Raw genomic sequence first — 56,048 nt, 5'->3', positions numbered from 1 at the left:
TCTCCTGCTGCATGAGCTGCGGGTTGTCCTTCAGGCGCTCGCGCATTTCCATGATGCGCGGGTTGATCGCCTTCATCTTGGCCATGCTGCGGTAGGCGCTGGCATTGAGCCAGTAGAACGCGGCCTTGATCAGCACCACCAGCAGCACGATGGCCCAGCCCCAGTTGGCCACGTAGCCGTGGATCTTCTCGAGGAGCCAGTACAGCGGCTTGGCCAGGATGGTGAGCCAGCCGTAGTCCTTGACCAGTTCGAGGCCGGGCGCCAGGCGCTCGAGCAGCTTTTCGTCCTGCGGGCCCACGAACAGGCGAGCCTGCGCGGTGTGCGACTGGCCGGGCGCGATCTCGGGCAGGGTGCTGATGGTGCCCACCGAGTACAGGTTGTCGGCCACCTTGCGCACGAAGTTCTCGCGCGCCTGGCCGTCCTCGCCGAGCCAGGCGGTGGCGAAGTAGTGCTGCACCATGGCGACGTAGCCGTCGCTGGTGTTGCGCACGAAGCTGCCCTTGTTGGACGCGATGTCGCCGAAGTCGACCTTCTGGAACTTCTGCTCGCTGGTGTAGATGGCCGGGCCGGTGAAGGTGGAGTAGAAGGGCGTCTCGCTCTCGACGGTACTGCCGTCGCGCACGATCTGGCGGTACAGCTGCGGCTGCACCGGCGCCGCGCCGCGGTTGATCACCTCATGCGACACCGCGATGTCGTAAGCCCCACGGCGCAGCGTGTAGGTGGTGGCCAGCTGCACGCCGCCCACCTCGCCCGATTCGAAGCGCACCTGCAGCGACTCCTGGCCGTCCGCCAGCGCTGCCGGGTTGCCGATGAGCGTCATGGGCGTCTTGTGGGTGGGAAAGCTGCCCCCGATGAGGCCCGTCTGCGCCACGTAGGTGCGGCCGTTCTCCTGCGTGAGCAGGGTGAAGGGCGCGGCTTCGGTCGCGGTCTTGCCACCGGTGGCCTGCGCGTGCTTGAGCAGTCTTGCGCCAACCAGTGCACCACCCTCGCTCTGGAAGGTCAGCTCCATCACGTCGGTGCGCACCACATGGCGCGTATTGGCAGCGCTGGGTGCGGCGCTGTCAGCACCAGGCACGTCGCCCGACGCGGCCGGTGCGGCCTGGGCCGATGCCTGCGGCACGCTGCCGGTGCCCGCGGCACCCGTGGCGCTGGCTGGGCCCGTCTGCGCCGGGGCTGTGGCCGCCGGGGGCGCCGAGGGGAAGAAGGTGGCGGGTTTGCCGTTGTGGATCTGCCACTTGTCCCAGATCAGGACCATGGAAAAACCGAACACCACCCACAGGATGGAGCGACGGATGTCATTCATGAGGCGTTCTTCTTCTCGGAAGTGCGGGGGACGAGGCGGGTGAACAGGCCGGCCGGCGCGGTGGGCACCGGGTCATGGCCGCCCTGGCACCAGGGGTGGCAGCGCGCAAGCCGCTGCAGCGTGAGGCGCCCACCGGTGAGTGCCCCGTGGCGTTGCAGCGCTTCGAGCGCGTAGGCCGAACAGGTGGGCTCGAAGCGGCAGCCGCTGCCCAGCCAGGGGCTCAGCAACAGGCGATAGCCCTTCACGAGGGCGATCAGGATGCGCTGGGGCCACTCACGCCACATGGCCGGTGGCGGCGTGCGCGCCGCGCGCGAGGGCCCGGGCCCAGAGCTGCTGGAGTTCTTCGCGGACCGCGTGCGTGAGCGCGGCCGAGCTCGCGCTCACGAAGTGGCTGCGGTCAAAACCGCTGCGCAGACGGACCACGTGCGCGGCCACCGGCAGGGCCACGGCGGCGGGCGCCGTGGCGTAGATCTGGCGGCGGATGGCGTTGCGCGTGACGGCGCGACGCGCCCAGCGTTTGGGCACGAGCACACCCAGCCAGGGGCCGGGTTCGGGAAACAGCGGGCTGCTGCCCTCGGCAGCGGGGCCGGGGGCAAGGCGGTGCAGGGCGAAGTGGGGCGTCTTGGCCACAGGGGCGTTGGCCAGCACGGCCTGGAACTGCTGCCGGGACCGCAGACGTGGGATCACCGGCGCGCGGCGGCCAGCGAACTCAGACCGACAGGCGCTTGCGACCCTTGGCGCGGCGGGCATTGATGACCGCGCGGCCACCGCGCGTCTTCATGCGCACGAGAAAGCCATGGGTGCGGGCGCGGCGGATCTTGGAGGGTTGATAAGTGCGTTTCATGGTGGACCTGTCCGGAATCGGGGAAACCCGCAATTATCGCCAGAAACACGCCCGGCCGGCAAGCTGCATTGCGGGCAACCCCGAGACCACCCCAGGCGGGCCCGCGCCCGGACCGCACGAAGGACGAACGGTGGTCGACGCGCTTGTGGATAACTTCGCGCCGTGCCTACAATGCGCGCCCTGGGCGACAGCCCTTGTCCACAACGATAAACAGCTCCCGCTTGCGTTTCATGTCCGAGGGAATCACCCCGTCCGCCGCGCTGCGCGACGATCACGCCGAGCGTTCGCTCTGGTCGGCGTGCATCGATCGACTGGCGCAGGAAATCCCCGAGCAGCAGTTCAACACCTGGATCCGCCCCTTGACCGCCAGCGTCACGGCCGACGGCTCCCGGGTGGTGCTGGCCGTGGCCAACCGCTTCAAGCTCGACTGGATCCGCGCCCAGTATGCGGCGCGCATCGGCGCGGTGCTGGAGGCCATACAGGGTCGTCCCGTTGCACTGGAGTTGGCGCTTGCTCCGCGCGAAGCTCCCGTTCGAACTACGCCCGCCAACCGCCCGGTGTTCGATCCCGTGACCGATCAGGCGCTGGGCGAGCTGCCCGAGGTGGCGCACGCCGAGCCCGCGGGCACGGCCGTGCCCAAGACGCGCCTGAACCCCGCGCTCACCTTCGCCAGCCTGGTGGAAGGTTCGGCCAACCGGATGGCGCGCGCCGCCGCCATGCACGTGGCCGGGAGCCTGGGCCAGCTCTACAACCCGCTGTTCATCTACGGCGGGGTGGGCCTGGGCAAGACCCACCTGGTGCACGCGATCGGCAACCACCTGCTGGCCGAGCGCCCTGGCTCGCGAGTTCTCTACATCCACGCCGAGCAGTTCGTCTCGGATGTGGTCAAGTCCTACCAGCGCAAGACCTTCGACGAGTTCAAGGCGCGCTACCACTCGCTCGATCTGCTGCTGATCGACGACGTCCAGTTCTTCGCCGGCAAGGAAAAGACCCAGGAAGAGTTCTTCAACGCCTTCGAGGCGCTGCTGGCCAAGAAGAGCCACATCGTGCTCACCAGCGACACCTACCCCAAGGGCCTGGCGGATATCTCCGACCGGCTGGTCTCGCGCTTCGGCTCCGGCCTGACGGTGGCGATCGAGCCGCCCGAGCTGGAGATGCGCGTGGCCATCCTGATCAACAAGGCCGCGGCCGAGGGCGCCGTGATGCCCGAGGAGGTGGCCTTCTTCGTCGCCAAGAACGTGCGCTCCAACGTGCGCGAGCTCGAGGGCGCACTGCGCAAGATCCTCGCCTACAGCCGCTTCAACCTCAAGGACATCTCGATCCAGCTCGCGCGCGAGGCGCTGAAAGACCTGCTGTCGATCCAGAACCGGCAGATCGGGGTGGAGAACATCCAGAAGACGGTGGCCGATTTCTACAAGATCAAGGTCGCCGACATGTATTCGAAGAAGCGGCCGGCCAGCATCGCGCGGCCGCGGCAGATCGCCATGTTTCTGGCCAAGGAGCTCACCCAGAAAAGCCTGCCCGAGATCGGCGAGCTGTTCGGCGGGCGCGACCACACCACGGTGCTGCACGCGGTGCGCAAGATTGCCGGTGAGCGCCAGCAGAACACCGAACTCAACCAGCAACTGCACGTGCTGGAGCAAACCCTGAAGGGCTGAGGCCGGCGTGGGCCCCGAAACCAGCGGAAAACACTGTTCAAAAGAGTGAAAATACGGCGGTTCCAGCCGCCCCGGGTGCGCCAGGCACCCGCCCATAACGAAAGAGCCGCCGATGATCGTTTTCAAATCCTCCCAGGACAAGGTGTTGGCCGCGCTGCAGGCGGTCGCCGGCATCGTGGAGCGGCGCCACACGCTGCCGATCCTGGCCAACGTGCTGATCCGCAAAACCGGCCCGCAGCTGCAGCTCACCACGAGCGATCTGGAGATCCAGATCCGCACCACGGCCGACCTGGGCGGTGACAGCGGCGCCTTCGCCACCACGCTGGGCGCGCGCAAGCTCATCGACATCCTGCGCACCATGCCGGGCGACCAGACCGTGAGCCTGGAGCACACGGCCGGCAAACTCGTCCTCAAAGGCGGCAAGAGCCGCTTCACGCTGCAAAGCCTGCCGGCGGAAGACTTTCCCCTGGTGCAGGAGGCCGCGAGCTTCGGCCCCGCGTTCAGCGTGCCGCAGAAGACGCTCAAGAGCCTGCTCGGCCAGGTGTCGTTCGCGATGGCGGTGCACGACATTCGCTACTACTTGAACGGCATCCTGTTCGTGGCCGAGGGCAAGCAACTCAGCCTGGTGGCCACCGACGGCCACCGCCTGGCCTTCGCCTCCGCCACGCTGGACGTGGAAGTGCCGAAACAAGAGGTGATCCTGCCGCGCAAGACGGTACTGGAGATGCAGCGCCTGCTCTCCGACAAGGAAGGCGCGATCGAGATGCAGTTCGCGGCAAACCAGGCCAAGTTCAGCTTCGACGGCATGGAGTTCGTCACCAAGCTGGTCGAGGGCAAGTTCCCCGACTACAACCGCGTGATCCCGAAGAACCACAAGAACATCGTCACCCTGGGCCGCGCGCCGCTGCTGGCCAGCCTGCAGCGCACCGCCATCATGACGAGCGAGAAGTTCAAGGGCGTGCGCCTGAACGTGGAGCCCGGCACCCTGCGCGTGGCCTCCAGCAACGCCGAGCAGGAAGAGGCCGTCGACGAACTCGACATCGACTACGGCGGCGACACCATCGAGATCGGCTTCAACGTGACCTACCTCATCGATGCCCTGCAGAACATGGGGCAGGACATGGTGCGTGTGGAGCTGGCCGACGGCAACAGCTCCGCGCTCGTCACCAACCCCGACGACAACGCCTTCAAATACGTCGTGATGCCGATGCGCATCTGACCCACGACCCACCAGCTTGCCCCGAAGCCCGACCCGCTGACCAGCGGGTTTGGCGTTTTTTGCGATAGAGAAAGCCCTTATGTCCGACGCCGCACCGAGCCCCGAGAGCTCCAATTTCCAGCCCAGGATCGACGCCCACCAGGCCGGTGCGAGCGAAGGTTACGGCGAAGGTTCGATCCAGATCCTCGAAGGCCTGGAGGCCGTGCGCAAGCGCCCGGGCATGTACATCGGCGACACATCCGACGGCACCGGCCTGCACCACCTGGTGTTCGAGGTGGTCGACAACTCCATCGACGAAGCGCTGGCCGGCCACTGCGACGACATCGTGGTGACCATCCACACCGACAACTCCATCAGCGTGGTCGACAACGGCCGCGGCATCCCGACCGGGGTCAAGATGGACGACAAGCACGAGCCCAAGCGCAGCGCGGCCGAGATCGCGCTGACCGAGCTGCACGCGGGCGGCAAGTTCAACCAGAACAGCTACAAGGTTTCGGGCGGCCTGCACGGCGTGGGCGTGAGCTGCGTGAACGCGCTCAGCAAGTGGCTGCGCCTCACGGTGCGCCGCGAAGGCAAGGTGCACCAGCTGGAGTTCTCGCGCGGCTTCGTGCAGAACCGCATCGTCGAGCCCAACGCCGATGGCGTCGAGATCTCGCCCATGAAGGTGACGGGCGCGACCGAGAAGCGCGGCACCGAGGTGCACTTCCTGCCCGACACCGAGATCTTCAAAGAGAACAACGACTTCCACTACGAGATCCTGAGCAAGCGCCTGCGCGAGCTCAGCTTCCTCAACAACGGCGTGCGCATCCGCCTGCACGACGAGCGCAGTGGCAAGGAAGACGACTTCTCCGGCGCCGGCGGCGTGAAGGGCTTCGTCGAGTTCATCAACAAGGGCAAGACCGTCCTGCACCCCAACATCTTCCACGCGCTCGGCGACCGCCAGAGCGACCAGGGCACCAACATCGGTGTCGAGGTGGCGATGCAGTGGAACAGCGGCTACAACGAGCAAGTCCTCTGTTTCACCAACAACATCCCGCAGCGCGACGGCGGCACCCACCTCACGGGCCTGCGCGCCGCGATGACGCGCGTCATCAACAAGTACATCGAAGAGAACGAACTGGCCAAGAAGGCCAAGGTGGAAGTCACCGGTGACGACATGCGCGAAGGCCTGTGCTGCGTGCTGAGCGTGAAGGTGCCCGAGCCCAAGTTCAGCAGCCAGACCAAGGACAAGCTCGTCTCCAGCGAGGTACGCGGCCCGGTGGAAGACGTGGTGGCCCGCCTGCTGACCGACTACCTGCAGGAACGCCCGAACGACGCCAAGATCATCTGCGGCAAGATCGTCGAGGCCGCGAAAGCGCGCGAGGCCGCGCGCAAGGCGCGCGAGATGACGCGCCGCAAGGGCGTGCTCGACGGCATGGGCCTGCCCGGCAAGCTGGCCGACTGCCAGGAGAAAGATCCGGCGCTGTGCGAGATCTACATCGTCGAGGGCGACTCCGCCGGCGGCTCGGCCAAGCAGGGCCGCGACCGCAAGTTCCAGGCGATCCTGCCGCTGCGCGGCAAGATCCTCAACGTGGAGAAAGCGCGCTACGAAAAGCTGCTCACCTCCAACGAGATCCTCACGCTCATCACCGCTTTAGGCACCGGCATCGGCAAGGCCGGCGGCGGTGACGCCAAGAGCGGCGCCGACGATTTCGACGTCGCCAAGCTGCGCTACCACCGCATCATCATCATGACCGACGCCGACGTCGACGGCGCCCACATCCGCACGCTGCTGCTCACCTTCTTCTACCGCCAGATGCCCGAGCTGGTGGAGCGTGGTCACATCTACATCGCGCAGCCGCCGCTGTACAAGGTGAAGAACGGCAAGGAAGAGCTCTACCTGAAGGACGCCGGCGCGCTCGACGGCTTCCTGCTGCGCATCGCACTGAAAGACGCCAAGGTGCTCACCGGTGGCAGCACCAACGCCGTGCTCGAAGGCAACACGCTGGAAGAGCTGGCGCGCAAGCACCAGGTGGCCGAGCAGGTGATCGCGCGCCTGTCCGCCTTCATGGATGCCGAGGCGCTGCGCGCCGTGGCCGACGGCGTGGCCCTGAACCTCGACGACATGGACGCCGCCGCGGTGAGCGCGCAGGCACTGCAGACCCGCCTGCGCGAACTCGCCACCACTGGCGTGCCCGCCACCGTGGGCGCCGAGTTCGACGCCCGCACCGACAAGCCGGTGCTGCGCATCAGCCGCCGCCACCACGGCAACATCAAGAGCAGCGTCATCACGCAGGACTTCGTGCACGGCGCCGACTACGCGGCCCTGGCCGAAGCCGCCAACACCTTCCGCGGCCTGCTGGGCGAGGGCGCCAAGGTGCAACGCGGTGAAGGCGAGAAACAGAAGGAAGAACGCGTGAGCGACTTCCGCCAGGCCATGCAATGGCTGATCGGCGAGGCCGAACGCACCACCGCCCGCCAGCGCTACAAGGGCCTGGGCGAGATGAACCCCGAGCAGCTCTGGGAAACCACCATGGACCCGAACGTGCGCCGCCTGCTGCGCGTGCAGATCGACGACGCGATCGAGGCGGACCGGGTGTTCACGATGCTGATGGGAGACGAGGTGGAGCCGCGGCGGGACTTCATCGAGACGAACGCGCTGCGGGCGGGGAATATTGACGTGTGAGAGCGCTGCTCACGTAGGGCGCCACATTAAACGGAACTGGCGCCAAAGTGCTGCGACTGAAGGTCGCTAGTTGTTGCGACTGCCCTATTCCGCGCCAAAGTTTTCGCCAACTGGCGCTGGCCATTGGTTTTGGCTGCATCCTTCCCACCGCGCCTAGGACGACAGAGTCAAGGTCGTCTATGCAGCGGGAGCTGTCGGCTGGGTTTGTGCGCCGAACGTTCGTTCTGGGCCACGTTGCGGACGTTCAGAACTCCGCAATGTCGGTCGACTGCTTGCAGAAGGCGAGGTCATAGCTAGACTGCCGCAATCGGCCAGAAGCAGGCTTCTGGCTGAACGCATGGTTCTTTGTTGCGCTGACTCAGTTCTTCTCGCCGACGATCTTGCGCGGCTCCTTCGCAGGCCGGGTGCACGCCCGCGTTGCGGGCGCTAACGGCGCCAAATCTGTGAGGGGCCAGCCGGGCGACCCTCCTTACAATGTTTGCGAACGAGCCACTCCTATGTTCGCCAGGCTGCGGCCATCTTGGTGGGCGACTGAGGCGAGCGCCGCGTTGGTGGTCAGATCGAACCGCAAGGGATCGGCGCTCTTCGGGACTAAGTCATAGTTAGGTCCTGCGATATGCGTGCAATACCACTACCAAGCTAGCGCGTTGAACTGGAACACGCGGCACCCGAACAGGGGCAATAACCAAAAAGGGGGGCAGCATGGCGACAGCGCCAGAGAGGGACGAAGACGACGAGATCGACGCCCAGTCAGACGACGCGGGCGAAGGGCCGGAGCGCCCTGAATCGGACCAGGAATGCGCCGTTAGCCTGAATGTAATTGAGGTCGAAGGGGAGGAGCGGGCCGAGATCTACGCTCACGGCGAGGTTGCGGACGACACCGGCCGGCGCGCTGACCAGCAAGTGTTGCTCGCGCACGTCGCGCCCGACGAGATGATCATGGCGCCGGTGGTCGCCGCGTCCTACCGCCGGGACTTCCTCGGCCCAAAGTATCGGCAAATTCAGCGCATCCGCATTCCCGGCGAATGGCCGGTGCCCCATGACATCTACGAGTTCGACGAGCTTTTGCAGGCGCTCCCAGTCGGCTTCTCCCGCCACGCGCGTAGAGGGCTTGGACTACGCTACGAGCACCGCCTAATCCTCGAGGCAATTGAGCGGGCGACCAACGCCACCGAGCTCCTGCTCGTGGACGGTGACGCTGCCTCGCTCTCGGGAAACACGTTCACCCTGGGCCGGGACCGGTTTGAACGCGCCCGCAAAGCACTGGACCAGATCGGCCGGCGCTCCCAGCGCCGAGCGCTGCAAGAGCGACAGCGCCTCGCCCACAACGAGATCGTTCACGCCGTAGACGCGGAGCGCTTCCCGAGACAGGATCGTCAGCCGCAGCCTGGTGAGATCTACGAACTCGTCCGACTGAGCTCACGGGAGCCCACGAGAAGCCAAAGCGACCGAAGTGCAGCCACGGACCTCGTACTGCACGACGCGTCGCAAATCGCGCGGGAAAACCCGCGAGCGCTGCTGGAGTTGCGCGCTGAGATCGAGCGAGTCACCCTTGCGGACATCATCGATCGGTTGGAAGCCACATTGCGGCGGAACCCAGACGAGCCTGTGTGGCAACGCTTCTTCGAGGAGCATCCATTCGTCCTCGGGATGGCTTTTCCCTATCCAGTGCTCCTCGTCGGGGCACAGGCGCACGTTGGCGGTGTGACCTGGGATGGTCGGGGCGAAAACATCGCGGACTTTCTGTATCGCCAGCGACTAACGGGCGGCCTGGCGCTCGTCGAGATCAAGACTACACGCACGCGGCTCCTGCAAACACGTCCGTTCCGCGGGAGCGTCTACGCCGCTCATGCGGAGCTTTGCGCCGCCATTTCGCAGGTCCTTGCACAGCGCTCCGAGCTCACGATGAACTTTCACGCGCGTGCTCGTGGTCTTGTTGAGACGGACGAGACGCACGTCGGCCATGTGCACTGCATGGTGATCGCTGGCCGCGATCCCGACACACAGGACAAGCGCCGGTCGCTCGACCTGTTCCGAAACGCCACGAAGGATGTGGTTGTGATCACGTTCGACGAACTGCTTGATAAGCTGCGCGCTATTCACCGACTCATCTCGCAACCAGGGGAGCAAGGCGTGCCCGCGGTCGACGCTGAGGCCAGTACGGCGCGCCCCGACGGGGAGTCCGGCAACCCGGCATAAGAAGGTAATTGAAAGCAAGAGGAGGCGTCGATGCCGGCAATCAGGAAAGTCGTCCTGCGCAATTTCAAGCGGTTCGAGAGGTTGGACCTGCCATTGAATCCAGGACTGAACGTGCTCCTCGGCGATAACGAAGCCGGAAAGAGCAGTGTGCTCCTCGCCATCGATCTTGCTTTAAGCGCGAGCAGATCAAAGATCGAGGCGTTGGGCGTTGAGAGCTTATTGAACCTCGACTCGGTCAACCGTTTTCTGGCAAGCCGCCGTCTAGTCGTAGATTTGCCTCGCGTGCTGGTGGAAATTTTCCTCACCGATTGCGATGAGCCGCTTCTGTGCGGGAGGAACAACGTCGACGGCCAGATGTGCGACGGCATCAAATTGGAATGCGCCGTGCCCCGGGAGATCGAGGCCGAAGTGACGGAACATCTCCGCGATCCCGACGCCCCTTTTCCGTTTGAGTACTACGCACCGAGGTTCGCCACCTTCGCCGAGGACTCACAGATCGCATTCAGGAAGCACGTCCGGCACCTTTTGTTGGACAGTTCCCGGATTGACAGCGAGCAGGCTACCCGCGCTTACACACAACAGCTCTTTTCTGTGAGCGCGGATGTGAAAGCTAGGAACAAGCTAGAGAGCTCGTATCGCAAGGCGAAGGACGACTTCCGCAACGAGCATCTCAAAGCCATCAACGAGACGCTCACGGAATACCAGTTCGCGGTCCGCACGAGCACTAAGGCGAACCTCGAGACCGACCTAGTCATTTTGGAGGACAAACTGCCGCTTGACGTGAGGGGAAAAGGGCGGCAGTGCTTCGTGAAGACAAGCTTCGCACTGCGACGGGGCGGTGAGGGCACGTTCCCGCTCCATCTGCTCCTGCTCGAGGAGCCGGAGAACCATCTGAGCCATGCGCACATGCGCAAGCTCGTAGAAAGGCTCGCGAAGGCCGAGGATCGCCAGCTCGTGGTCGCGACCCACAGCAGCCTAATTTGTTCGCGCCTTGACCTCCGCAAGGCGATGCTGCTCGGTGCGAGCCCAGAAAAGCGCGCCGCGTTGTCTAACCTGAGCGAAGCGACGGCTAGGTTCTTCATGAAGGCGCCTGACAATCATGTGCTGGAGTTCGCCCTCTCCAAGAGGGTGATCCTCGTCGAGGGAGACGCGGAGTTCATCCTCATCCAAGCTCTTTACGAGAAGCACTCCAAGGGCTCGACGCTGGCCGAAGACGGGGTCCACGTGATCTCTGTTGGCGGCACAAGCTTCAAGCGCTACCTCGAACTCGCTAGGCTCTTGGGCATCAGAGTAGCGGTGGTGCGCGACAACGACGGACACTGGCAGAAGAATTGCGTCGACAACTACGCAGATTTTGAAATGGAGAACGCGCGAGTCTTCGCAGATGCTGACGACAAGCGAAACACATTCGAGGTGTGCGTCTACCAGGACAACCAAGCCTTGTGCGAGAGGCTTTTCGGGGCTGCGCGCAAGTCTCTGAGCGTGCAGGACTACATGATCGCCAACAAGGCCGACGCGGCGTTCGAGTTGCTTGAACAGGGTGCACCCGAGCTCACCGCACCTAAATACATCCGGGATGCAATCGCGTGGATAAGGCAGTGACCTTCGCGGTGGCGGGCTCGGGCAAGACTCGAAGCATTGTCGACCGGATCGACCCGTCGCGCCGATCGTTAGTGATCACCTACACCACCAACACGGAAGACGACCTGCGTCGCCGTATCGCCAAAAGGCTCGACGGGCACCCGGCCACAGTCACGGTCAACACCTACTTTTCCTTCCTCAACCGCTTCTGCTACAAGCCCTTTCTTCATTCCGAAATGTGCAGCCGCGGCATCTCATTCGCGATCCCCACCAAGGAATCAAGTCGTATGCCGCTGACCAGTCGGCTGCGCTACATGCACGGCGATCGGATCTATCACTGTCGCATGGCCAAGCTACTAGCCGTCAAAGGATACATGGAGGAACTGCGGGCTAGGGTCGATCGCTACTACGACGATGTGTTCGTCGACGAGGTCCAAGATTTTGGCGGGCACGACTTCAACTTCTTGTTAGCCCTCGCAAAGACAAAAGCGACCTTTCGCTTGGTTGGGGACTTCTATCAGCACACGTTCGCGACGAGCCACGATGGAAACGTGAATCGGTCACTGCACGACAACTACGAAGCCTATCGAAAGCGATTCGAAATGGCGGGTTTTCACGTCGACATCAGTTCCCTTTCGGAGAGCCACCGTTGCGCTTCTCAGGTCTGCGAGTACATCACCAAGACGCTTGGCATTCAGATCGCCTCAGCAGCCTCAACCAACGTGAGTGTTGAAGTCTTGGAATCTCAAGCTGACGTCGATCGTGTTTACGCGAACCCGGGGATCGTGAAGCTCTTTCTGGAGCAGCACTGGCTTTACGGCTGCAATTCCCACAATTGGGGAGCCTGCAAAGGTCTCGATCACTACGAGGACGTCTGCGTGGTGCTCAATCCAACGAGCTGGGCTCTTTTCTCTCGCGGCCAACTTTCCCAAGCGAAGCCGATCATTCGGAACAAGCTCTACGTGGCCTTCTCGCGGGCGCGGGGTAATCTTTTCATCGCGCCTGAGAAGCTGTTCAGAAAGCACCGGGGCGCATCTTGAAAGTGTGATCTATCAGCGCATCTCCGCGATCCTGAGCTAGGGAAGGTCTGCACAACCTCGGCGCCGCTGGCCCGATGTGAGACAGTGACGGCATGAAGCAAATGAGCCTGGGCGAGAACGGATTCGAGCGCAAGACCAAGCGCACGCGCAAGCGCGAGTTCCTCGACGAGATGAACCTGGTGGTACCGTGGGCGGAGCTGGTGGCGTTGATTGCGCCGCATGCACCGGCACCCGGCGCCAAGGGCGGACGCCCACCCTTTGCCACTGAGACCATGCTGCGCATCCACTTCCTTCAACAGTGGTTCAACCTGTCGGACCCGGCGATGGAAGAAGCGCTGTACGACACACCGATGTTTCGCGAATTCGCCGGGCTGGACATGGGCGAAGACAACCTGCCCGACGAGAGCACCATTCTTCGCTTTCGTCACCTGCTCGAAACCCACAACCTGAGCCTGCAGATATTGGCCACGGTCAACGCCACGCTCACGGCCAAGGGCCTGCTTCTGAAGAGCGGCACGGTGGTGGACGCCACGCTGATTGCAGCGCCCAGCTCGACCAAGAACAGCAGCGGCGAGCGCGACCCCGAGATGCACCAGACCAAGAAGGGCAATCAATGGCACTTCGGCATGAAGGCGCACATCGGGGTGGATGCCGACTCGGGGCTGGTGCACACAGTCATCGGCACGGCCGCCAATGTGAACGACGTGACGCAGGCCGGCGCGCTGTTGCATGGCGAAGAAGCGGACGTGTTCGCCGACTCGGGCTACCAGGGCGTGGCCAAGCGCGAGGAGGTGCAGCACATCGAGGCCACCTGGCACGTGGCCATGCGCCCGGGCAAACGCAAAGCCCTGGACAAGGCCAACCCGATGGGCGCGGTGCTCGACAAGCTTGAACATGTGAAGGCCAGTATCCGCGCCAAGGTCGAGCACCCGTTTCGCGTCATCAAGCGCCAGTTCGGGCACGTGAAGGTGCGCTACCGGGGGATGACCAAGAACACGGCGCAGTTGTACACGTTGTTTGCGCTGAGCAACTTGTGGATGGTGCGCCGAACGCTGTTGAGCGAGGCCCGGGGATGAGTGCGCCCGCAGCGACCGAAAGGGCTGGCAAAGGGCCGCAAATCGGCCCTCGAATGACCCGAATTGCCCTGGAGCTGCCGCCATCTGAAATCTCATGCATCAACCCTCGCTGCGGCGGGTGTTGTGCAGACCTTCCCTAGGGATTTGCTGCGCAGCGCCTACACCGCACCCCCAGAATTCGCGCGAATCTGAACGCGCGGGTCTGACGCGTTGAAGCCCGGGACTTCTGCTTATGGCTGATAGTGGTCATCGCAGGCCGCAGCGTCGAACGACCGAGATCAGTCTTATGCGGAAGCTGGACAACTCAAGAAGTTGAACGAGTGCAGTCCTGCGCGAGCCGCATCTGAATCGCTCAACGCATGCGCAGCATCAGCTCGGCCTGCGCGGTGCCGCCCACGGTGATGTGCTCCACCATCGCGCGGTGCGCTTCGGGTTCGTCGCCGCGCACGATGGCGCGCACGATGGCGCCGTGCTCGCGGTGCGACGCCTTCATGCGGCCAGGCCGCTCGAACGACACCGGCCGGTAGGCCGCCAGCCGCTCGCGGATGTGCACGATCTGGCCGGCCAGGTAGCTGTTGTCGCAGCCCTGGTAGATGAGGTCGTGCAAGCGCAAGTTGAGCCCGGTGTAGGCCGCGATGTCGTCGCGTTCCACGGCCAGCTCGGCCTCCTGCTGCACCGCGTCGAGCGCCTGGCGTTGCGCGTTGCTCATGCGGCGTGCGCTCAGCCGGGCGGCCTCCGATTCGAGCACCGCCAGCACCTCCAGCATGCCGAACACCTCGCGCGGCTCCAGCCGCGTCACCACCGCGCCGCGGCGCGGCGAGAAGTTCATCAGGCCCGCGGCGGCCAGTTGCAGCAGCGCCTCTTTGGCCGGTGTGCGCGAGATGCCGAAGCGCTCGGCCACCGCCTTCACGTCCAGCGCGTCGCCCGGGCGCAGGCGGCCCTGCCGGATGTCGTCTTCCAGCGCCAGTCGCACCTCGTCGGTCACCGTGGTCGTCGTGCGTTCGGCTGTTGTCGTCGCGTCGCTCATGGGCGGCAGTGTACGGCCAGGGCGCCTTTCGGGAATTCATGCGTCGTGGTTTTCCCTCATTTCAAATGCTCTTGACCTTGAAAACGCGTTCATATAAATTCATATGAATCGAAAGGAGACAGAAATGAATGCAAGAGACGAGAGCCTGGGCGATCTGCCCGGCCTGGCCATCGCCGACGGCGTGGCCACCGTGACGCTCCAGCGCCCCCGGGTGCTCAACCGCATGCAGGCCGAGGACGTGATCCGCCTGCGCGAAATCCTGGCCGAGGTCGAACGCGATGCGCAGGTGCGCGTGCTCGTGCTCACCGGCGTGGGCCGCGTGTTCAGTGCCGGTTACGACCTCGATGAGCTCGGCGAGCGCAGCGGCGCCATCGCGCCGGCGGGCCGGGCCGAACGTCCGCTACCCGACTTCCCGGCCATGACGCTGGAACTGGAGTCCCTGCGCGTGCCCACCGTGTGCCGCCTCAACGGCAGCGTCTACGGCGGCGCGACGGACCTCGCGCTGAGCTGTGATTTCCGGGTCGGCCGCAGCGATTGCGAGATGTTCATGCCCGCCAGCCGCCTGGGCCTGCACTACTACACCGAAGGCCTGATCCGCTGGTCGCACCGCCTGGGCACCAACGCCGCACGCCGGCTCTTCCTCACTGCCACCACCATCAAGGCCGAGGAAATGCTGCGCATCGGCTACCTCACCGACGTGGTGGCGCCTGAGGCCCTGGACGGCACGGTGGACGCGTTGGTGCGCACCCTGAGTGCCCAGGCGCCGCGTGCGGTGGAGGGCATGAAGCGTTCGCTCAACGAGATCGCCCGCGGCGAACTCGATGTGGCGGCGAGCGACGAGCGCCACCGCGCGAGCCTGGCCAGCGAAGACCTGCGCGAAGGCATGCGCGCCTGGCAAGAAAAGCGGCCGCCGGTGTTCAAGGGCCGCTGAGCCGCGGCCGACACCCATCACAACGAAGGAGACAAGACATGCACATCGATCGACGAACCCTGCTGCGCCTGATGGGCGCGGCCCCCGCGGCGCTGGCCGTGCCCGCGCTGCACGCCAACACCTGGCCGTCGCAGGCCTTCAAGCTGCACATCGGCTACAGCACCGGCGGCGCGGCCGACATCGTGGCCCGCACCCTGGCCGTTCGGCTGGAGAAACTGCTCGGCCAGCCCGTGGTGTTCGAGTACCGCCCCGGCGCGGGCGGCGCCATCGCCGCTGCCTACGTGGCGCGCCAGCCGGCCGACGGCTACCACCTCTACCTGGCCGACACCGGCAGCATGTCGATCATTCCCAACCTGCGCAGCGTGCCCTACGACCCGGTGCGCGACTTCACGCCCCTGGGCTACGTGGGCGCAAGCGGCCTGGTGCTGCTGGTCAACAACGACGTGCCCGCCAACGACGTGCCCTCGCTGGTCCGCCTGCTCAAGGAAAAGCCTGAGGCCTACGCGTACTCCTCGTCGGGCATCGGCTCGCCGCACCAACTGGCGGGCGAGCTGTTCAAGCAGCTCACGGGCACGCAGATCCGCCACGTGCCCTACCGCGGTGCCGCCCCCGCGATGAACGACCTCATGGCCGGCCAGGTGCAGGTGGCGTTCGCCACCATCGCGCCGGCGCTGCCGCTGATCCAGGCCGGCCGCATGCGCGCCATCGCCGTCACCTCGGCACAGCGCGCCGCCAGCATGAAGAACGTGCCCACCATCGCCGAGCAGGGCGTGGCCGGTTACGAGGCCACGCCTTGGTTCGCCATGGTTGCGCCGCCGCAGTTGCCGGCACCGATCGCGCAGCGCCTGCAACAGGCCATGGTGCAGACCATGGCCGACCCCGAGGTGGTCGCCACGCTCGACAAGTACGGGGTCGAGGACGCACAGGCGCGCACGCCCGAATGGGTGCAGGAACGCGTGCGCGCCGACCTGGCCAAGTGGGGCCAGGTCATCAAGACCGCCGGCATCAAGATGGAAGGTTGAGCGAATGACCGAGCAGACCGCTCTGCCCGAGGACTTCGACCGCCCGCTCGCGGGCCTGAAGGTGCTCGAGCTCTCGCAGATCATGGCCGGCCCCGTGTGCGGCGTGCTGCTCTCCGACATGGGCGCCGACGTGATCAAGGTCGAGCGCTTTCCCGGCGGTGACGACGCGCGTGGCTACCAGCGCCCGGGCGATCTCGGCCTGTCGCCCGCCTTCGTGATGATCAACCGCGGCAAGCGCTCGGTGGCGCTGGACCTGCGCACGGCCGAAGGCCGCGCGGCGCTGCTGCGCATGGTCGCGCAGGTCGACGTGGTGACCGAGAACTTTCGCGTCGGCACCATGGAGCGCCTCGGGCTCGGCCACGAGGTGCTCCTGCGCGCCAACCCACGCCTTATCTACGCTGCCATCTCCGGTTACGGCCGCACCGGGCCACTGGCCGAGCAGGGCGGCTTCGACCTGATCCTGCAGGCCTTCTCCGGCCTCATCAGCGTCACCGGTGAAGAGGGCCGTGCAGGCGTAAAGCCTGGCATCTCGGTGGCCGACGTGAACGCCGGCATCCTGGCCGCGCTGGGCGTGCTGGCCGCCTACATCCGCCGCCTGCGCACCGGCCAGGGCGGGCGTGTCGACACCTCATTGCTGCAGGCATGCATGCAGCAAACCTACTGGTTCGCTGCAGCCTACTTCTCCAAAGGGATCGTCGCAAAACCCATGGGGACGGCACACCCGCTGATCGCGCCATATCAGACCTACGCATGTGCCGATGGCGCCATCGCCATTGGAGGAGGTAACCAGGCCAATTGGGTGCGCATCGCCGCAACGCTGGGGCACCCCGAATGGACGCAGGACGAGCGCTTCGTGAGTGGTGCCGCGCGCTTGGCCAACCGCCGTGAGCTCGAAGCCCTCATCAACACGGCGCTGCGCACTGAATCGGTGGCTTATTGGACGCAAGCCCTTGCGCAGTCAGGCGTACCCGTGGGCCCCGTGCAGGACGTGGGGCAGGCACTGAGTCATCCTCAGACCCGCGCCGTGGGCATGGTGATCGACAACCACGACACCCGCGCCGGCCTGGACCAGGCCGTGGGTTGTCCACTGCACTTTGACGGCGTTAGTCCTGCCCGTACAGGCCCGGCGCCGCTGATCGGTGAGCACACATTTGAGGTCTTGAGCGAATTCGGTTTCGACGAAGCCGAGGTACAGGGTTTGGTCGATGCTCAAGCCGTTGCAGGACCACAAGCGTCTGCCTCGGTAGGCTGAAGGCGCGCAAGCGGCCCAGGGCGGCTTCGGGAGAGCACGCTGGCTGTCCAACAACCGAACTGAGCCCAGTCGCTGATGCGCAGGCGCAGGCGCAGATTGCCATGTGACAAGACAAGCCGCCGTCGAAAGCTGTTCTTCGCAAGCCCTCGCAAAGCAATTAGTGGCCCTCGCAGTGCACTGTCGGCGCTACATCCCAGAGTCCACAACAGACTGATGGCGGAAGTTCGCCCTTCATGGCCCCGCCGGCAGCTTTCGACCCACAGCAGCCGGCGGTTAAACAGAAGACCGGTCATTCCCGCGGCGAAGGGCGACCCCAACGGCTGCAGCTTCCTTGAGACCAGGGCGCATGCGCGCTCGTTGACGTGAAACCCGTCGGCAGCGGCGAACCACGGCCTCTCGGTGGTAACGCTCGGAGTGGCACTGACCTGGCGCGTACGCGCCGCCGTCTTCAGAGGCGTCACCTTGGATGCCTTCGCCGAGTTTGTGCTTGGTCGGGCAGCTTGGTCGGCTGACCGTATCGGTGCCGTCCACGACGCCGGAAAGTGGTCTGCAGGGTCAGGACTCAGGTCGTCCAGCGCATCAGCGTCACGAGCAGCACCAAGACGCCCAGGCCGAGGTTGATCGAGACCCATGTGCGAATCTGCGCCAAGACCGCACCACCGGCGGCCCACTCGGACGCTGCCACGGCCCGGCCGAGCCGCTTGAAGAGCACGAAGCGGATGTGCATGAAGATCGCCACCATCGCGACGCCCACCGCCGCCATGACGGTCCAGGCCAGCGGCATCTCGAAGTTGCCCCCCGACTGCACCACCTGCTTGGCCACACGGCCCAGCATCCACACGCCGCTGGCCAGCGTCAGCAGCGCGGCCACAAGTACCGCTTGGAAGAAGCGGCCGAGCACATCGTGCATCAGCCGCAAGCGGACTGGCGCTTCGAGCTGGGCGACGGCCGGGCGCAGGAAGAAGTGCGCAAATGCCATGCCACCGATCCACAGGATGATGGCCAGCACATGAACCGTCTTGAGGGCAGCGTAGATCATTTCGAACTTCCGTTCAGATTCAAAACAAACCCAGGAGCCAGTCACTGCCCCAGGCCCATGCCATCAGCATGACGCCCGCAGTGACGCACATCGCCAGGGCCGCCATCGCCAGCCCCAGGACAACCGCAACACCATCGCGAAACACCAGCCCCAGTCCGATGAGCATCAGCGCCAGCGCCGGGAGCACGTTGCCGAAGGGGATGGGCATGACGACGATGAAAGCCATCAACCCAATCGCTGCGGCGGTCCATGACCGTCTCTCCGGGGATGCAAGATGGCTCAGCCGGGCCCTGGCAAGACGCCCAGCCACGCAATAGGCAGACGCAAGCATGCCCAGCACCCGCTGCGCCCAGGTGCGTGAGAGTTCGAGTTCAGCCACCCGCCGAGGAAGGCATGCAGAGGACTGACCCCGCCACATCGCCGCCGCCAGCGCGGCCATTCCCAGGCCAAGCACAGTGCCGACGCCAGGCACGGGAAGGAGACACGGGACTGCCATCAGCAGCAGCCAGGTGCCGTGCGCGGCAGGCCCGTGGGCTTGCGCCAGGGTTTGCATCGACACCCTCTCGGCAGGCAGGTTCGCGGCTGTTTCACGCAGCCGCTGCACGATGGATTCCGTCATGGGGCCTCGACGTCGTCCCGCAAGGCACGGCGGGGACTGAGCAGATTGTCCTGAATGCTCATCAACTCACTCACGGCACGCTGCTTGCCGCCGGACGGCGGATCACCACCACCACCAGCGTCACCACCGTCAGAGGAACGACGAAGCCAAGCATGACACCCGAGAACGCCTGCAGCGCGTCGTGCTGCTGCGCGGCCAGGATCAGGTAAGCCACGTAGGCGACGTAGTAACCGAGGAAGACGCCGCCTTCCCAGCGCGCAATCTCACGGCCTGTGATGAAGACCGGCAGGCACGCGAGCGCCACGGCCAGCATGACCCAAATGTCGAAGGCCAGCAGCGACGGCGCCATGGCCAGGCCGAGGTCACCCGACACCAGGCCCGACAGGCCCAGGCAGCCCAGAATGTTGAAGGTGTTGCTGCCGACGACGTTACCTACTGCGATGTCGCGCTCGCCCTTGATGGCAGCGGTGATGCTGGTGGCCACCTCGGGCATGCTGGTGCCCGCGGCGACGATGGTCAGGCCGATGATCAAGTCGCTCACGCCCATCGCCTTGGCGAAGTTCACCGAGGCCTGCACGAGGTATTCGGATCCGAACACCAGCGCCGCCAGGCCGGCACCGATTAGCAGCAGTTGGGCGGGCAGCCGGTCGTCCCAAGCACCCGCTTCGGCGGGTTTGATCTCGTGGGCGTACTCATCCTTGGCGGCCTGTGTCTCGCGCCGCGATTGCACGACGAGGAACGCCGTGTACGACACGAGCAGCACGAAGAGAATTCCACCGTCGAAGAACGACAGTCGGCCGTCCAACCCCAGCGCCAGCAACAGCAGGCTCGCGCCGATCATGATCGGCACTTCCTGGCGGATCAGTTGGATGTTGACCACCAGCGGCGCGATCAGCGCACTGATGCCCAGGATGAACAGCACATTGAAGATGTTGCTGCCCACCACGTTGCCGATGGCAATGTCGGTCTTGCCGTCGAGCACGGCACCGACACTCACCGCGACCTCGGGCGCGCTGGTGCCGAAGGCCACGATGGTGAGTCCTACGACGAGCGGGCTGATGCCGAACGACAGCGCCAGCTTGGACGCACCGCGGACGAGCACGTTGGCACCGATGACCAGCAGGATCAGGCCACCGAGAAAAATGAGTATGTTCATGATCTGGCACTGTAGCTGCAAGCGTTCGCCCACCGCAGGCTGCAACGCCACCTGGGCCACTCAGCGGTCGGCCTGAGAGCCAGTTCCGCAATCAGACCCGGGAGCGGCTGCGGCTGCGCTCGGCTCAGCATCGCGGGCTGGGCCTGCTCCGCCCCACGGGCCCTCACAAGACCCGACCCGCGTGCTGCAGTGGTGCCACGCCCAAGAAGCCTACCAGTCAAGCTGCCACTGGCTGGCGCGGCTGAGGACCTGAGCCGCCACCGCGGCGGCGCAACAGCGCGATGAGCAGGTGCAGCCCGGCGCCTAGCAGCACGAGCAGCACGCTGCCGATGCCCCAGATCACCCATGTCGCCACGGTCAAGCCACCCGCCAGCGCGGGTGCGGCCTGCAGCAGGCCGTCGACAAACGGCGCAAAGCCCGCCATCAGTTGGCTTGCCCACTGCGCGACTTCGGGCGGCACCCAGGGGGCCAGCCAATCCGGCACAGCGATGGTGCCGGCGCCTGATGCAGCCCCTGTGAGCGCGCCCGCGTTCGAAACCGTCCAGACGGCAACGGCATGCAGCGCCCAGGCAGCCAGCGACCACAGCGCCAGAAGTGCGACGACGGAGAACCAACTGAGGACGTAGAACATGACTGGACTTCCTATGGTATTCGAATGGCACAGAGTATCGGGACCAATGCGCTTCGCACAAACCAGATTCGCACGCACTTAAACTTCGGTTTTCCCGCACCGGAGGACACATGCTGAACTACCGACATCTCCACTACTTCTGGGTTGTCAGCAAGGAAGGCGGCTTCGCCCGTGCCGCCGAACGGCTGGACATGGCGGTGCAGACCATCAGCGCGCAGGTGCGCGAGCTGGAGAAGGCGCTGGGCCACCAGCTCCTCAAGCCCTCGGGCCGTGGCGTGGCCCTCACCGAAGCAGGTCAGGCTGCTTTTGCACGCGCCGAGGAGATTTTTCAGCTGGGCCAGGGCATCCCTGACGAGGTGCGCGAAGCGGCCAGCGGCAAGGTGGCCCGCCTGGCGGTTGGGTTCTCCGATGGCATCTCGAAGCTTGCAGCCCATGCGCTGCTGGAGCCCGTGTTGAGCACACCCAACCTTCGGTTGGTCTGCCACGAAGGAGAGTTCGAGCAGCTGCTGGGCGAACTGGCGCTGCATCACCTGGACCTGGTGCTGGCCGGTCAGGCCGCACCGCGCAACCCGAACCTGCGCCTCACCAGCGAGCGCCTCGTTGAGTCACCGGTCGAGTGGTATGGCCCGGCCCGGCTGGTCGGGAAGCCCGAGCGCGACCGGTTTCCGCAAAGCCTGAACGACTTGCCTGTTCTGCTGCCCACTGGGCACTCGGCCCTGCGCCCGACGCTGGACCACTGGTTCGAAACGCAGGGCCTGCGCCCTCGCATCGTAGGGGAGTTCGAGGACAGCGCCCTGCTGGCGGTGTTTGCGGCTCGCGGCCTGGGCGTGTTCCCGGTCAGCCGACTCGGAGCAGACGACGTCGGCCTGATGCGCGGCCTTCGGCTGCTGGGCAGTAGTGATGGCGTGAAGGAAGAGATCCACGCCATCCGGTCGCGGCGCGGCCAGCACCACCCCCTGGTGACGCAGGTGGTGGCCGCGGCGCGACTTTAGAGGTGTCCTGATCGACCTCGATCAGGCGGCGTGGCGATGGGCCACCTTCGTGGCGCTCGGCTCCTCGCCATCGTAGAGCTTCCAGTGGCGTCGAGCGGCCTCCACCACCAAGGTTTCGCCGTCGGCCAGATGGCCATCGGCGCGCGCCGCGGCCAGGGACAGGCGCATCACCTTCCTTTGCCGCGCCGGATCGGAGATCTCGGCCATCAATGACGCCAAGGCGCTGTCATCGACGTTGCCCATGAGCGATCCGGTCTCGTACCCACCCGCCAGGAGCTCTTCGCACAAGGTGTGAACGATGTGCGGCAGGAGCTGGGGCTCCAGCCCGAGTTCGCGCTCCGCGCCCAACTGCTTGAGGATGTTGAATTCGGAACTGCACACGTGACCGTCGGAGATGAGCACCAGCGCGACGATGCGCGCGGCGGCTTCTGGGCTGTTGTGGGGGTAGCTGCGCACGATGGGTCTCCGTTGAGATAGGTCAGTCTGAGGTGACAAGCTGAGTTTCAGAGTCAGTCGCCCCGGGCGGGATGCCGGCGTTCAGACTGGCGTGTACGACGCTCGGCCGGGATCGGGATGGGCACGAGCACTGGCGCTTGCTGTGGCACCCACTGCCTGAGGTCCTCCTTCAGCAAGCGCAGGCTCTGCTTGATCCGGGCAAGTACGAGGGACGCAAAGCGGAAGGAAGGCTTCATGGCGGGTGAGCTCGGAAGTGAGGACAGGCGGGAATATGCATCCTGTCCTGCTTCTGAAGAATCGATACTTCCGAGCATCTAACTCAGGAAAATACGAACTCGCCGGAAGATGGAGCGCCCGTTGCAGAGCGGAACTCACGTCCGGTCCGGCCGGACCTCACTGACCTTGGCGAGCCGGAAAGCCCGGTCGTCGCCCTTGTAGTCCCACTGCTCGATCCGACAGCATCCCGGCGCCGCATCCGCGCCCCAGCGCAGCAGATTGACCGAGTTGGGCATGCCATCACGCACCCGGGACGACACGGCCGTGCCCGCCTGCACGACCCACAGCGAACGCGCCAGGCCTTGCAGCGGCATGACGTAGGGGAGGTGGATGTGACCGCCCATGACGAGGTCGGCACCGGCTTCAGCCCAAGGCTGCAGAGCGGCCGCATGCCCGCGCAGTCGGTTTGGCTCTTCCTCGGCACGCGTGACGGCTATGGGCTGGTGCACCACGACCACGCGCAGCTGCGCGGGGTCGGCATGCTCCACAAGTCGCGCGACACGGTCGATCTGCAGCGCGGATACCTCACCATCTTTGTGTCGCCAGGGTCGCGTGGTGTTGACGCACACCACCAGGAGTTCCGGGGAGCGGTGCACCGGCTCGAGGTCTATGCCGAACGCGGCGCTGTACCGCCCATACGGGCTGCGCAGGCGCGCCCACAGATCGAAGAGCGGGATGTCGTGGTTGCCTGGGACGGCCAGCACGGGAGCTCCCAGACGGTCCACGAACGAGCGTGCAGCCCGGAACTGGGCCGGACGCGCGCGCTGCGTGATGTCGCCCGACAGCACAACCACATCAGGACGCTGCTGGTGGGCCAGCGTGCCCAGGGCTTCGACGACCGCGCCCTGCTCGGTGCCGAAGTGCGTGTCGGAAATCTGCAGCAGGACGCTCAAGGCGCTGCCCCTTCGGCGCTGGATCGGGCGTCGACAACGGCAGCGTCGCGCTGTGGCATCAGCAGGTACAGTGGTTTGGCCAGCACCCGGAAGTCCAGCGGTGCGCGCATCATCGTCACTTCGCCATCGAAGGCCACCTTCACCCCGCTGCGGCCCTGCGGCAGCGTAGGCCGCACCACCAGGTGCTCGAACTCGAAGCGCTCGACGCCTGCGGCTTCACCCAGCCTGCCCATGGCGCCATGCAGCATCAGGCCGATCATCGACAGCGTTCCGATAGGCCGCAGCACGAGCGCGGCCATGCTGCCGTCGCCTGGCGTGCCGGCCAGGGTGTCATCGGGCTCGGCGCCGAACTGCTGCAGCTGCAGGCGGTTGTTGCCCACGAAGAGCGTCAAGGTCTGCATGTCGCGCACCTTGCCACCCATCTCGATGTGCAATCGCAAGCGGCGCTGCGCACGAAGCAAAGTCGCACAGGCTGCCACGAACGCCACCCAGCGGCTGCGACCGAAGCGGGCCTTGTAGGCTTCACGGTCTTCCAGCAGTTCAGGATAGAGCCCGAGACTGGCGTTGACCAGGAACACGCGGTCGTTGATGCCGGCCACTTGAACCGGCGCAGGCACCGAAAGCAGCAATTGGCGGACGGCATCGGCCGGGTCTGCGGGTATGCCGTGCGTGCGGGCAAAGTAGTTGAAGGCGCCCTGTGGCACCACGCCCATGGCGCAGCCCGCAGCGTGTGCAGCCTGTGCCACGGTGTTGAGCGTGCCGTCGCCACCGACGGCGACCACGGCCGTGCGGGTGGCGATCGCCCTCGTCGCCGCCTGGTGCGACACGCCAATCAACTCGGCGGGGCTGCAGAAGAGCAAGTCACCCCGCCGTCCACCCGCGCGCAGCGCGGCTTCGACGATTTCGCGCTTCGCCTCCGCGTCGCTGCTGCCCGCCGCCGCATTGACGATGAACTGCAGCGAAGACGTGGGGTCGATTTCCGGGAGAGCGGCCATGGCCCAAGGCGCGTTCAGGTCTTTTCCCGCGTCAAACGTTCTGCAAAAGAGATGCCGATGGCAGAGAGCACGAAGGTGAAGTGAATGACAGCCACCATCGTCACGATCTGGATATTCTCCAAAGTCAAATCGCCGCTCAGGTACGTCTTCAAGGCATGCACGCCTGAGATCGAGATGATGGCGAATGCAAGCTTCAACTTGAGGTTGTAGGTGTTGACGTGGTCCAGCCAGTCGGGCTTCTTCATGTCCTTCTTGTCGAAGTGCCCCGTGGTCACGAAGAGCGACACACCGGCGAGCGCGACCACCCACACCAACTGCGCCACCATCGTCATGTCCACCAGTTCGAGCACCTTGATGATCAGGTCGATCTTCTCGAGATCGCCGAACAGCAAGGTGCTCATCAGCTTGTAGGTTTCCAGCAGGAACTTTCCCAGAATGCCGAAGATGATCGCCACCAGACCCACATAGAAAAACAACATCGTGAATCTCATGCCGTAAAGCAGCGACCCGACCCGTGAAAGCAGCATTTCCATTCTTGTTTTCCTTGAAACAGAGCCGACAATTACGTCGAACAGCGAACCAGCCGAAGCTTCCTGCGCCACGCAGGCCAGCTCGCCCAGGCGACTGAAGCTGACCGAGGCGGACGATTTCAATCGTGGCGCAGCAGGTCACCGAAGACGGTGTGCTCGCCCTCCTTGCGATCGGCGCCAGGCGCGTCGTACAGCACGAGCCAGCGCGCCTTGCCGCCCGACAGCGCCGGCGGCAGGTCACAGATGGCTTCGGCACGGTTGGTGCCGCGACCATGTGGCAGGGGCACCGACTCGGTCAGCGCCGACTCGAAGCGCACCGGCTCGCGGTTCGCGGCCAGCAAGGGCCGGGCGGCGGGCCACTTGAAGACGCGGATGTCGCCGTTCAGCACCATCGTCGGGCCGGCCAGGATGTAGAGGTCGTCGCCGGAGAAGTGCAGGTCCCGCACGCCCAGGCCGTCGAGCTGCAGGAAGTGCTTGCGGATCAGCGTGCCGCTGTCGTCGAGGGGCGCCAGGCGCAGCTGGTCACCGCGGGTCTCGACCGCGACCTCGAGCAGCGCCGACCAACCGCGCAGCACCGGGCCGCGCAGGCCGAGCAGCAGCCGGCGGCCGTCCACGGCCAGGCCTTCGATGTCGAAGCCGTTGTCCTTTCCCGGGATGGCCAAATACGGTCCGAAGTGGGGGTCATCGGCGAGCGCACGGGTGAGCAGGTTCGTTTGCGCATCACCCTTCAGGCGCAGCGCCCGTCGGCCGTCCTTGGCCTGCCGTACCAGGCAGGGCTCGCCCTTGGCGTCAGGCTCGATGGGCAGGCAGGCCAGCAGGCGCCGATTGCCGTCGAGCGCCACCTTCGACAAGCGCTTGGCGTTGTCGGCGTGGTCCCGGTCCGGTTTGGCGTTCTTGCGCTTCAGGCCATGCGAGCCCACCAGCCACAGGTAACCGTCGGCCACGGCCATGCCTTCCAGATCGGCCTCTTCCCCGGCCGTGCCGGGCAGGTCCAGCAGATCGGCGAGCGGGAAGTCGCGCACCTCGCCGAAGCGCAAAGCCTCGCGCCCCACCGGGGCGAGCAGGCGCAGGCGGTCCAGGCCGCAGGCTTCGTCGCCCGCCACCCAGAGCCAGTCGCCGGTGAAGGCCGCGCCGGACAGATTCGATTGAACCAGGGAGTCAGGAGCGAACTCCAGACGGACGGCATTGGCGGTTCGAGCGTTGGGCATCTGGTGCTTCTCCAAAGGGTGACGGGCCAGCAGGCACGCGTGCTGCAATGCGTGCCGGCCTGAGCCGCCAAACCCCGAAGTCTGCGGCCGAAGCTCCTTCCTATGTTCAGGTTTATCCGATGTTCACGTTCTCGAAAGACTGCTTTTCCAGAACCGCCAGGCACCCCACATTCCGTCTGTCCCTCAACCGATGGAGATCCGTGATGCAAGTGCTCTTCAAGTCCCGCCATCCGCAAGCCACTGACTTGCGCGACCTGACCGAGCGCCGCGTGCGCTTCGTGCTGCGACGCCTGGGCTGGCTCGTGCCGCGCGCCGAGGTGCAGATGTCGGACGTGAACGGGCCGCGCGGCGGCATCGACAAGCGCTGCCAGGTGGAACTCCGGACCGATGGCGCCGGGTCGGTGGTCGTCGCCTCCGTGGCGAGCGACTGGCGCACGGCGCTGGACAACGCGCTGGCGCGTGCCGCGCGGTTCCTGATGCGCTTGTGGCGCCGGGGCAGTGACTCCCGTCGCATGCGCCAGCGCTTCATCGGTCACGAACGCTGAACTCGAACGACCTCAGGACTCGACTCCATGAACTCCATGACGCCCATCCCCTCGACCACTCGCCCGGAGACCGCGCATTCGGCGTCTATCGCCGCAGGCAACGCGACACCCACGGATGTCGTAGGTACGAGCCGTGTGCTGCGCAACACATACGCCTTGCTGTCGATGACGTTGCTGTTCAGCGCGGCCATCGCTGCTGCCAGCGTGACGTTCCAGCTGCCGGCGCCGGGCATCCTGCTGACCCTGGGCGGCTACTTCGGCCTGCTCTTTGCTGTCTACAAGTTCAAGAACAGCGGCTGGGCCTTGCCGGCTGTGTTTGCGCTGACGGGCTTCATGGGCTACTCCCTGGGGCCGGTGTTGGCCAAGTCGCTGGCACTGCCCGGCGGTGCACAGGTCGTGACGATGGCCCTGGCGGCCACGGGCGCCACCTTCCTGGCCTTGTCGGCCTGGGTCTTGACGACCCGTCGCGACTTCAGCTTCATGGGCGGCTTCCTGTTCGCCGGCATGGTCATCGCGCTGATTGCCGGCCTGGGCGCGGTGTTCCTGCAGGTTCCGGCGCTGGGCCTGGCCGTCGCCGCGATGGTGGCGCTGCTGTCGGCCGGCCTGATCCTGTACGAGACCAGTCGCATCGTCACCGGTGGCGAAACCAACTACGTGCTGGCCACCGTCGGGCTGTACGTCTCGATCTTCAACCTGTTCACGAGTCTGCTCAGCCTGTTCGGCTTCGGCAACTCGGATGAATGAACCCTCATCAGGAGCACCCCATGAAATGCCCCACCTGCACCGACACCGCACTCGTGATGAGCGACCGCCAGGGCGTCGAGATCGACTACTGCCCGCAATGCCGCGGCGTGTGGCTGGACCGCGGCGAACTCGACAAGCTGATCGAGCGCTCGGCGAGCCTGGCACCACCGGTCCCAGCCGGCAACGCGGCCGCCCGATCACAGCCCCAGTTCGCGGACTCCGATTACGAGCATGGTCGAGGCCAGCAGGGCGGCCGCAGGAAGTCCTGGCTAAGCAACATCTTCGACTGACCCGCGACCCACTGCACCCAAGGGAGACCCATGATGCGCAGTTATCCCGTGAACAGCCCGCAGGCCGCAGCCCGCATCGTCGCACTGACGGTGGTCGCCGATGGCGACATCGGCGACGCTGAGATCAAGTGGCTCGACCGCCTTGCCGTGCATGAGCAGTTGGGTCTGCCGCGGCATGAGTTGCACGCGCTGCTGGACACCTTCTGCGAGGATCTGCTATCCAGCGACCAGTTGAAGTGGGCCGACGCCTGCCCGGTGGACGAGCGCACGCTGGCGGACCTGATGGGTGAAGTCCAGGACCCCGCGCTACGGCTGAAGTTGCTGCGCTTGTGTGTCGAGCTTGCAGAAGTCGACGCGCATGTTGACGACGGTGAATCGAGCGTTCTAATCGCCGCGGTCGAGCATTGGGGCTTGCACCGTGAGATGTTTCGGCCGTCGTCTCGGAACTGACCGGCTCGCCCTGCCTGATCAATCCGAGGTGTGGGTCTGTGGGCTTTCGGCGGGGCGTGTCGGAAGTGCCCCATGGCGTGCCCATGATCGGGTCGAGATCGATGTTGGCTGTCCGCTATGGAGACACAACGGCTATGTCTGCTGATGGCCGAGTGCAGCCGCTCAGTTTTGGCGGCTGAGAGGCCGCTACCGCTGCATAGGCGACCATCATCTCCATGAGACTGCTCCAAGCTGATCCCGGAGGTTCGCGAGCGACCTGGCGCAAATGCGCGGCCTTCCAAGACAGCTGCCAACCAGTCCTATGCCCAGTAGTTGGAGGGGTTCAGCTTGCAAGCACCTGCCAATCGCACTAAGGAACGGACAGCAGATGTGCAGCGCTGATTCTGTGGACAGCCTGATCTGCGCGTTTGTCAACTGCAAGAAGGCAACTCCCAGCTTGAGCAATAGCGAGCGCGTCATTCTGAGTGGGGTTCTGCACCGAGGATGCCTGTAGCGCGCCGACAGCTCCCTACCGTAAAGGCGCGTCGCGTTAGCTGGAAAGCCGTCTGCCCAGGGCATCATGACCTTCACCGGTCTGTCAGGATAAGTTTGAGCGGACGCCAGACCCGCCAAGCAGGTCAGGGCGGCAATTGCGAGATTGACGTATACGGCTGAGAGTTTCATGGGGCGTCTCCTTTGGAGGTCCCATTATTCGAAGGGACGCCGAAAACCACTTACCCTGCACGGAACTAAATGGTCGCCCGCCGCTTTCAAGCGTGCAGCTTGTTTGCCTTCTCGCACCTCCACTTGGGTCGCAGCGGCGGCGGCAGGTGCTGCAAGCGCGCGCGGTAATTTGACGGTGTCCAGCCCGTATTCGCTCGCATGAAGCGGGTAAAGAGCGGCGGCGCGCTGAAGCCGAGGTCATAGGCGATGTCGCCGACCGAGCGTGTGGCGTCGCCGAGCAACACGAAAGCAGCTTCGAGCCGACGCATGTTGTAGAAGGCCCTCGGCGGCATCTGCGTGGCGCGCCGAAACAGCGTGAGAAAGTGTCGCTCGGAAATGCCGTAGGCGGCCGCCCGGCGCAACGAGCCGAACTCCTGCAGGTCGTCTAGGTCGATAGCCTCCGCCTCGCGCCCGATGTGTGCCTGCAATCCTGCGCGGCCCGCCGCCGGCAAGGCACCGTCGAGCAGCGGCGCCATGGTCAACTGCAGCTCGGACACACCGCGTTGGACGGCGCCCACTTCCGGCGTCTCGCGCAACAAGTCGGCCACCAGCTGCGCTGCGTTGTCGCGCCCCGCGCTTGACAAGCGCAGCAGCGGCAAGCGGTCCGTCCGAACGCCCTTGAATGGCAACTCGCCCGGCACGTCCATCTTAATAAGTATGAACCCCAATGCTCTGGCGGCCGACGGCTCGTCGATCTGGCGTGGAATGGCGTAAGTCTGCCGCGGGCGGATCACCGTGCCGTCAAACGGCCGCAGCGCACGCGTGACGCCATCCACCCGCACGATGAGGGCATCCGAATGCATGTTCACAAGAAGTTGCATGCAATCGCGAGCGTGGTCGGCCAGCTCGGCGCCCGCCGTCATCAGAGAAACGCGGCCGAACTCGCCTCCACAGTAGGCGAGATGAGGAGAGCGATCAGCGCCAGTCTGTTCGTTCAATGGGTTCTCCTCGTTCGTGCCGCCGGCACTAACGCTACACCGTTGCCTCCGTCCCCAGGATAACTGTGCTCTGGGCCGACAGGGTGCCGCCGTTGCCATGCGTGATGGCGGTGTCGCAGCCTGCCACCTGGCGGCGACCGCCCTCGCCCCGCAGTTGGCGCACGGCCTCGATCAGCACGAAGATTCCGAACATGCCGGGGTGACAATAGGACAGGCCGCCGCCGCTGGTGTTCACCGGCAGCAGGCCTCCAGGCGCAATGGTGCCGTCAGCGACGAAGCGGCCGCCCTCACCCTTGGGACAGAAGCCCAGATCTTCCAGGAACAGCAGCGTCGTGATCGTGAAGGCGTCGTAGACCTGCACCACGTCGATCTCGGCGGGCTTCAAACCTGCCATCGCGTACGCAGCGGCACCGGAGCGGACCGCGCCAGTCACGGTGAGGTCGGGCATGTTGCTGATGCTGTAGTGACTGACATCCTCGCCGACGCCTAGCACGTAGGCCGGGGGCTTGCGAAGCGTCCGTGCCCGGTCCGCTGAAGTGACGACGAGCGCGCCGCCACCGTCCGTCACCAGGCAGCAGTCCCGCACCGTCAGAGGCGTGCTGACCATGCGCGAGCTCAGCACATCGGCGACGGTCAGCGCCTCCTTTTCCCAGGCCTGCGGGTTGAGCAGCGCCCATTCGCGTGCGGCCACGGCCACCTGCGCGAGTTGCTCGCGCGTGGTGCCGTATTCGTGCATGTGGCGCGATGCGGCCAGCGCATACGAGCTGGCGGTGTACAGGGGCCGGTACGGTGATTCGTATGGATTGGCATCGGGCGCCGCAACATTGGCCCGGCCAAGGCTGCGCTGCGTGCTGGCATAGGTAATCAGCGCCACCTCACACAGTCCCGCCTGAATTGCGGCTTGGGCATGCGCGACCATCGACATGAAGCTGCAGCCGCCGATGTTCGTTCCGTCGTGGTAGCGCGGGCGGATGCCGAGGTACTCCGCCAAGGCCAGCGTCGGCATGCGGCTTTGCGAGGTGGTGGCGAACAGGCCATCCACGTCGCGCAGTGACAGGCCGGCATCGGCCAAGGCGCGCTGCGTTGCCTGCCCCATGAGGTCCAGGGGCGAGAGTCCAGTCGCCACTTCGCCCAGGTCCGATTCTGCGACGCCGACGATGGCGCAGGCACCTCGCTTGAGGCCGTTCTGCGTCATGCCGCCTCCGGCACGAAAACAGGGTATGGAGATGCGCCTTCTGGCGTGTGGACGCGCGCGCGCACGCGCAAACCGATGCGCACGGCTTCGGCGGGCACGTGCTCGACCCGGCTCATGAGGCGAAAGCCTTCGTCCATGTCGACCAGCACAACGTTGTACGCCGGCTCACCGCGAGGGCTGATCACAGTCACTGCATGCACCGTGCCCTTGCCCGCGCTCACGCGCCATTCGGGAACGTTGCCGGTTCCAGGCGCAATCACCCGGGGATAGAACACCGGCTGACCGGATGTAGCGTCGAATTGATACGCCAGTTCCCCGCGCTGGAGGTGGTCGCGGAACTGCGCGAGTGGCGAAGCGTCTGCGGTGATCGTGTCGAGGCTCATGGGATTCAGATGATGCGGTTGGCGCGATGGCGCGCGATCTCTTCGCTGCTCAGGCCGAGCAGTCCGCCGAGCACGTCCTCTGTGGCGTCGCCCAGGGTCGGCGGCGCGCGGTCGTACACGGGCGGCGTGCCTAGCAGGCGCAAGGGGCTGGCGATCGTCGACACCGTGTGGCCGTCGGGGCGGAGTAGGTCTACACGCAGTTTGCGGTGCCTCACCTGCGCGTCCTCGAAGACCTGGTGGTAGTCGTTGATCGGACCGCACGGCACACCGCAGGCCTCCAGCCTGGTCAGCCAGTCAGTGCGTTTGCGTTCGAGCATGGTTCGCGCCAGATCGGGCACGAGTTCTCCGCGCCCGGTGATGCGGCCGGTGACCTTGCTCCAGCGGGGATCGGCCGCGAGGTCCGGCCGCTCAATGGCCGCGCAGTATTGCTGCCACTGGCTGTCGTTGCCGACCGCCACGACGATCTCGCCGTCGGCGACGGTGAACACCTGGTAGGGCACGAGGCTCGCGTGCGCGTTGCCGAAACGGCCTGGCACCTTGCCGCTGGCGAAATAGCCCGTGACCTGATTCCCGCCCAGCGCCACGATGCAATCAAGCAGGGCCATGTCGATGTACTGGCCGCTGCCGGACACCGATCGGTACTGCAGAGCCGAGAGGATCGCGATGGTGGCGTACATGCCTGTCATCACGTCAGCGATGGCGATACCGGCCTTTTGGGGCCCGCCGCCGGGCAGGTCGTCGCGCTCACCTGTGATGCTCATGAGGCCGCCCATGGCCTGAAAGACGAAGTCGTAGCCGGGCTTGTGGGCGCTCGGCCCGTCCTGGCCGTAGCCCGTGATGGAGCAGTAGACCAGGCGTGGGTTGATCTGCGAGAGCGAGGCATAGTCGAGTCCGTAGCGCTTGAGGTCGCCGATCTTGTAGTTCTCGATCACCACGTCGCTCAGGGCCGCCAGCTTGCGCACCAGCTCCTGCCCCTCGGGGCGGGAGAGGTCCACCGTAACGGACTTCTTTCCGCGGTTGGCGGCGGCGTAGTACGTAGAGTCAGCCCCACCCTGGGCTCCTTCGACCCAGGGCGGGCCCCAGCTGCGCGTGTCGTCACCTGCACCGGGGCGCTCCACCTTGATCACCTCTGCACCCATGTCAGCGAGGTTCTGACTACACCAGGGCCCGGCCAGCACCCGCGATAGATCGAGCACGCGCAGGTGCGACAGTGCGCCCGGCCCCGCCGGCTGCGCCTTCTTCGTATCAGGCACTCCGGTCTCCCTACTCGATCTTGACGTTGGCGTCACTGATGACTTTGGCCCACTTGTCCAGCTCGGCATCGACGAATTCGGCGAACTGAGCCTGCGTCATGGAGCCTGGTTCGGCGCCCAGCTTCGCGAACTGCGAGCGGATGGCTGCGCCCTGCATTACCTGCAGGACGTCTCCGGCGAGCTTGTCGCGCAGCCTGGGCTCCATCTTGCCGGGCGCGTAGAGCCCGAACCAGGCCGTGGCTTCGAAGCCCTTGATGCCTGCCTCGTCGATGGTGGGAACGTCGGGCAGCGCAGCCGAGCGCTTGCGTGTCGTCACACCCAGGGCCCGCAGCTTTCCCGACTGGATGTGCTGCAGCACGCCCGGCACTGAGTCGAACATGATGGGGATCTGTCCGCCCAGCAGATCGTTGAGGGCGGGTGCCGCGCCTTTGTATGGAATGTGGAGCATGTCAACGCCCGCCATGGACTTGAACAGCTCTCCAGAAAGGTGGTTGGCGCCGCCCGTGCCTGACGACCCGAAATTCACCTTGCCGGGATTGGCTTTGGCGTATGCCACCAGTTCCTGCACGCTTTTGGCGGGGAACGAGGGGTGCACCACCAGCACGTTGGGGACGGCCGCCACCTGTGCAATGGGCGTGAAGTCGGTGCGCGTGTCGTACTTGAGGTTCTTGTACAGGCCAGGGTTGATCACGTGATGCGTGGCCGTGAGCATCAAGGTGTGGCCGTCGGCCGGCATGCGTGCCAACTGCTCCGAAAAGATGGTGCCGCTGGCGCCTGCCTTGTTGTCGACCACCACTGGCTTGCCCCAGCGCTCTCCGAGCTCCTTGGCAAGCTGCCGCGCGAGGATGTCTGTGGTGCCGCCCGGCGGGAAGGGCACGACGATCTTCACGGTCTGCGTGGGAAATTCCTGGGCATGCGCCGCCAGCGGCGCTGCGAAGGTCCACAGCAACGCCAGCGCCGCTGCCGCCAGCCGCGCCTGATAGGTCTTCATGTATTGCATCGTTGTCTCCTGTTGTCTGGGATGGGTAGCCAGCGTGGTGGCTTCAGTGGTCCAGGGGAATCTGGACCATCGCTTCGCCGACGGCCACGACCTCGCCGCGCTGGTTCTGAACCTGTACGTCGAGTACCAGCCAGCGACCTCCCTGCGTGTCTTTGCTGCTCTTGATGACTGCGCTCGGGGTGATGGTGTCCCCTGGCTTCACGGGCATCTTCCAGCGTGTCTCCAGGCGGCGCTGGACGCCGCCATGGGCATAAATCCAATCGGTGAGCATCTTGGTGATGACGCCGAAGTTGTTCATGCCATGCATGATGATTCCGCCAAAGTTAGTCTTGCCGAAGTCGCCCTTCATGTACTCGTCGTCGAGGTGCAGCGGATTGAAGTCCAGCGAGGCTTCGCAGAACGCACGGATCGATTCGCGCGTGGGAGAGAACGGCGAGCCCGTGATCTTGTGGCCGGATTCGAATTGATTGGAGGTGCTCATGTCGTCGTTCCTTCTCAGGCCGGGCGGATGGTCTGACCGCGCCCGGAGCAGATGACTTGGTTGTGCTGGTTGAAGAAGACGTTGTCGTGCACGACGAACAAGCGGTCCTTCTTGATGAACTTGTCGAGCGCGCGCGCCTCGAGGCGGATGGTGTCACCCGGACGCGCGGGAATGTTGTAGCTCCATGACTGGCCCGCGTTGACGGTGCCGGGGCTGCGCATCCAGTCGTCCGCCGGGGTGCAGGCGAACATCAGCAGGATGTGGATGGTCGGCGGCGCGATCAGCCCCTTGTACGGCGAGGATGCGGCGTACTCCTCATCGAAGTACAGCGGATGGTTATCACCCACCACACGGCAATACTTGTGGATCGCCTCGAGCGTGAGCGTGTAGGGGATGGTCTTTCGCGGTTCACCGGGAACGATCTCTTCCCAGGTCTTGCGCAACCCGTTGTCCTTCCAGAAGTCGGTTTCGAAAGTTTGTGCGGTCATAGCTACCAGTTCAGGGGTTGAAAAGTTCGGCGGCACCCGCTAGAATGTCCGCCTAGCGGTTATTTACGTCCGCCTGATGATCATTATTGGCCGCTTGACGGCCAACTGTCAAACGAAAAGCATGGCAACCCCAGAAAGCGAATCCTTCGTCCGCACCTTTGCGCGCGGCCTGAAAGTCATCGAGGTGCTCGGCCAGGGCCCAGGAGGCCTGACGCTCGCCGAGGTCGCGGACGGCGTCTCGCTGCCGCGCACGGCGGTGCGCAGATTCCTGCTGACGCTGATTGATCTGGCCTTCGTGCGTACTGACGGCAAGCGCTACTGGCTTACCCCACGCGTGCTGCGCCTCGGGCTCTCCTACCTCTCCACGCTGCCCTACTGGCGCGACGCGCAACCTGCGCTGGAGGAGCTGTGTACGCGCGTGCAGCAGTCCTGCGCACTGTCAGTGCTGGACGGCGAGGAGCTCGTCTACGTGCAGCGGCAGCACGCCAAACGGATCCTTCCCATGAGTCCAAGTCTGGGCAGCCGTTTGCCAGCCCATGCCGTGTCGATGGGCCGCGTGCTGCTGGCAGGGCTGCCGGACGATGAACTGGAGGCTTACCTTGCCAGCGCGAAGTTCGTGGCGCTGACGCCGACAACGCTGACAGATCGCGATCAGATGCGCGAAGCCATCCTCACCATCCGGCATCAGGGCTGGGGCTGGGTGGATGGCGAACTGGATGAATCGATTTGTGGCTTGGCAGTGCCAGTCAGAGACCGAGGCGGCGCCACGATCGCTGCGTTGAACGTCAGCCTGCCTTCGGGCGAGTTCACACAGCAGCAAGCAGTGGAGAGCTTTCTGGGCGAACTGCGAGTCGCAGCCTCACGGCTTCGAGCGACCGACCGTTGAGCGCGCAGAGGCAATCCTGTCAGCCCTCACGGGTCCGCTACGTGGCTCACATCTGCGCGCTGCACCGCCAGCACCACGTGAGAAATCAGCAGGCTCGGTAGCACCGACCGACGGAGTTTGAGTCGCAAGAACTCTGGCGGCGAGTCAGGTCAGTCGCATCAACTGTGACACCAGGAGATTCAGCCCTGTGGCGCGAAGTCTCGCAAGCCTTTGATTTCTAGGGCGCGCCAGATCAAATACTGTGGCGCCCTACGGCTCACGTAGGGCGCCGCACTAAACGGAACTGGCGCCAAAGTGCTGCGACTGGAGGTCGCTAGTTGTTGCTACCGCCCAATTTCGCGCCAAAGTTTTCGCCTACTGGCGTTGGCAATTGGGTTTGGCTGCAGCCTTCCCACAGCGCCCAGGACGACAGAGTCAAGGCCGTCTATGCAGCGTCCTCGGACACTGGGATGCCACGCGTGAACGCTCCTTCGGTCTAAATGCTGCCGGTTCTCGGTCGCCATAACGTGTGGTCACCCTTGCTCCAAGTCTGCGCAGAGGGTACATCGGCGATACGCGTACGGCTGGCTGACAGAAGCGAGTTCCTCGGCTACGATCGCCCGTAGTCAAAGACTTACCTGCTCTGCTGTATGCAGGCGGACTGTTCGGAGACCTTCCAGGTGGCCTGGTGTTCTTCGCCTTCATCATCTCAATGTTGGAGTTCAAGTTCTCACTCACGGCGCAAGCTGAGAAAAGGAGCATGAAATGAAGATTCAGTTAAGCCTGAAATGCAAGTGTTCTGGTGCCAGGTCTCTGGGGGTTAAGGCAGCAGGCCACTGAGGAAGGTTGGAAGAGTCGCTGTGTATAGCTTGGTAAGAGCAGACCTCCCCCACCAACTTGCGCCCCGCTTGCCGGGGCGCACTTCTTTGTACGCGACGAGTAGCACCGCAATGCCGCCCTTCGCTTGGGCGGGGTGTGGCCAAAAACCTCTCTCGCGCGAGGATCGCGGCAGCTCAAACCTAGCAATGCGACGCATTGCCTCAAGACCATCGGACTCATGCAAGTCAAACTCCAAGCGACCGGGGTCTTCGTGCCGCGGCGCTTCAGTGCGGCCCAATTCGTCGCTCGACCAGAGTGCCTACGGCAGCCCACTTGGGAGAGAACGCCGATGTCTTCATTCGGTCCGTGGTCCCAGCGGGTTCATGTGCGGCCGCGCAGCTTAACCGTTCGCCAATAGAGGTCTTGCATGTACCAGTACGACCAACGGCCCAACACGCAACTGGATGCTGAATCTCATGACACTCTGAGGCGAATTCGCGAGCTTGAGTATGCCGTCCTAGTGGGACGCAACAACTGCGGGAAGTCCTTCCTTCTAAAGTCACTGACGCAACAGTGGGGACAGAGCGCCTCTTACCTTGGGCCCGCTCGATATCAGAACTTCAACCTGCTTGGCTATTACACGCCCAACAGAAACCGCAGGGACGAACGCTGGCGTCAATTCATGCAGCAGTGGCAACAGCAGCAGCAAAACATTGACAACTCGCCGGTCAACTTGCAGCAAGCGATCGCGGAGCTTAGCGACGCTCAGCGTGCATCACTGATTGAGATTGTGGACACGCTGCTTGGTGTAAAGCTTGAAATACGACAAACTGTCGAAGGCAATTCGATGTCGCAGCGATACATCTCCTGTGATGGGCACAACATCTCGTACACCAGTTCTGGCTTTCGTCTCATTGCAACGCTTGTGACAAGCCTGCTAGACGCCGAGTACGACACGTTCCTTATTGACGAGCCCGAGCTGGGCATCAGCCCTGAAGCACAGGGCGTTCTAGCTGACTTTCTCTTCGATCGCCAACACAGAGCTAGGTACTTTCCTCACATTCGTACACTGGTATTTGCTACCCACTCGACCGTATTTCTCGATCGTCATCACGTTTCTAACAACCACGTGGTGACTAAGCATGCCGACACGATCAGCGTGAGGCCAGTCACGTCTCAGAGCGAGTTCAACCGCGTCCACTTCTTCCTACTGGGCAACCGCTTCGAAACCCTCTACCTGCCTTCGGCCATTGTCCTTGTTGAAGGAAAGACTGATCATCGGTTCATCGAAAGAGTGTGCGCAGTTCGCTTTCCGAATGCCCAGCTAAGCGTTATCTCTGCCAACTCGGACACCCGCATTAAGGAAGTTCTGAGCGTAGCTAGGGGATTGCTCGCGGACATTCAACGCAGTCCGTATCGAGACAGGATCTTCGTTGTACTTGATTCGGTGCATTCCGCCAGCCTACCTGCGCAGTTGGTGCAGATGGGTCTTCAGCCAGAGAACATCATTACTTGGCCAATGAACGGGATTGAGTACTACTACCCGCCAGCTGTTATGGACAAGATCTACGGTGCAGGTGGCGACCTTGAAATTGAGGGAGACCGAGTGTCTCGCAACGCGCTCACCTACAGCAAGAACGATTTGATGGAGAAGGTCTCCTCGCTCACCGAACAATCGACCGCGCTCCACCCTGACTTCGAATCTCTCTTTCTCAGCAAGGTGGCGGCGAAAATTGGCTAACCACACACCCAAGTGAATCGCCACCGCCAACGGCCGCGCGTGAACAGTAGCGATCACCCGAACGTCAATCCCGAAGGTGTCAGATCAGTCTATAGCTGCCCCTCGGACAAGCTCGTGACGGAGTACCGGCCTGCGGTGACCACAGGTAAGCGAACTGAAGCACCCGTCGGGGGTGCGGGGTCTTGTGCTACGGCGTGTTGCGCTATGCCGCCGCAAGCTGTCGCGCAGCTTCTCGCTTGCCCATCGCCATAACCTCAAAGTAGCGCACAAGCTTTGAGGCCCGTGGCGACACCTGGCCAGACTCCCACTTCCATTGGCTGAGGGCGGAGATCCCGAGGAGCTCTGCCATCTGCGACTGACTCAGGCCAAGCGCTTGCCGCTTGGCCTTGAGGCGTTCGGCATTGAACGTCGGCTTTCGACCTGGGCGTGAAGGCGCCTCTTCAAGGGCTTGTACGGTTACGGCGCGAGCAGATGCTCTTTGGATGGCGCGCAGTTGCACCTGCAGATCCTTCACCGATCGCTTTAGCGCAGCGATCTCCGATCTGTAGGTTGAAACTGCTTTTCGAAGTGCAGTGACATCCTCTCGCACTTCTTTTCGTGCGATACGTGCGATCTCTTGTTTCAGCGTCTGTGCGAGGTTTGGCATCTGCACATCGTACGTCCATGCAACGAATACGCCAAACCTAGGCTCCGGCAGGCGGTTTACGCTTCGGCGTCAAACCGGGCCAGCCGTACAGCTGGAATGACCAGCAAACTTTGCTGCGATCTACGTCGGGCGATGCTGCTCAGGGTCAGAATCTGATCTACCCGCCGCCTAGCCTTCCACTGCAGCGCTATCCTTGCACCATGCGCATCGAAGACATCGATCTCGTCGAACTTCGCAAGCGAATGCGCCTTGCGTTTGATGTGGTTATGGCGCACCGGATAGCTCGCGGTCTTTCCCTTGAAAGAGATCGCATCACCCGACTACGTGATGTCATAGAGAGCCGGGTCGTCATGGCGCTGGAGGAAACGGACGCGTCCCAGATGCCCGAGGGGTGGTCATGGCAGGAGGCCGCCGAGAAGGTCGCGCTCCAAGTGGCATTGGCCATCGTGCACGAGCAGAAGAACGAGCCACCTGTTCCGACAGAGTGAGTCCTTGTGAACGATCGCTCACAACTCTGCGTGGTCAGGTTAGCTGGCAGCCGACTCAGGCCAGGAGACGTTTGACTTGGGTCACAAGTTCGTCGGTCGAGTAGATGGCATTGAATGCCTTTGGCGGGCGTTCCTGAATCCAAGGTGGCAGGTGTCGAAACTCCTCCATGGGCTTGAGGCTGAACCAGAGCGCTTGCCGCTCTTCGTTCATCTGGGCGAACAGGACGAAATCAGCATGGGGCTTAGAGCTCTTTAGAACACGCCAGCGCAATCCCTCCGGTGCGTGGTGAGGCCAGCAGAGTTGCAAGCGCAGTCGGGTTCCTCCAGCGAAGAGGATGACACGACTGCGGGGGTGGCCGCAGCATTCGATGTCATTGGAATGGAAGAGATCAAGCAGGTCGTTCTGCATCAAGTGGCCCACAGCCCGACCGAACTTGATGCGGGCCATGTGATGGCGACGGACAAGCTGAATATCTCGCCCGGCCAGATCAAGCGCCGCCCGAAAGGAGCCGAACGCGCGCGCGTAGGTTTCCTTGGATGCCAGGCCCGTAGCCTCCAGGTCGATCTGACTCAGTATGGGGTTCTCTTGCAAGCGATGCCTCAGCGCAGCAAGCAACTGGGCCTTGTCGCGTCGCTGAAACCGGCGTCTGCGCAGTTTCTTCTGTACCGCCGCCCACAGCTCCTGGCTCACGATGGGCTCGATGACCGCGTCGGCACGGGTCTCCCGATGGGGCCTCTTGTGGGCCGTCGATGATGTCTTTCCCCACACGAAATTGCCGGCAAACGCCTCGTTGCGCAAAAGGTTGGACACCGCGCCCTGTGTGAACCGCTTCCCTTCTGCTGTGCGGTGATCCTCGAACTCCAACTGCCTGGCGACGCTCTTGATGGAGCCGCGTTCATCGGCGTACATGGTGAAGATGCGGCGCACCAGCTCGACCTCCCACTGCGGTCCATGGATCCAGGCGACGCGATCGCTCTGGGCACCCTTGTGCTGATGCCTGCCAAGGAGTCGCCGGTTGCCGAGCCGATCGACCGCCACACGCGTGAGGCCGATGGGGGGCAAGGGACCCACTTGGAAGCCCAGCTGGATCGCACGGTCCTGTCCATCGCGGGACTTCACCCCCAGCTCGCGGGCGTACTCCGCAGCCATCGCCCGTTTGAGAGTCTTCAGCAGCGCTGTCATCGGGTCCTGGGCGGTGCCGAACATCTCCTTCACGTAGATCACAGCAACCCCGTGCATGCGGCAGGTGTACTCGTAGTACGCGGCAGCATCGATGTCCTGGAAGCGGCCCCAACGGCTGACGTCGTAGACAAGCACCACGTCGAAAGGCCTTGGCTCTTCCATCACGTCTCTGAGCAGCCGTTTCATGCCAGCACGGTTCTTGATCTCAAGACCGCTTTTGGCCGCGTCTTCGTACACGGCGACCAGCTCGATGTCCTTGGTATCGGCGTAGGCCTGGATCGCGGTCATCTGAAAACCGATGGAAAGCTCCTGCTGATCGGTCGACATGCGGACGTAGGCTGCGGCGCGCCGGCAGCGATGTGGATGACTGTCCGACTCATGGATCGCCACGGCGGCCTCCTTAGAAGTGTCATGTCCGGCGCACTAACGGCAAGAGCGGCTTTCAGGTGTCCAGCCCTGTAGTGACTGGCATCCCCTTCAGCGGGTTGTGCTCGCAGGAAGCACCGGTGTCAATGGCGGGTGCATTTGACTGCAGGAAACTCATCACTGCCAGGGGTCGCCTCCCGCGTGAGGACCCGCTATAGACTGATTGCTGCCACTTAGGTTCGACGGCAGAGTCCATGGGCGCCAACGCAAGCGGTCGCTTACCGGTCAGGATCTCAAGCGACCGATCGATTACCTGTACCGGTCGTTCGGCACTGTAGCGAAGTGCAAAGTTCTGGAATGGCCCTTTGCGTCACGGACGAAACGGTGTTCTGGACCATGGGCAGGCCTTCTTCAAGCGCCAGCAGGGAGGGCGAATCACTTCTTTTGGTCCTTCAGTGTCCGTAGCGCAATACCCGCCACCCGGGTTCCCTGTGCTCCTCAAAGTGCGTGATAGACGGGCAATAGTTCACTTTGACCTGATGCTGTTGCAACATTCTGATCATTGCTCTCGCCGCAAATAAAGAAGGAAACAAGGGGTGGCCGTTGGATCGCAATGCCCAAGACATCGCGCGCGGTATGTGGATATGCGGCAGTCTTGACGTCGCCATCCGCATCCGGCATTTGTGCAGGTGAGCCTGCCGTGAATCTCGTTGAAGGTGCGTGGATAAACTTTGAGCGCCGACTGGCGAGCTGCTCAGGCCTGACCTCGATGGAGTCACATTTCATGGCGCCGTGTTCTCGGCGCCAAATACCTGGTCGACAAATGCCAGCAGCGAAGCGGTGGGCTGTTTGTCGCGATGCACGACCAGGTGAGATTGTCGGAGCTGCCGCGGCAAGGTCGTGGAGATGCGGCACAGGCGGCCGGCCTCCAAAGCGTCGCTCACGACCCACGACGAAAGGCAGGCCACCCCCATACCCGCCTCGGCCGCATGTTTGATCGCCTCCGAACTTCCCAGCTCGATGCTTCGACGGTAGGAGCGCAAGTGGGGCAGCAGACTTTGGTCGGTGGCCTCGCGCGTTCCCGAGCCCGACTCACGCAACAGCCAGACCCCTTCACGCAGTGTCCGCATTGGCACCCGCTCGCCGGCCAGGCTCATTCGTGCCCACGCGCTGTCAGGCGATGTAACGACCACCATCTCGTCCTGGTGCCATGGCGTGACGGCCAGCGCCGCTTGGTGGCAAGGCCCTTCGATCAGGCCCACGTCCAGTTCAAACGCAGCGACCGCGTCACAGATGGCCGCCGTGTTTCCGATCACGACCTTTGAGCGCCAGGCACTGGCATGGCCCGGTTGCGCTGCGACAAAACGGGCCAGCAGCCTGGGCAGCACATAGTTGCCGATGGTGGTGCTGGCGCCGATGCGCAGCGACTGCGCCTGGGCGCTGCCATCGCGGGACATCAGCTCGATGCCGGCGGCACCGTCCAGCAGCGCCAGGGCCCGCGGCAGTAACGCACGGCCGTTGTCGTTGAGCAGCAGGCGCTTGCCCGCGCGGTCGAACAGGCGCAGCGACAGCAGCCGCTCAAGTTCATTCACGGCCGAGCTGGTGGCCGACTGCGACAGCGCAATCTCGGCGCTGGCTGCCGTGGTAGTGCCGCTGCGCGCAACCGCCACGAAGATCTGCAGCTGTCGCAGCGTGAGGCGAAGGGTATTCATGGCGGATTCGTTTGCAAAGCGATTAGATGGGTACATCTTAGCGATACAACCCGTTTGACGGGTCATCCATGAAGCCGGAAGCTTTGTCCTCACGAACTTCAACCGGAGGCAAGCAGCATGACCATCAACGTACTTCCTGAGCCACGCACATTGGCCTCTGCATCGGCTTTCGCACGCATGCTCCCCGGCCTGGCCCTGAGCGGCGCCTTGGCTGCCACCGGTATCGCGCTGGGCCGCATCGCCTGGCTGCAGGACCATGGCTTCAGTGCGCTGACGCTGGCCATCGTGCTGGGCATGATCGTGGGCAACACGGTTTACCCGTGGGCCCCGCGCTTGGCGGTAGCCAGCGGCGCCGGCGTCAACTTCTCCAAGCAGAACCTGCTTCGCCTGGGCGTGGTGCTGTACGGCCTGCGGCTCACCGTGCAGGACATTGACCATGTCGGCATCGCTGGTGTCGCCATCGACGCGATGATATTGGGTTCGACCTTCGCACTGGCCTGCCTCATCGGCACGCGCTGGCTGGGCCTGGAGCGCAAGACGGCGATGCTGATCGGCGCTGGCAGTGCCATCTGCGGCGCTGCTGCGGTGATGGCCGCCGAGCCGGTGGTCAAGGCGCGCGCCGAGCAGGTCACGGTGGCGGTGGCCACGGTGGTGGTGTTCGGCACGCTGGCGATCTTCCTGTACCCGGCGCTGTTCGAGCTGAACCGGCACTGGGCGCTGATCCCCGGCGGCGCCAACGGGTTCGGCATCTACGTCGGATCGACCATCCACGAGGTGGCCCAGGTGGTGGCCGCAGCACGTTCGGTGGGCCCGGACGCAGCCAACTCGGCCGTCATCGCGAAGATGGTTCGAGTAATGATGCTGGCGCCGTTCCTGGTGATGCTGTCGGCTTGGCTGGCGCGCGACAGCACCCTGCAAGCCCTAGTGGAGGCAGAGCATGCTCACGCCAAGGGTCAACTCGCTGTGCCCTGGTTCGCCTTCGGCTTCGTCGCGGTCGTGTTGCTCAATTCGCTGCAATGGCTGCCGGCGTCGGTGGTGGCAGTGACGACCGAGATTGACACCGCGCTGCTGGCGATGGCGATGGCTGCGCTCGGCCTGGCCACGCACATCGGCGCCATTCGCAAGGCCGGGGCCAAGCCGCTGCTGCTGGCGTTGATCTTGTTCGGCTGGCTCATCGTCGGAGGCGCGCTCATCAACCGCTGGGTGCCGGCCCTGCTGGGCTGAAGCCTCGAATTCACGGCCCAGGGCCCTGACCCTAAATTTCTTTGCACGCTCTGGAATAGACCGCATGCCGACGCCGTCTGCTCTTTTGTCGGGACCTATCTGACCCTTCGTCCCGCACTCACCCCCCTTCACTTCACACCAACCCTTCATCGGAGCCCACAATGTTCAAGACTTTCGCTTTCGCCGCCACCGCCCTGACGCTCGCCTCCGGCAGCGCCTTCGCCGCCCCCAGCGACGACGCCCGCACGCACTTCCAGGCCATCGCCTCGGGCGACACCCAGATCGTCATGCGTGCCTATGCCGACCAGGCCCAGCTGAACTGGGTAGGCGGCCCACTCGACGGCACCTATGCCACCACCGATGCCATTCGCGGCACCTGGGAGAAGTTCGGCAAGGCCGTCGGCCCACTGAAGCTCACAGTCGGCCAGATTGAAGAATCGGCCAACCCCAAGGGCGCCACCGTCTCGGCCAACGTCGTCTTCGAAGGCAAGATGCCCATCAAGGTGCGCTACGTGCTGACGTTCCGTGAAGGCAAGATCGTCAGTGAAACCTGGCAGATCGACCCCAAGCTGGCGGTGGCTGCGGCTTACTGAACGGCACGCAGCGTGGCTACTCTCCACCAGACCCCAAAGGACAACCCCATGAAGCACCTTTCGACTCTGGCCGCGCTGCTGATCACAGCGGCTTCCTTCGCGGCACCACTCACCGGCGCTATGGCTGCCGACGCGCCGGCCAAGCTCGCCAACGGCGCGCTGGTCGACGCCAAGGGCATGACGCTCTACACCTTCGACAAGGACGTGGCAGGCAGCGGCAAGAGCACCTGCAACGGCGGCTGCGCCGCGCTGTGGCCGCCCGCGATGGCCGCCGCCAGCGACCAACCCGCCGGTGCATACACGATCGTCATGCGCGACGACGGTGCGCGCCAGTGGGCCTACAAGGGCAAGCCGGTCTACACCTACCAGGCCGACCAGAAGCCCGGCGACCGCGCCGGCGACAACTTCAAAGACGTCTGGCACATCATCAAGGAATGACATTTGCTGTCGACTTCCGTCCAGTCCCTCAGGCCACGACCCCCCGATGCAAGACGACGCAAGCCTGCTGAGCTGGGTGCCGCGCCTGCGCCGCTATTCGCGCGCGCTGGTGAACAACCGTGACGACGCCGACGATCTGGTGCAGGACACGCTGGAGCGGGCCTGGGCCAAGTCGAACCTGTGGGGCGGCGTGGCCGACATGCGCGCCTGGCTCTTCAGCATCATGCACAACCTGCACGTCGATGGCGTGCGCCGTCCCAGGCTGCACACCGTGACCATGGACGACGACACGCCCGAAGTGCCGGTGGCGCCGACACAAACCGACAGGCTGGCTGTACTGGATCTGCAGGCTGCACTGGACTTGCTGCCCGTCGAGCAGAAGGAAGTGCTTCTTCTGGTGACGCTGGAAGACATGGCCTATGCCGATGTGGCGCAGGCCCTGGGTATCCCCATCGGCACCGTGATGTCGCGCCTGTCGCGAGGCCGTGAGCGCCTGCGCGGCCTGATGGAAGGCCGCGCAGAACCGGTGCGGCTGAAAGTCGTCAAATGAATGTATTGCGAAGCAACCCATGAATACCGACCGTCCGCCACCGTCCATTCCCCCGGTCACCGAGGCCGACCTGCATGCGTTCGTTGATGGCCGCCTGCCCGCTGAGCGCCAGGTCGAGATCGCCGCTTATCTGGCCGCACGCCCTGAAGACGCGCAGCGCCTGGAGGCCTACCGGGCGCAGAAGCGCGAACTGCACGCCTTGTTCGATCCCGTGCTGGATGAACAGCCGCCGCAGCGCCTGCTGAAATCGGCGCGCCCGCGCGCCGTGCCGCAGACGCCTTGGTACCTCCAGCGCCTGGCCGCTGGGATCGCCATCGCCGTCATCAGCGGCGCGACTGGCTGGGGCTTGCGGGGCGGCCTGCCCGCGGGGGGCGACGATGCCGGCCGCATGGCCGCCGCGGCACCCGCCGAGCGCGGCCTGACGCTGGCGTCAGCGGGCGGCTTCGCGCAGCGCGCGGCGGTGGCTCACGCGGTATACAGTCCCGACGCGCGCCGCCCGGTCGAGGTGGACGCGGCGCACGAGGACCAGTTGGTGGCATGGCTGTCCAAGCGCATGGGCGCGCCGATGAAGCCGCCGCACCTGCAGGCCCAGGGCTACACGCTGGAAGGCGGGCGCCTGTTGCCGGGTGGCCAGGGGCCGGTTGCGCAGTTCATGTACCGCAACGAGCTCGGCAGCAAGCTGACGCTGTACGTGTCCAACGATGTCGCCGACGTGGGCAGTGCCGCGAGGCCGGACAAGGCACTGCAGGCCGGCGTGAAGAACACAGACACGGCCTTCCGCTTCGCACGCGAAGGTGCGGTCAATGTCTTCTACTGGGTCGACGGTCCCTTCGGCTACGCCCTGTCGTCCGACGCCGACCGCAGCGTGCTGGCGCAGGTGTCGGCCGAGGTCTATCGGCAACTTGGCACCCCGCGCTGAAGGCCAGGGCGGCGTCGGCGCGACGCGCTGTCGGCTCGCGCCAGGGAATGAAACGGCCTGAGCCGCGCTCTTGACCTGAAGCAAGCGCTGGGCAGTGGTTCATCGGCGGCTGCCGGCCCACGACCCAAGCGATCACTCTCCACACCAACTCAGAAAGCAAACATGACCACCCAACGCCGCGACATTCTCAAGTACACCCTGGCCGCCGCGGCAGCCAGCGCGCTGCCCGCAGCACATGCCCAGGCCCCGTCCGGCGCTTCAGCGGGAGCCGCAGCGACCGGCATCGACCCGCGCGATCGCGTCTTCATCACCAATGAAGACTCCAACACGCTGGTGGTCATCGACCCGAAGACCAACACCGTCGAGTCGACGATCAACCTGACCAGCTTTGACGAAGACCCTCGTCCCCCGTTTCGCTTTGTGACGGCCGGCGTGGCGCCAACGCACGCGGCGATGGTCCACAAGCCGCTGTACCACGGCTGTATCGATGCGCACGGCGCGGTGCCGTCGCCCGATGGCCGGTTGCTGGCCACCAGCGGGCGCGGCTCCAGCAACATTTATCTGATCGACGCCGAGCAGCGCCGCGTCATCGGCAACACACCCAACCCTGCGTCTGGGCCCACCACCAACCCCGAGCGCCTGAGTAGTGGCCTGCTGCTGGGCCGCGAACCGCACGAGCCCACTTTCACGCGCAACGGCCGCGAGCTGTGGGTCACGCTGCGCGGTGAAGACCGCATTGCCATCGTCGGCGTCGATCGTGCCGTTCGCCAGCTCAAGGGGGCCGACAGCCCGGGCTCCAGCGCGGTTCGCCAATACCTGCCCACGCTGAGCGGCCCGGCGCAGGTGTGGTTCAACCGTGAGGGTACGTTGGCCTTTGTGGCCAGCCAGAAGGTGTCGAAGATCGACGTGTTCCGCGTCAACCCCGGCGCGGATGGCCACAGCCAACCGCAGCGGCTGACCACGCTGGACATCAGCGCACAGGACAAACCCGGCTTCACGCCCTTCATGAAGACCACACCCGACGGTGCCGAGGTGTGGTTCTCGCACAAGCTGGCTGATGCGGTGTCTTGCCGCTCGACGCAGGGTGGCTTCGACCTGATCGACACCGTGCCGCTGGGCATGGGCGCGCGGCCCAACCACGTTGAGTTCGTGCGCAATGCGCGCGGCAGCGTGGTCTATGCCAGCCTGGCGCGCATCGACGATGGTGGCCCCGGCGGCGTGGCGTCGAGCCCGATCGCCATCATCGACCGCAGCGCTCCGGGCGGACAGCGCAAGGTGGTGGGCACCTTCTCCAGCCGTGGCCGCGAGTCGCACGGGTTGTGGACCAACCCCGAGAACACGCTGCTGTATGTGGCCCACGAACAGGACGAGCTGCCCGGCACGCCCAACGCGGGCCAGACCGTGTGCAGTGCATTTGATGTGAGCGACCCGCTGCGCCCGACCTTCATTGCGCAGATCCCCCTGGGCAATCTGACGCTGCCCTCTGGCGCGCTGCGCAACAAAAAGAGCATCAACCTCGTCTACGTGCGTGTGGGCGAGAAGGGCCAGACGGCATGAGCGGCGCGCACACCAGCCACGGCGCCAGCGCCGCGCACACCAGCGCATTCCAGCGGGATATGGACGAATCGATGGCCCGCATGATGCAGGCCATGCACAGCCCGGGCTACGCAGGCCAGGCCGACCAGGACTTTCTGGCGATGATGATTCCGCACCACGCCGGCGCTGTGGACATGGCGCGGCTGGTGTTGCAGCATGGGCGCGATCCTGTCACCCGGCAGTTGGCCGAGGAAATCATTGCCGGGCAGACGGTGGAGATCCAGAGCATGCAACGCCGACTGCACACCCTGCAGCAGCGCACAGCCAAAGGTGCGGAAGCGGAATTTCCGTCGCTGGGTGGGACGCGGGGGCCTTGATCGACAGCCCTAGGGAAAGTACCGATGAGCGCCACGGAATGAACCAAGCCACGCAGCGCTCTTGATCACCATGCTGTTCCAGTCTGCCGAGTCCCGCTATAACCAATGGGTGCGTGAGCACTACCGTTTTTTGCTGCGCAGTGCGTGGGCGCTCACTGGTTCGCGCGCCATTGCCGAAGACGTGGTGCAAGACTGTTTTGCCAACGCCTGGAAGCACCGGGAGCAACTGCGCGACGCTGCGCTGGCACGGGCTTGGCTCTTTCAGATCATGCGCCGCGCCGCCTTTCGCCAGGCCGCACCCAGCATGCAGTCGCTGGACGATGAAGAGCAGCCCGAGCAAGCGGCGCCCGACGCGGGGCTGGACGACAAACTCGATGTCGTCAAGGCGCTCGCGCGCCTGGCGCCCATCCACCGCGAGGTGCTGGTGCTGTTTTATTTCGACGACATGCCCACCGCCCAGATGGCCGAGGCGCTGGAGATCGCGCCCGGCACGGTGTTGTCGCGCCTAGCCCGTGCGCGCGACGCTTTGAAGCTGGCCATGGGGGTACCTGCGACACCCAAGGCCGATGTCAACGTTACCCCGTTTCGCAGGACCAAGACATGAGCCCCGATACCGACGCGCCTTTCCTGCCCGACAGCGAATTCGATTTGCGCGCGCGCGCCGAGTTGGCGATCGCCTTCGAGGCCAGCGACGCACCGGCACACCTGTACCGAAAGCCGCAGCCGCTGCTGGCGCGACGCGGCTTGCAGCGTTTTCTGGCTGCGCTTTTGCTGGCCGGTGGCACCAGCGGCGGGGTGCTAGCCGTGCGACCGCCAGCGATGGTGCGCGACGCGATCGACCACGAATACCACGAGCGCAGCTTGCGGGGCAGTTTCATGGAGCAGCGCCAGTTGCTCATGCACCTGGGCATGCGGGACGCCAACGTGGTGCCCGGGTTTCCCCAACTCATGCGGCCATGCGATATCGAAGGTCACCTCGCTTACCACCTCACCACGTTCTTCGAGAAGGGCGGCATGGTGACGGTGTATGCCTTTGACCAGCCTGTGGACCTGCGCGAGGCCAGCGGCTGGTGGAGCAACGTGCACTGGAAGGTGATCCGCTCGCGCGAGGGCAAGCCCTTGTTGCTGGTGGCCCAGAAAAAGAAGGCACTGGCGGTCGCGCAGACGGCACTGCAGGCACCTCCCGTGTCCGGGCCAGGCTGAGGCACCGCGTCCCTGTCAACGAATCAACCGCTCACCCCTTTCACCCCAACCGGCGCACGACGCCCAACCACCGGAGACCCCAGAAATGAACCAACAACCCACCTCGCTCCCCCGGCGCCACCTGCTGGCCGGCAGCGGCGCTGCTTTGGCTGCCGTTGGTCTGGCCAGCTTTGGCCGCACCGCAGCCGCTGCTGGTGAGACCGCGCCCGTCGCCGTGGCCGGTGCTGCCAAGCCTCTGCCAGCGTACGTGGGCTGGAAGGACCCGGCCAGCCTGATCGTGCACAGCAGCACCACCATTGAGACCAAGCGCAGTGTGTTCGGCACCAGCGTAATCACGCCGTCCGAGCAGCTCTACATCCGCAACAACCTGCCCGCGCCCGACGTCTCGATCCTGGGCAACCGCGATGCCTGGGAGATCAACATCGAGGGGGTGAAGAACCCGCGCAAACTCACGCTGGGCGACCTCAAGCGCATGGGCATCGAGACCACGGCGATGGTGTTGCAATGCTCTGGCAACGGACGCGGCTACTTCCCCAACAAGCCCAGTGGAACGCCTTGGCAAGTGGGCGCAGCAGGCTGTGTGGTGTGGAGCGGTGTGCCGGTGCGCTGGGTGGTGGATGCCCTGGGCGGCGTGGAGGCCGGCATGGCCTACCTCACCGGCACAGGCGGCGAAAAACTCCCCGATGGACTGGACCCCAAGAGCGTGATCGTGGAACGCTCGGTGCCTGCTGCCGCACTCGCCGATGCCCTGCTGGCCTGGGAAATGAACGGTGTGCCGATTTCGCTGGCCCACGGCGGCCCACTGCGCTTGATCGTGCCGGGTTACACGGGCGTGAACAACATCAAGTACGTCAAACGCCTGGCCTTCACCGCTCAGGAGACCGACGCACGCATCATGTCGCACGGCTACCGCATTTCACCGCCCGGCGCGAAGGGCGACCCGTCGCAGCCATCGGTGCAGGAAATGACGGTGAAGTCGTGGATCAACGGTCCCGGCACGGACGGCGCCCCGCTTAAAGCGGGTGACACACAGATCCATGGCGTGGCGTTTGGCGGCATGAACGCGGTGGCCAAGGTCGAGGTTTCTCTGGACGGCGGAAAAACCTGGCAGCTCGCGCGCATGGTGGGGCCCGACCTCGGCCGCTTTGCGTGGCGGCAGTTTGTTTTTGCGGCACGCCTGCCGGCGGGCCAGTTCACCCTGGCGAGCCGAGCCACCGACACCGCAGGCAACGTGCAGCCCGAACAACGCATGGAAAACGCGGGCGGCTACAACAACACCAGCTGGGCCGACCACGCCGTGAAAGTGAGCGTGGCATGAAGCGCACAATCCAAAAACACGCGTTGGTCGCTGCCCTGTGGTCGTTGGCATTCACAGTGCTGCCCGTGCACGCCGCCGACGATGCCGCGCAACTTCAACAAGGCAAGGTGTTGTTCGACCAAGGCGCGGTGCCTGCCTGCGCCCTGTGCCATGCGCTCAAGGACGCGGGAGCCGAAGGCGCCGTGGGCCCCAGCCTGGACGAGCTCAAGCCCGATGCCAAGCGCGTGGCCACCGCGCTGCGCAACGGGATTGGGCAGATGCCGTCCTACAACGGCAAACTCAGTGATGCGCAAATTGCCGCCCTGGCGGCCTACGTGGCCAAGGCTTCGGGTGGATCAAAGTGATGGCTGGTTGGCCACAGCGCTGCTGCGCCAACTGACAAAAAGGACGGGATCACCTGCAAACAGCGATCCCGACTGAGTGGCTGACCCAGGGCGGGTCAGCCACTCACCATCACTTGCCTGGTTTGATGTCGGGGACCACCATCCAGCCAGCCCCCATCATCACAACCGCCGGGAACTTCTCGCCGGCCTAAGTCTTGCCCAGCATGGCCTTGTGCTCGCGGTAAGCCATCAACGCTGGCGACACGCCCAGGTGATTGATCGCACCATGCTTGATGCTGCTGCAGTCTTGCTCGTCGAGCTTGCAGATCTCTGCACGCTGTTGTCAACTCTCTAGCAATGTCAACTACGCGCCTGAAACCTGTCTCTGCGCCTTACCACGATGCATGAATAGGAGTGATCGCAATCCGGCACGCCAAGGGCATGCACGTTGAAAACTCGAACGGCAGCAACCGCTGCAAAGCCGAAGTCCTAGCTCCGTGTGGCGGCTCAAGACTGGACCGAGGCATTCGCCTTCGACGCATGGCCTGCAGATCCCGACCCGGGAGAGACGTTGCGAATCCCAATCTCGCCGCCCTGGAGCTGTCGGTCGGACAACCCGAGGCTGAGCCGACCGCAAGGCATGTGACGTTCCCACGGAAACCGGACAGCTCTGGATAACAGGCTGGTTCGGCGGAAGGAGGGATAGGTCACCAGCCCAAACACGTCGGAGAAGTAATTCATCCGCCCCTCCCTCCTTGTAGACGCCGTCCGTTTCTGCGGCTAGCGGTGGCTCGAGCCCGAGGGCTTCGCGGTGAACGGCATGAGCACGCGGGCGATGGTATGCGCGCGATGCTCAATCCCGTATCGAAAAGCTCTACTTCCGGCCGATGCCGTTTAGGGCCACATAGGACACCTTGGAAAGTGCCTCGTCTGTGGGGAACCGCCATGTTTGGCAACTGCTGCCCATTGGCTTGCGCGGCGCGCCCGGCCTAAGAAGGAGAGCCTGCCGGGGAGGAAGTTGGCCAACCAAAAGACAACGGCCACCCTGAAGGTGGCCGCCGCATGCGGGGTACTCTATCGCTCCGGGAGCGAATTCCCACTCCAGGTGGGACCCGACTAGCGGGCGGCGCTACCTTTTTCACCTCGCTACAGGTAGCTTTCGCATTCAAGTGTAGCGTGCCGCGCGGTGTGCCGGCGTCGGCTACGTCGAAGGGCACCCATCAAGCTGGCCAGGAATGAGGAATTCCGACAATGGTCCGCCGTTCCAGTTCTTCGCGGCGGAAAGCCAACTCACGAAGTGGCCCGGTGCAGATCTTCTCCTGCCAACTCCAAGAAGAGCCTCTCCGCTTCTTGTGTCCCGACCCCATGCAGGGACGGGTTGGCAATCAGATCGAGCAAGAAATCGATTCCGCTATCGCCTCCGAATGCCCCTTGCCGAGTTCGAAGGAAGTCCCAGTAGAGGGTCATGTCCAGCCCATGGGAGCGATACATCGCGATTGCTTCCTGGTGTAGGCCCCGCCGCAATCGAGAGCTGAGCTGAAATCTCGGGAAGCAACGTGCTCCAGTGCCTGTAGGCGGCAGCACCGACATGATTCGCCCAGCTACCTCTTCTTCCAGGACCGTATGGATGGACACGTTCATCTGCTTGGCAAAGTCACGCACGCTCAGCAGCTCGTACGAGGAGACTTCGGTACCGTCCTGTTCAACTGCTCCGCTCTCGCGCACAGGTCTGCTGTCGATTTCGCCTGGGCGCTCTGGTTGATATCTGGCAATGAAGTCCTCTTGCGCAGCCGTCTCCACGGCGCCAGGGCGGATCGCTCGCACCATCGCCAGCGCATCAGGCCAGCTCGCTCCAAGTTCGATCAGCAAGAGCGTGGCGACCGTTCCGGCTCGCCCCAGTCCCCCGCGACAGTGAACGAGCACATGCTCACCGTTTCGGATGTCCTCGACCAGCGAAGCCTTGAGCTTTGCCCACAGAACGTTGAAACGCGCGTCCGGGGGACTTCCATCCACGATGGGGAGGTGGTGCCACTTCATGCCTCGCTGTTTAACTTCACGCCCAAGGTCGTGGACACCCAGCATTGCAAACTCGTGATCCTCCAGCAGGGTAACGACGTTGGTCGCTTTCCACAGTACAACGCGATCCAGATCCAACCCCATGTCCCTGTCCCAGTCAGGGCCGGCAAAGCTCTCGCCCTTTTTCCCCGGGCAGAAGGTGATCCCGATTCGCCCCGCCACATGGGGCAGCCTGACTTCGCCGATACGAAGCGGGTGATCCTGACTGGTTCGCATATGGTTATCTCTGATGAGATGGTCAATCAAAGAGAGCCATCTGGGACAACTGCCCATACTGACTCGCCCACGATTTGCGCGCACCCTGCCTGAGTACGAAACTCAAGACGGAAAGCGCCATGGACCTGTCTTCTGGGCACCTCGCCCTGCTCATCGGTTCGAAAAGGAGCCTCAACGTCAACGTCTGCTGAGCGACCTTGAGCTCGATGCGCTCGCCACCGAGAAGCGTCGTCGACTATGGCATTGGCGACCCGATCGTCCATCGTCGCTTATGTGTCCAACATTTCAATATAGAAATCAGCGAGGCACTCCTCCTGCTGCCTGTGGATGGCCTCGCTGGTACGACTGATGTGCTCTTTGGTGAGATCAGCGAGGGCCCCCACGAGGGAGCCAACAAAGGAGGTCCGGATAGCCCTGCCGCCACCTTCGCAGCGATAGGCACGAGCCCAATCCACCACCGCCAGTTCAGGTTCTTGTGATCATGAGCGCTAGCCCCTTAGAAAACCAGAGTAGGCCAGTTCCGCATTAGGTTTGGCCTGTGGATTCGCCCGCCTCCCAAAGCTTGACACGGACCTGGTCGGATCGGCGAAGGAAACGCCGGGTCTCCTCTGGGAGGTCGACTCTGTGAGTAGGTTTAGGTATCACACCACTGCCTTCTATGGCCGCTTCGACATCCGCCGCCCACGATTCGATACTCTTGCCAGTAAATTCCAGTGATTCAATATCTAGATTGATCATCCTGTCAGCTCTGGCTGCCTCGACAGACAAATGCCTTGGTTGCTGCGCGCTGACAGTTTGAAGAATTTCTCCAATGAAACGCCGGTGCAGGTCTGGCGGCATCCATTGAACACAGGCTATGGTTCCTGCCAACTGGTAGATGGTCTTGACGGTCTCTCGATGGACTATCGCGTCGCATAGACAGTAGGCCTGTCGTGAAACCAAGATCATTGCCAAGAGCGCGTCTAGACTCCCCTCTTGATGCAGCGCTCGAATCGTTCCCACGAAACAGAACTGACCCTCATCAGAGGTCGCTGTGTGCTCCGGAAGAACAATCTGCTGCACCGAGGGGCGCATCGCAAGCACGTGGAGCATTACCTGCTCTGACATGTAGCCAGGGAAACCATCTAATGCCCGCCAGATTGGGTGAATCAACCAGATGAGGGTTCCTGGGTACTCCCTCTCAATTCGAACAGCGGGTCCTGGACGGTCTGGGCTGCCCCCAATGTCTGGCCATGGGCGCCCAGCAGCCAAGCATTTGTAGAACACGGTTGAGGCGCGACCCGTTCGAGACAGATCGAAGAATCTTGAGGCCTTTGCGCTCACCCCTCCGATCTGCGTAAGCACCGCCACTGCCCAAGCGGTTACTCGAAGCCGATCCAGGAATCCGTACTCATCGTTGCGCATCTCAGGCACTCCTCTTCACCAGCAAGCGGGGTTGCTGGTGAAATTGTTCACCTTACCCTGCTTTCCGCACAAGTCGGAGCCACTCAAAATCATCTGCGATAGCAATCGACTGCTTGATTCTGACTACGTGTGATGATGAAAGAAGAAGTTGAGACTGTTGCAGCCATGACACGGCAATACGGCAAGGTTCTGTCGGCGGAGGAGGCGCGCGCACTGCTGAAGTTCAAGAGCGCCAGCGCGTTTTGGACAGCGCGCAGAAGAGGCCACCTGCAGCTTGAACCGATCAAGGTCCCTGGTCGGAAACAGTTCATGTACGCCACAGAGGACGTGGCGCGCCTTTTGGTGGGCTGGAAGGCGAACTCTCAGGGCCCTCGTGAGAAGGAGGTGCCTATGGCCTGAAAGAAAAACGGCGAGAGCCCATCACTGAGCAGCTCGCCGGAGAGTCCAGGAAATATTCCTAGAGGTTGTGTTGTAAGTATCTAACCCTGGATCTCCTGTGTCAAGGCCGCCTTTCGCCAGCGGCTGGGTCTGCTCGCCCTCATTGACGCAATTGAGTCCTTTTATAGGACTCAGAGGAGATTCTCATGCCTTTCAAATCTGAAGCCGCCGGCTGGTATCCGTTGCCATCAGTTGCGTATTCCACGCGATGGCGGACACGACTCCATGCTGATGGCGGACAGTGTTCCAGCGTGATGGCGGACGCTGTTCCACGCTGAAGTCGGACATCATTCCAAACTGATGTCGGACACCTGCGGGGTGTTCCGAGTGACCCGAACGCGGCATACGCTGCCCGGTTTTTTTTGACCGGAACCAGCGATGCCCACACCCAGGGTCACCATGAGCAAACTACGACACACACTGCAACTGCTGAACGGTGGGGCCTTGAGCACCCGCCAAATCGCTGCCGCCCTCGGCATCTCCAAATCCACCGTCGGCGACATTGGCAGCTATGCCCGCGCCGCCGGCGTGG

The 56,048-nt window shown here is 64.1% G+C and carries 58 protein-coding genes (1 of these 58 running past the window's edge); 30 read left to right on the top strand and 28 right to left on the bottom strand.

Features of this window, described 5'->3' with window-relative positions; all coding sequences use genetic code 11:
* The 4 genes in view from yidC to rpmH are tightly spaced (at most 25 nt apart) and all read right to left on the bottom strand, a layout consistent with a single transcriptional unit that may run on beyond the window.
* A protein-coding gene (gene yidC / locus M3149_RS17845; RefSeq protein WP_251710839.1) for a membrane protein insertase YidC crosses the window boundary here: on the bottom strand, positions 1-1,303 show its 5' portion. 419 nt of this gene lie to the left of the window's left edge; the window shows 1,303 of its 1,722 coding nt (coding positions 1-1,303); it begins with the start codon at positions 1,301-1,303; its stop codon lies beyond the left edge, outside the window.
* Positions 1,300-1,587, bottom strand: a complete 288-nt coding sequence (gene yidD, locus M3149_RS17840; RefSeq protein ID WP_251710838.1) for a membrane protein insertion efficiency factor YidD — start codon at positions 1,585-1,587, stop codon at positions 1,300-1,302. The genes yidC and yidD overlap by 4 nt, the downstream gene beginning before the upstream one ends.
* Positions 1,577-1,987 (bottom strand): ribonuclease P protein component, encoded by a 411-nt coding sequence (locus M3149_RS17835; protein ID WP_251710855.1) that lies wholly within the window; start codon positions 1,985-1,987, stop codon positions 1,577-1,579. The genes yidD and M3149_RS17835 overlap by 11 nt, the downstream gene beginning before the upstream one ends.
* Positions 1,988-2,012: 25 nt before the next feature.
* The gene (gene rpmH, locus M3149_RS17830; RefSeq protein WP_070399696.1) at positions 2,013-2,147 is read right to left on the bottom strand and encodes a 50S ribosomal protein L34; all 135 of its coding nucleotides are present in this window, start codon (positions 2,145-2,147) and stop codon (positions 2,013-2,015) included.
* 230 nt (positions 2,148-2,377) lie between these two features.
* On the opposite strand from rpmH, the gene dnaA reads away from it, so the two are divergent.
* The 7 genes from dnaA (at position 2,378) to M3149_RS17795 (ending at position 13,585) form a co-directional block, all read left to right on the top strand.
* Positions 2,378-3,805, top strand: a complete 1,428-nt coding sequence (gene dnaA / locus M3149_RS17825; RefSeq protein ID WP_251710837.1) for a chromosomal replication initiator protein DnaA — start codon at positions 2,378-2,380, stop codon at positions 3,803-3,805.
* 112 nt (positions 3,806-3,917) lie between these two features.
* Positions 3,918-5,024, top strand: a complete 1,107-nt coding sequence (gene dnaN, locus M3149_RS17820) for a DNA polymerase III subunit beta (RefSeq protein WP_251710836.1) — start codon at positions 3,918-3,920, stop codon at positions 5,022-5,024.
* A 79-nt stretch (positions 5,025-5,103) separates the two neighbouring features.
* Positions 5,104-7,689, top strand: a complete 2,586-nt coding sequence (gyrB, locus tag M3149_RS17815) for a DNA topoisomerase (ATP-hydrolyzing) subunit B (protein ID WP_251710835.1) — start codon at positions 5,104-5,106, stop codon at positions 7,687-7,689.
* A gap of 702 nt (positions 7,690-8,391) precedes the next feature.
* Positions 8,392-9,888 (top strand): Shedu immune nuclease family protein, encoded by a 1,497-nt coding sequence (locus tag M3149_RS17810; protein ID WP_251710834.1) that lies wholly within the window; start codon positions 8,392-8,394, stop codon positions 9,886-9,888.
* A 30-nt stretch (positions 9,889-9,918) separates the two neighbouring features.
* Complete coding sequence (locus tag M3149_RS17805) at positions 9,919-11,490, top strand: ATP-dependent nuclease (protein ID WP_251710833.1); 1,572 nt, start codon at positions 9,919-9,921, stop codon at positions 11,488-11,490.
* A complete protein-coding gene (locus M3149_RS17800) occupies positions 11,487-12,509 on the top strand; it encodes an AAA family ATPase (RefSeq protein WP_251710832.1) in 1,023 nt (340 codons plus the stop codon). Before M3149_RS17805 ends, M3149_RS17800 begins: the two co-directional genes overlap by 4 nt.
* 92 nt (positions 12,510-12,601) lie before the next feature.
* Complete coding sequence (locus M3149_RS17795; protein ID WP_251710831.1) at positions 12,602-13,585, top strand: IS5 family transposase; 984 nt, start codon at positions 12,602-12,604, stop codon at positions 13,583-13,585.
* Positions 13,586-13,937: 352 nt separating this feature from the next.
* Here the strand turns inward: M3149_RS17795 and M3149_RS17790 are convergent, their stop codons facing one another.
* A complete protein-coding gene (locus M3149_RS17790) occupies positions 13,938-14,612 on the bottom strand; it encodes a GntR family transcriptional regulator (RefSeq protein ID WP_251710830.1) in 675 nt (224 codons plus the stop codon).
* A 124-nt stretch (positions 14,613-14,736) separates the two neighbouring features.
* On the opposite strand from M3149_RS17790, the gene M3149_RS17785 reads away from it, so the two are divergent.
* From M3149_RS17785 to M3149_RS17775, 3 genes are read left to right on the top strand one after another with little or no spacing between them, the layout of a single operon-like run.
* Positions 14,737-15,543, top strand: coding sequence for an enoyl-CoA hydratase/isomerase family protein (locus tag M3149_RS17785; RefSeq protein WP_251710829.1), 807 nt, complete (start codon positions 14,737-14,739; stop codon positions 15,541-15,543).
* Positions 15,544-15,581: 38 nt separating this feature from the next.
* Positions 15,582-16,565, top strand: coding sequence for a Bug family tripartite tricarboxylate transporter substrate binding protein (locus M3149_RS17780; protein WP_251710828.1), 984 nt, complete (start codon positions 15,582-15,584; stop codon positions 16,563-16,565).
* A gap of 4 nt (positions 16,566-16,569) precedes the next feature.
* A complete protein-coding gene (locus M3149_RS17775; protein WP_251710827.1) occupies positions 16,570-17,817 on the top strand; it encodes a CaiB/BaiF CoA transferase family protein in 1,248 nt (415 codons plus the stop codon).
* A 562-nt stretch (positions 17,818-18,379) separates the two neighbouring features.
* Here the strand turns inward: M3149_RS17775 and M3149_RS17770 are convergent.
* From M3149_RS17770 to M3149_RS17755, 4 genes are all read right to left on the bottom strand, one after another.
* The gene (locus M3149_RS17770; protein WP_011829311.1) at positions 18,380-18,856 is read right to left on the bottom strand and encodes a CopD family protein; all 477 of its coding nucleotides are present in this window, start codon (positions 18,854-18,856) and stop codon (positions 18,380-18,382) included.
* Between the two features lie 19 nt (positions 18,857-18,875).
* On the bottom strand, positions 18,876-19,475 hold the full coding sequence (locus tag M3149_RS17765; RefSeq protein ID WP_041929606.1) for an exopolysaccharide biosynthesis protein: 600 nt from the start codon (positions 19,473-19,475) through the stop codon (positions 18,876-18,878).
* 70 nt (positions 19,476-19,545) lie between these two features.
* Positions 19,546-20,631 carry a calcium/sodium antiporter gene (locus M3149_RS17760; protein ID WP_011829313.1) on the bottom strand — a complete coding sequence of 362 codons (1,086 nt, stop codon included), beginning with the start codon at positions 20,629-20,631 and terminating at the stop codon, positions 19,546-19,548.
* 217 nt (positions 20,632-20,848) lie between these two features.
* The gene (locus tag M3149_RS17755) at positions 20,849-21,262 is read right to left on the bottom strand and encodes a hypothetical protein (RefSeq protein WP_011829314.1); all 414 of its coding nucleotides are present in this window, start codon (positions 21,260-21,262) and stop codon (positions 20,849-20,851) included.
* Between the two features lie 110 nt (positions 21,263-21,372).
* On the opposite strand from M3149_RS17755, the gene M3149_RS17750 reads away from it, so the two are divergent.
* Positions 21,373-22,254, top strand: a complete 882-nt coding sequence (locus M3149_RS17750; protein ID WP_011829315.1) for a LysR family transcriptional regulator — start codon at positions 21,373-21,375, stop codon at positions 22,252-22,254.
* Positions 22,255-22,275: 21 nt separating this feature from the next.
* On the opposite strand, the gene M3149_RS17745 is transcribed toward M3149_RS17750, so the two are convergent.
* From M3149_RS17745 to M3149_RS17720, 6 genes are all read right to left on the bottom strand, one after another.
* Entirely contained in the window at positions 22,276-22,710 is a 435-nt protein-coding gene (locus tag M3149_RS17745) for a TerB family tellurite resistance protein (RefSeq protein ID WP_166228621.1), read from the bottom strand.
* A gap of 53 nt (positions 22,711-22,763) precedes the next feature.
* Entirely contained in the window at positions 22,764-22,946 is a 183-nt protein-coding gene (locus M3149_RS17740; protein WP_041929607.1) for a hypothetical protein, read from the bottom strand.
* Positions 22,947-23,081: 135 nt separating this feature from the next.
* Positions 23,082-23,879 carry a metallophosphoesterase family protein gene (locus M3149_RS17735; protein WP_011829318.1) on the bottom strand — a complete coding sequence of 266 codons (798 nt, stop codon included), beginning with the start codon at positions 23,877-23,879 and terminating at the stop codon, positions 23,082-23,084.
* Positions 23,876-24,874: a diacylglycerol/lipid kinase family protein gene (locus M3149_RS17730; RefSeq protein ID WP_166228623.1), complete on the bottom strand. Its 999-nt coding sequence runs from the start codon at positions 24,872-24,874 to the stop codon at positions 23,876-23,878. The genes M3149_RS17735 and M3149_RS17730 overlap by 4 nt, the downstream gene beginning before the upstream one ends.
* A gap of 14 nt (positions 24,875-24,888) precedes the next feature.
* Positions 24,889-25,527, bottom strand: coding sequence for a YqhA family protein (locus M3149_RS17725; protein WP_237706384.1), 639 nt, complete (start codon positions 25,525-25,527; stop codon positions 24,889-24,891).
* Positions 25,524-26,612, bottom strand: coding sequence for a DUF3616 domain-containing protein (locus M3149_RS17720; protein ID WP_011829321.1), 1,089 nt, complete (start codon positions 26,610-26,612; stop codon positions 25,524-25,526). The genes M3149_RS17725 and M3149_RS17720 overlap by 4 nt, the downstream gene beginning before the upstream one ends.
* Before the next feature lie 203 nt (positions 26,613-26,815).
* On the opposite strand from M3149_RS17720, the gene M3149_RS17715 reads away from it, so the two are divergent.
* Genes M3149_RS17715 through M3149_RS17700 form a run of 4 tightly spaced genes read left to right on the top strand, consistent with a single transcriptional unit; the run spans position 26,816 to position 28,641 of the window.
* A complete protein-coding gene (locus M3149_RS17715) occupies positions 26,816-27,157 on the top strand; it encodes a hypothetical protein (RefSeq protein WP_041929608.1) in 342 nt (113 codons plus the stop codon).
* Positions 27,158-27,184: 27 nt separating this feature from the next.
* Positions 27,185-27,901, top strand: coding sequence for a Bax inhibitor-1/YccA family protein (locus M3149_RS17710; protein WP_011829323.1), 717 nt, complete (start codon positions 27,185-27,187; stop codon positions 27,899-27,901).
* A 20-nt stretch (positions 27,902-27,921) separates the two neighbouring features.
* The gene (locus tag M3149_RS17705; RefSeq protein ID WP_011829324.1) at positions 27,922-28,191 is read left to right on the top strand and encodes a zf-TFIIB domain-containing protein; all 270 of its coding nucleotides are present in this window, start codon (positions 27,922-27,924) and stop codon (positions 28,189-28,191) included.
* Positions 28,192-28,239: 48 nt separating this feature from the next.
* Positions 28,240-28,641, top strand: coding sequence for a TerB family tellurite resistance protein (locus M3149_RS17700; protein WP_251710826.1), 402 nt, complete (start codon positions 28,240-28,242; stop codon positions 28,639-28,641).
* Positions 28,642-29,390: 749 nt separating this feature from the next.
* Here M3149_RS17700 and M3149_RS17695 read toward each other — a convergent pair.
* The 7 genes from M3149_RS17695 to M3149_RS17665 all read right to left on the bottom strand — a co-directional run bounded on the left by M3149_RS17695 (position 29,391) and on the right by M3149_RS17665 (position 35,081).
* A complete protein-coding gene (locus tag M3149_RS17695; RefSeq protein WP_251710825.1) occupies positions 29,391-30,206 on the bottom strand; it encodes a helix-turn-helix transcriptional regulator in 816 nt (271 codons plus the stop codon).
* Between the two features lie 109 nt (positions 30,207-30,315).
* Positions 30,316-31,476 (bottom strand): acetyl-CoA acetyltransferase, encoded by a 1,161-nt coding sequence (locus M3149_RS17690; protein WP_251710824.1) that lies wholly within the window; start codon positions 31,474-31,476, stop codon positions 30,316-30,318.
* A complete protein-coding gene (locus M3149_RS17685; protein ID WP_251710823.1) occupies positions 31,473-31,859 on the bottom strand; it encodes a Zn-ribbon domain-containing OB-fold protein in 387 nt (128 codons plus the stop codon). Before M3149_RS17685 ends, M3149_RS17690 begins: the two co-directional genes overlap by 4 nt.
* Positions 31,860-31,864: 5 nt before the next feature.
* The gene (locus M3149_RS17680; protein ID WP_251710822.1) at positions 31,865-33,112 is read right to left on the bottom strand and encodes a CaiB/BaiF CoA transferase family protein; all 1,248 of its coding nucleotides are present in this window, start codon (positions 33,110-33,112) and stop codon (positions 31,865-31,867) included.
* A gap of 10 nt (positions 33,113-33,122) precedes the next feature.
* Entirely contained in the window at positions 33,123-34,112 is a 990-nt protein-coding gene (locus M3149_RS17675) for a Bug family tripartite tricarboxylate transporter substrate binding protein (RefSeq protein ID WP_251710821.1), read from the bottom strand.
* Between the two features lie 43 nt (positions 34,113-34,155).
* Positions 34,156-34,593: a MaoC family dehydratase gene (locus tag M3149_RS17670; RefSeq protein WP_251710820.1), complete on the bottom strand. Its 438-nt coding sequence runs from the start codon at positions 34,591-34,593 to the stop codon at positions 34,156-34,158.
* A 14-nt stretch (positions 34,594-34,607) separates the two neighbouring features.
* The gene (locus tag M3149_RS17665) at positions 34,608-35,081 is read right to left on the bottom strand and encodes a MaoC family dehydratase (protein ID WP_251710819.1); all 474 of its coding nucleotides are present in this window, start codon (positions 35,079-35,081) and stop codon (positions 34,608-34,610) included.
* Positions 35,082-35,157: 76 nt separating this feature from the next.
* Between M3149_RS17665 and M3149_RS17660 the strand changes: the two genes are divergently transcribed.
* Both M3149_RS17660 and M3149_RS17655 read left to right on the top strand, forming a co-directional pair.
* A complete protein-coding gene (locus M3149_RS17660) occupies positions 35,158-35,967 on the top strand; it encodes an IclR family transcriptional regulator domain-containing protein (RefSeq protein WP_251710818.1) in 810 nt (269 codons plus the stop codon).
* A gap of 1,225 nt (positions 35,968-37,192) precedes the next feature.
* Positions 37,193-38,506 carry an ATP-dependent nuclease gene (locus M3149_RS17655; protein ID WP_251710817.1) on the top strand — a complete coding sequence of 438 codons (1,314 nt, stop codon included), beginning with the start codon at positions 37,193-37,195 and terminating at the stop codon, positions 38,504-38,506.
* Between the two features lie 202 nt (positions 38,507-38,708).
* On the opposite strand, the gene M3149_RS17650 is transcribed toward M3149_RS17655, so the two are convergent.
* Positions 38,709-39,152 (bottom strand): helix-turn-helix domain-containing protein, encoded by a 444-nt coding sequence (locus M3149_RS17650; RefSeq protein ID WP_251710816.1) that lies wholly within the window; start codon positions 39,150-39,152, stop codon positions 38,709-38,711.
* A gap of 200 nt (positions 39,153-39,352) precedes the next feature.
* On the opposite strand from M3149_RS17650, the gene M3149_RS17645 reads away from it, so the two are divergent.
* Positions 39,353-39,640 (top strand): hypothetical protein, encoded by a 288-nt coding sequence (locus M3149_RS17645; RefSeq protein ID WP_251710815.1) that lies wholly within the window; start codon positions 39,353-39,355, stop codon positions 39,638-39,640.
* A gap of 55 nt (positions 39,641-39,695) precedes the next feature.
* Here M3149_RS17645 and M3149_RS17640 read toward each other — a convergent pair whose 3' ends face one another.
* From M3149_RS17640 to M3149_RS17630, 3 genes are all read right to left on the bottom strand, one after another.
* On the bottom strand, positions 39,696-41,213 hold the full coding sequence (locus M3149_RS17640; RefSeq protein ID WP_251710814.1) for a recombinase family protein: 1,518 nt from the start codon (positions 41,211-41,213) through the stop codon (positions 39,696-39,698).
* A gap of 474 nt (positions 41,214-41,687) precedes the next feature.
* Positions 41,688-41,975 (bottom strand): hypothetical protein, encoded by a 288-nt coding sequence (locus M3149_RS17635; RefSeq protein WP_133156668.1) that lies wholly within the window; start codon positions 41,973-41,975, stop codon positions 41,688-41,690.
* Positions 41,972-42,901, bottom strand: a complete 930-nt coding sequence (locus M3149_RS17630; protein WP_008904225.1) for a LysR family transcriptional regulator — start codon at positions 42,899-42,901, stop codon at positions 41,972-41,974. The genes M3149_RS17635 and M3149_RS17630 overlap by 4 nt, the downstream gene beginning before the upstream one ends.
* A gap of 117 nt (positions 42,902-43,018) precedes the next feature.
* On the opposite strand from M3149_RS17630, the gene M3149_RS17625 reads away from it, so the two are divergent.
* From M3149_RS17625 to M3149_RS17575, 11 genes are all read left to right on the top strand, one after another.
* A complete protein-coding gene (locus tag M3149_RS17625) occupies positions 43,019-44,125 on the top strand; it encodes a YeiH family protein (RefSeq protein WP_008904226.1) in 1,107 nt (368 codons plus the stop codon).
* Positions 44,126-44,286: 161 nt separating this feature from the next.
* Complete coding sequence (locus M3149_RS17620; protein WP_008904227.1) at positions 44,287-44,718, top strand: nuclear transport factor 2 family protein; 432 nt, start codon at positions 44,287-44,289, stop codon at positions 44,716-44,718.
* A gap of 120 nt (positions 44,719-44,838) precedes the next feature.
* Positions 44,839-45,156: a COG4315 family predicted lipoprotein gene (locus M3149_RS17615; protein ID WP_231624607.1), complete on the top strand. Its 318-nt coding sequence runs from the start codon at positions 44,839-44,841 to the stop codon at positions 45,154-45,156.
* Positions 45,157-45,202: 46 nt separating this feature from the next.
* Positions 45,203-45,706 (top strand): RNA polymerase sigma factor, encoded by a 504-nt coding sequence (locus M3149_RS17610; RefSeq protein ID WP_008904230.1) that lies wholly within the window; start codon positions 45,203-45,205, stop codon positions 45,704-45,706.
* 19 nt (positions 45,707-45,725) lie between these two features.
* Positions 45,726-46,625 (top strand): anti-sigma factor family protein, encoded by a 900-nt coding sequence (locus tag M3149_RS17605; protein ID WP_174252888.1) that lies wholly within the window; start codon positions 45,726-45,728, stop codon positions 46,623-46,625.
* Between the two features lie 162 nt (positions 46,626-46,787).
* On the top strand, positions 46,788-48,182 hold the full coding sequence (locus tag M3149_RS17600; RefSeq protein WP_008904209.1) for a YncE family protein: 1,395 nt from the start codon (positions 46,788-46,790) through the stop codon (positions 48,180-48,182).
* Positions 48,179-48,538 (top strand): DUF305 domain-containing protein, encoded by a 360-nt coding sequence (locus M3149_RS17595; RefSeq protein WP_008904210.1) that lies wholly within the window; start codon positions 48,179-48,181, stop codon positions 48,536-48,538. Before M3149_RS17600 ends, M3149_RS17595 begins: the two co-directional genes overlap by 4 nt.
* Before the next feature lie 70 nt (positions 48,539-48,608).
* Complete coding sequence (locus tag M3149_RS17590) at positions 48,609-49,142, top strand: RNA polymerase sigma factor (RefSeq protein ID WP_050813810.1); 534 nt, start codon at positions 48,609-48,611, stop codon at positions 49,140-49,142.
* Positions 49,139-49,741 (top strand): hypothetical protein, encoded by a 603-nt coding sequence (locus M3149_RS17585; RefSeq protein WP_008904212.1) that lies wholly within the window; start codon positions 49,139-49,141, stop codon positions 49,739-49,741. Before M3149_RS17590 ends, M3149_RS17585 begins: the two co-directional genes overlap by 4 nt.
* 85 nt (positions 49,742-49,826) lie before the next feature.
* Positions 49,827-51,059: a sulfite oxidase gene (locus M3149_RS17580; protein WP_008904213.1), complete on the top strand. Its 1,233-nt coding sequence runs from the start codon at positions 49,827-49,829 to the stop codon at positions 51,057-51,059.
* On the top strand, positions 51,056-51,403 hold the full coding sequence (locus tag M3149_RS17575) for a c-type cytochrome (RefSeq protein ID WP_251710813.1): 348 nt from the start codon (positions 51,056-51,058) through the stop codon (positions 51,401-51,403). The genes M3149_RS17580 and M3149_RS17575 overlap by 4 nt, the downstream gene beginning before the upstream one ends.
* A gap of 1,269 nt (positions 51,404-52,672) precedes the next feature.
* Here the strand turns inward: M3149_RS17575 and M3149_RS17570 are convergent.
* Positions 52,673-53,704, bottom strand: coding sequence for a cyclin-dependent kinase inhibitor 3 family protein (locus M3149_RS17570; RefSeq protein WP_251710812.1), 1,032 nt, complete (start codon positions 53,702-53,704; stop codon positions 52,673-52,675).
* Positions 53,705-54,199: 495 nt separating this feature from the next.
* Complete coding sequence (locus M3149_RS17565) at positions 54,200-54,826, bottom strand: hypothetical protein (protein WP_251710811.1); 627 nt, start codon at positions 54,824-54,826, stop codon at positions 54,200-54,202.
* A 387-nt stretch (positions 54,827-55,213) separates the two neighbouring features.
* On the opposite strand from M3149_RS17565, the gene M3149_RS17560 reads away from it, so the two are divergent.
* The gene (locus tag M3149_RS17560) at positions 55,214-55,477 is read left to right on the top strand and encodes a hypothetical protein (protein WP_251710810.1); all 264 of its coding nucleotides are present in this window, start codon (positions 55,214-55,216) and stop codon (positions 55,475-55,477) included.
* Positions 55,478-56,048: the final 571 nt, after the last annotated feature.

The organism is Hydrogenophaga intermedia, from assembly GCF_023715105.1.
In the GTDB taxonomy this organism is placed as follows: Bacteria; Pseudomonadota; Gammaproteobacteria; order Burkholderiales; family Burkholderiaceae_C; genus Hydrogenophaga; species Hydrogenophaga intermedia_A.
This window is presented reverse-complemented; position numbering and strand designations above follow the sequence as displayed.

Coding starts and splice junctions, on each gene's coding strand:
- M3149_RS17740 (WP_041929607.1), bottom strand. CDS start 22,946: ATGAAGCCTTCCTTCCGCTTTGCGTCCCTCGTACTTGCCCGGATCAAG.
- M3149_RS17690 (WP_251710824.1), bottom strand. CDS start 31,476: ATGACGCAGAACGGCCTCAAGCGAGGTGCCTGCGCCATCGTCGGCGTC.
- M3149_RS17665 (WP_251710819.1), bottom strand. CDS start 35,081: ATGACCGCACAAACTTTCGAAACCGACTTCTGGAAGGACAACGGGTTG.
- M3149_RS17750 (WP_011829315.1), top strand. CDS start 21,373: ATGCTGAACTACCGACATCTCCACTACTTCTGGGTTGTCAGCAAGGAA.
- M3149_RS17760 (WP_011829313.1), bottom strand. CDS start 20,631: ATGAACATACTCATTTTTCTCGGTGGCCTGATCCTGCTGGTCATCGGT.
- M3149_RS17615 (WP_231624607.1), top strand. CDS start 44,839: ATGGCTGCCGACGCGCCGGCCAAGCTCGCCAACGGCGCGCTGGTCGAC.
- dnaN (WP_251710836.1), top strand. CDS start 3,918: ATGATCGTTTTCAAATCCTCCCAGGACAAGGTGTTGGCCGCGCTGCAG.
- M3149_RS17810 (WP_251710834.1), top strand. CDS start 8,392: ATGGCGACAGCGCCAGAGAGGGACGAAGACGACGAGATCGACGCCCAG.
- M3149_RS17660 (WP_251710818.1), top strand. CDS start 35,158: ATGATCATTATTGGCCGCTTGACGGCCAACTGTCAAACGAAAAGCATG.
- M3149_RS17775 (WP_251710827.1), top strand. CDS start 16,570: ATGACCGAGCAGACCGCTCTGCCCGAGGACTTCGACCGCCCGCTCGCG.
- M3149_RS17620 (WP_008904227.1), top strand. CDS start 44,287: ATGTTCAAGACTTTCGCTTTCGCCGCCACCGCCCTGACGCTCGCCTCC.
- M3149_RS17705 (WP_011829324.1), top strand. CDS start 27,922: ATGAAATGCCCCACCTGCACCGACACCGCACTCGTGATGAGCGACCGC.
- M3149_RS17580 (WP_008904213.1), top strand. CDS start 49,827: ATGAACCAACAACCCACCTCGCTCCCCCGGCGCCACCTGCTGGCCGGC.
- M3149_RS17675 (WP_251710821.1), bottom strand. CDS start 34,112: ATGCAATACATGAAGACCTATCAGGCGCGGCTGGCGGCAGCGGCGCTG.
- M3149_RS17765 (WP_041929606.1), bottom strand. CDS start 19,475: ATGACGGAATCCATCGTGCAGCGGCTGCGTGAAACAGCCGCGAACCTG.
- M3149_RS17605 (WP_174252888.1), top strand. CDS start 45,726: ATGAATACCGACCGTCCGCCACCGTCCATTCCCCCGGTCACCGAGGCC.
- M3149_RS17655 (WP_251710817.1), top strand. CDS start 37,193: ATGTACCAGTACGACCAACGGCCCAACACGCAACTGGATGCTGAATCT.
- M3149_RS17780 (WP_251710828.1), top strand. CDS start 15,582: ATGCACATCGATCGACGAACCCTGCTGCGCCTGATGGGCGCGGCCCCC.
- M3149_RS17710 (WP_011829323.1), top strand. CDS start 27,185: ATGAACTCCATGACGCCCATCCCCTCGACCACTCGCCCGGAGACCGCG.
- M3149_RS17795 (WP_251710831.1), top strand. CDS start 12,602: ATGAAGCAAATGAGCCTGGGCGAGAACGGATTCGAGCGCAAGACCAAG.
- M3149_RS17595 (WP_008904210.1), top strand. CDS start 48,179: ATGAGCGGCGCGCACACCAGCCACGGCGCCAGCGCCGCGCACACCAGC.
- M3149_RS17560 (WP_251710810.1), top strand. CDS start 55,214: ATGAAAGAAGAAGTTGAGACTGTTGCAGCCATGACACGGCAATACGGC.
- M3149_RS17610 (WP_008904230.1), top strand. CDS start 45,203: ATGCAAGACGACGCAAGCCTGCTGAGCTGGGTGCCGCGCCTGCGCCGC.
- M3149_RS17590 (WP_050813810.1), top strand. CDS start 48,609: ATGCTGTTCCAGTCTGCCGAGTCCCGCTATAACCAATGGGTGCGTGAG.
- M3149_RS17670 (WP_251710820.1), bottom strand. CDS start 34,593: ATGAGCACCTCCAATCAATTCGAATCCGGCCACAAGATCACGGGCTCG.
- M3149_RS17720 (WP_011829321.1), bottom strand. CDS start 26,612: ATGCCCAACGCTCGAACCGCCAATGCCGTCCGTCTGGAGTTCGCTCCT.
- M3149_RS17600 (WP_008904209.1), top strand. CDS start 46,788: ATGACCACCCAACGCCGCGACATTCTCAAGTACACCCTGGCCGCCGCG.
- M3149_RS17785 (WP_251710829.1), top strand. CDS start 14,737: ATGAATGCAAGAGACGAGAGCCTGGGCGATCTGCCCGGCCTGGCCATC.
- yidD (WP_251710838.1), bottom strand. CDS start 1,587: ATGTGGCGTGAGTGGCCCCAGCGCATCCTGATCGCCCTCGTGAAGGGC.
- M3149_RS17715 (WP_041929608.1), top strand. CDS start 26,816: ATGCAAGTGCTCTTCAAGTCCCGCCATCCGCAAGCCACTGACTTGCGC.
- gyrB (WP_251710835.1), top strand. CDS start 5,104: ATGTCCGACGCCGCACCGAGCCCCGAGAGCTCCAATTTCCAGCCCAGG.
- M3149_RS17575 (WP_251710813.1), top strand. CDS start 51,056: ATGAAGCGCACAATCCAAAAACACGCGTTGGTCGCTGCCCTGTGGTCG.
- M3149_RS17630 (WP_008904225.1), bottom strand. CDS start 42,901: ATGAATACCCTTCGCCTCACGCTGCGACAGCTGCAGATCTTCGTGGCG.
- M3149_RS17685 (WP_251710823.1), bottom strand. CDS start 31,859: ATGAGCCTCGACACGATCACCGCAGACGCTTCGCCACTCGCGCAGTTC.
- M3149_RS17585 (WP_008904212.1), top strand. CDS start 49,139: ATGAGCCCCGATACCGACGCGCCTTTCCTGCCCGACAGCGAATTCGAT.
- M3149_RS17645 (WP_251710815.1), top strand. CDS start 39,353: ATGCGCATCGAAGACATCGATCTCGTCGAACTTCGCAAGCGAATGCGC.
- M3149_RS17790 (WP_251710830.1), bottom strand. CDS start 14,612: ATGAGCGACGCGACGACAACAGCCGAACGCACGACGACCACGGTGACC.
- M3149_RS17695 (WP_251710825.1), bottom strand. CDS start 30,206: ATGACGGCGGGCGCCGAGCTGGCCGACCACGCTCGCGATTGCATGCAA.
- M3149_RS17770 (WP_011829311.1), bottom strand. CDS start 18,856: ATGATCTACGCTGCCCTCAAGACGGTTCATGTGCTGGCCATCATCCTG.
- dnaA (WP_251710837.1), top strand. CDS start 2,378: ATGTCCGAGGGAATCACCCCGTCCGCCGCGCTGCGCGACGATCACGCC.
- M3149_RS17650 (WP_251710816.1), bottom strand. CDS start 39,152: ATGCCAAACCTCGCACAGACGCTGAAACAAGAGATCGCACGTATCGCA.
- M3149_RS17805 (WP_251710833.1), top strand. CDS start 9,919: ATGCCGGCAATCAGGAAAGTCGTCCTGCGCAATTTCAAGCGGTTCGAG.
- M3149_RS17730 (WP_166228623.1), bottom strand. CDS start 24,874: ATGGCCGCTCTCCCGGAAATCGACCCCACGTCTTCGCTGCAGTTCATC.
- M3149_RS17625 (WP_008904226.1), top strand. CDS start 43,019: ATGACCATCAACGTACTTCCTGAGCCACGCACATTGGCCTCTGCATCG.
- M3149_RS17635 (WP_133156668.1), bottom strand. CDS start 41,975: ATGAAATGTGACTCCATCGAGGTCAGGCCTGAGCAGCTCGCCAGTCGG.
- M3149_RS17755 (WP_011829314.1), bottom strand. CDS start 21,262: ATGTTCTACGTCCTCAGTTGGTTCTCCGTCGTCGCACTTCTGGCGCTG.
- rpmH (WP_070399696.1), bottom strand. CDS start 2,147: ATGAAACGCACTTATCAACCCTCCAAGATCCGCCGCGCCCGCACCCAT.